General features: G+C 34.3%; 55 protein-coding genes, 2 tRNA genes and 5 pseudogenes (1 of these 62 running past the window's edge). 38 read left to right on the forward strand and 24 right to left on the reverse strand.

Annotation, left to right across the window (positions count from 1 at the left end; translation table 11 throughout):
* The 3 genes from OPR39_RS00005 to OPR39_RS00015 all read left to right on the forward strand — a co-directional run.
* Positions 1-1,863: glycosyltransferase (locus OPR39_RS00005; protein ID WP_265038714.1), on the forward strand; the 1,863-nt coding region annotated here is incomplete at its 5' end.
* Positions 1,824-3,500, forward strand: coding sequence for a WG repeat-containing protein (locus OPR39_RS00010; protein ID WP_265038716.1), 1,677 nt, complete (start codon positions 1,824-1,826; stop codon positions 3,498-3,500). The genes OPR39_RS00005 and OPR39_RS00010, both read left to right, overlap by 40 nt.
* Positions 3,501-3,504: 4 nt before the next feature.
* Positions 3,505-3,672, forward strand: a complete 168-nt coding sequence (locus OPR39_RS00015) for a hypothetical protein (RefSeq protein WP_265038717.1) — start codon at positions 3,505-3,507, stop codon at positions 3,670-3,672.
* Here OPR39_RS00015 and OPR39_RS00020 read toward each other — a convergent pair.
* Positions 3,662-4,534 (reverse strand): IS982-like element ISWpi16 family transposase, encoded by an 873-nt coding sequence (locus tag OPR39_RS00020; protein WP_007301954.1) that lies wholly within the window; start codon positions 4,532-4,534, stop codon positions 3,662-3,664. The genes OPR39_RS00015 and OPR39_RS00020 overlap by 11 nt on opposite strands.
* A 205-nt stretch (positions 4,535-4,739) precedes the next feature.
* On the opposite strand from OPR39_RS00020, the gene OPR39_RS00025 reads away from it, so the two are divergent.
* From OPR39_RS00025 to OPR39_RS00045, 5 genes are all read left to right on the forward strand, one after another.
* The gene (locus tag OPR39_RS00025; RefSeq protein WP_406833341.1) at positions 4,740-5,480 is read left to right on the forward strand and encodes a phytanoyl-CoA dioxygenase family protein; all 741 of its coding nucleotides are present in this window, start codon (positions 4,740-4,742) and stop codon (positions 5,478-5,480) included.
* Positions 5,481-7,256: an ABC transporter ATP-binding protein gene (locus OPR39_RS00030; RefSeq protein ID WP_108784045.1), complete on the forward strand. Its 1,776-nt coding sequence runs from the start codon at positions 5,481-5,483 to the stop codon at positions 7,254-7,256.
* A gap of 1 nt (position 7,257) precedes the next feature.
* Entirely contained in the window at positions 7,258-8,307 is a 1,050-nt protein-coding gene (locus OPR39_RS00035) for a threonine aldolase family protein (RefSeq protein WP_211908672.1), read from the forward strand.
* On the forward strand, positions 8,304-9,347 hold the full coding sequence (locus tag OPR39_RS00040; protein ID WP_211908064.1) for a threonine aldolase family protein: 1,044 nt from the start codon (positions 8,304-8,306) through the stop codon (positions 9,345-9,347). Before OPR39_RS00035 ends, OPR39_RS00040 begins: the two co-directional genes overlap by 4 nt.
* A gap of 95 nt (positions 9,348-9,442) precedes the next feature.
* Entirely contained in the window at positions 9,443-10,633 is a 1,191-nt protein-coding gene (locus tag OPR39_RS00045; protein WP_265038718.1) for an MFS transporter, read from the forward strand.
* 17 nt (positions 10,634-10,650) lie between these two features.
* Here OPR39_RS00045 and OPR39_RS00050 read toward each other — a convergent pair whose 3' ends face one another.
* Both OPR39_RS00050 and OPR39_RS00055 read right to left on the reverse strand, forming a co-directional pair.
* Positions 10,651-11,958 carry a UDP-glucose dehydrogenase family protein gene (locus tag OPR39_RS00050; protein ID WP_265038719.1) on the reverse strand — a complete coding sequence of 436 codons (1,308 nt, stop codon included), beginning with the start codon at positions 11,956-11,958 and terminating at the stop codon, positions 10,651-10,653.
* 47 nt (positions 11,959-12,005) lie between these two features.
* Positions 12,006-12,905, reverse strand: coding sequence for a DMT family transporter (locus tag OPR39_RS00055; RefSeq protein ID WP_265038721.1), 900 nt, complete (start codon positions 12,903-12,905; stop codon positions 12,006-12,008).
* A 176-nt stretch (positions 12,906-13,081) separates the two neighbouring features.
* On the opposite strand from OPR39_RS00055, the gene OPR39_RS00060 reads away from it, so the two are divergent.
* The 3 genes from OPR39_RS00060 to OPR39_RS00070 are packed head-to-tail and all read left to right on the forward strand — an operon-like array spanning position 13,082 to position 16,652.
* Positions 13,082-14,554, forward strand: coding sequence for a hypothetical protein (locus tag OPR39_RS00060; RefSeq protein ID WP_077188281.1), 1,473 nt, complete (start codon positions 13,082-13,084; stop codon positions 14,552-14,554).
* An 8-nt stretch (positions 14,555-14,562) separates the two neighbouring features.
* The gene (locus tag OPR39_RS00065; RefSeq protein WP_265038725.1) at positions 14,563-15,096 is read left to right on the forward strand and encodes a hypothetical protein; all 534 of its coding nucleotides are present in this window, start codon (positions 14,563-14,565) and stop codon (positions 15,094-15,096) included.
* Between the two features lie 5 nt (positions 15,097-15,101).
* Positions 15,102-16,652, forward strand: coding sequence for a PD-(D/E)XK nuclease domain-containing protein (locus OPR39_RS00070; protein WP_265038727.1), 1,551 nt, complete (start codon positions 15,102-15,104; stop codon positions 16,650-16,652).
* A gap of 667 nt (positions 16,653-17,319) precedes the next feature.
* Here OPR39_RS00070 and OPR39_RS00075 read toward each other — a convergent pair.
* The 6 genes and pseudogenes from OPR39_RS00075 to OPR39_RS00095 all read right to left on the reverse strand — a co-directional run bounded on the left by OPR39_RS00075 (position 17,320) and on the right by OPR39_RS00095 (position 20,863).
* Positions 17,320-18,419: pseudogene (locus tag OPR39_RS00075) on the reverse strand (IS3 family transposase).
* Between the two features lie 83 nt (positions 18,420-18,502).
* Positions 18,503-18,730 carry an ankyrin repeat domain-containing protein gene (locus OPR39_RS07140; RefSeq protein ID WP_082246108.1) on the reverse strand — a complete coding sequence of 76 codons (228 nt, stop codon included), beginning with the start codon at positions 18,728-18,730 and terminating at the stop codon, positions 18,503-18,505.
* Between the two features lie 3 nt (positions 18,731-18,733).
* The gene (locus tag OPR39_RS00080) at positions 18,734-18,943 is read right to left on the reverse strand and encodes a hypothetical protein (RefSeq protein ID WP_265038730.1); all 210 of its coding nucleotides are present in this window, start codon (positions 18,941-18,943) and stop codon (positions 18,734-18,736) included.
* 218 nt (positions 18,944-19,161) lie between these two features.
* Positions 19,162-19,536 carry a helix-turn-helix domain-containing protein gene (locus OPR39_RS00085; RefSeq protein WP_007549999.1) on the reverse strand — a complete coding sequence of 125 codons (375 nt, stop codon included), beginning with the start codon at positions 19,534-19,536 and terminating at the stop codon, positions 19,162-19,164.
* A gap of 22 nt (positions 19,537-19,558) precedes the next feature.
* Positions 19,559-19,888, reverse strand: a complete 330-nt coding sequence (locus OPR39_RS00090) for a helix-turn-helix domain-containing protein (protein WP_007549995.1) — start codon at positions 19,886-19,888, stop codon at positions 19,559-19,561.
* A 51-nt stretch (positions 19,889-19,939) separates the two neighbouring features.
* Positions 19,940-20,863 carry a hypothetical protein gene (locus tag OPR39_RS00095; RefSeq protein ID WP_012673225.1) on the reverse strand — a complete coding sequence of 308 codons (924 nt, stop codon included), beginning with the start codon at positions 20,861-20,863 and terminating at the stop codon, positions 19,940-19,942.
* 198 nt (positions 20,864-21,061) lie between these two features.
* Between OPR39_RS00095 and OPR39_RS00100 the strand changes: the two genes are divergently transcribed.
* Together OPR39_RS00100 and OPR39_RS00105 are read left to right on the forward strand one after the other, a co-directional pair.
* Positions 21,062-21,820 carry a hypothetical protein gene (locus tag OPR39_RS00100; protein ID WP_265038732.1) on the forward strand — a complete coding sequence of 253 codons (759 nt, stop codon included), beginning with the start codon at positions 21,062-21,064 and terminating at the stop codon, positions 21,818-21,820.
* Between the two features lie 62 nt (positions 21,821-21,882).
* Positions 21,883-22,143, forward strand: a complete 261-nt coding sequence (locus OPR39_RS00105) for a hypothetical protein (RefSeq protein WP_264331268.1) — start codon at positions 21,883-21,885, stop codon at positions 22,141-22,143.
* Between the two features lie 136 nt (positions 22,144-22,279).
* Here the strand turns inward: OPR39_RS00105 and OPR39_RS00110 are convergent, their stop codons facing one another.
* From OPR39_RS00110 to OPR39_RS00120, 3 genes are all read right to left on the reverse strand, one after another.
* A complete protein-coding gene (locus OPR39_RS00110; RefSeq protein WP_041582616.1) occupies positions 22,280-22,651 on the reverse strand; it encodes a helix-turn-helix domain-containing protein in 372 nt (123 codons plus the stop codon).
* 34 nt (positions 22,652-22,685) lie between these two features.
* Positions 22,686-23,018, reverse strand: coding sequence for a helix-turn-helix domain-containing protein (locus OPR39_RS00115; RefSeq protein WP_041582615.1), 333 nt, complete (start codon positions 23,016-23,018; stop codon positions 22,686-22,688).
* Between the two features lie 103 nt (positions 23,019-23,121).
* Positions 23,122-23,781 (reverse strand): JAB domain-containing protein, encoded by a 660-nt coding sequence (locus OPR39_RS00120; protein ID WP_012673223.1) that lies wholly within the window; start codon positions 23,779-23,781, stop codon positions 23,122-23,124.
* 334 nt (positions 23,782-24,115) lie between these two features.
* On the opposite strand from OPR39_RS00120, the gene OPR39_RS00125 reads away from it, so the two are divergent.
* On the forward strand, positions 24,116-25,825 hold the full coding sequence (locus OPR39_RS00125; protein ID WP_015589073.1) for an ABC transporter ATP-binding protein: 1,710 nt from the start codon (positions 24,116-24,118) through the stop codon (positions 25,823-25,825).
* 232 nt (positions 25,826-26,057) lie between these two features.
* Entirely contained in the window at positions 26,058-27,614 is a 1,557-nt protein-coding gene (locus OPR39_RS00130) for a cell envelope integrity protein TolA (protein ID WP_265038734.1), read from the forward strand.
* A 330-nt stretch (positions 27,615-27,944) separates the two neighbouring features.
* Here the strand turns inward: OPR39_RS00130 and OPR39_RS00135 are convergent, their stop codons facing one another.
* Positions 27,945-28,070 carry a hypothetical protein gene (locus OPR39_RS00135; RefSeq protein WP_007549126.1) on the reverse strand — a complete coding sequence of 42 codons (126 nt, stop codon included), beginning with the start codon at positions 28,068-28,070 and terminating at the stop codon, positions 27,945-27,947.
* Between the two features lie 518 nt (positions 28,071-28,588).
* Positions 28,589-29,918, reverse strand: a pseudogene (locus OPR39_RS00140) (IS4-like element ISWosp9 family transposase).
* A 97-nt stretch (positions 29,919-30,015) separates the two neighbouring features.
* Here OPR39_RS00140 and OPR39_RS00145 point away from each other — a divergent pair.
* The 3 genes from OPR39_RS00145 (at position 30,016) to argS (ending at position 32,891) form a co-directional block, all read left to right on the forward strand.
* Complete coding sequence (locus OPR39_RS00145; RefSeq protein ID WP_265038748.1) at positions 30,016-30,537, forward strand: hypothetical protein; 522 nt, start codon at positions 30,016-30,018, stop codon at positions 30,535-30,537.
* Between the two features lie 86 nt (positions 30,538-30,623).
* The gene (locus OPR39_RS00150; RefSeq protein WP_265038749.1) at positions 30,624-31,091 is read left to right on the forward strand and encodes a hypothetical protein; all 468 of its coding nucleotides are present in this window, start codon (positions 30,624-30,626) and stop codon (positions 31,089-31,091) included.
* A 93-nt stretch (positions 31,092-31,184) separates the two neighbouring features.
* Positions 31,185-32,891 (forward strand): arginine--tRNA ligase, encoded by a 1,707-nt coding sequence (gene argS / locus OPR39_RS00155; RefSeq protein WP_015589069.1) that lies wholly within the window; start codon positions 31,185-31,187, stop codon positions 32,889-32,891.
* Positions 32,892-33,006: 115 nt separating this feature from the next.
* Here argS and OPR39_RS07345 read toward each other — a convergent pair.
* Positions 33,007-34,099, reverse strand: a pseudogene (locus OPR39_RS07345) (IS3 family transposase).
* A 196-nt stretch (positions 34,100-34,295) separates the two neighbouring features.
* On the opposite strand from OPR39_RS07345, the gene OPR39_RS00175 reads away from it, so the two are divergent.
* The 5 genes from OPR39_RS00175 to OPR39_RS00195 all read left to right on the forward strand — a co-directional run bounded on the left by OPR39_RS00175 (position 34,296) and on the right by OPR39_RS00195 (position 36,749).
* The gene (locus OPR39_RS00175; protein ID WP_006280029.1) at positions 34,296-34,481 is read left to right on the forward strand and encodes a hypothetical protein; all 186 of its coding nucleotides are present in this window, start codon (positions 34,296-34,298) and stop codon (positions 34,479-34,481) included.
* Positions 34,462-34,803: a hypothetical protein gene (locus OPR39_RS00180; protein WP_041573517.1), complete on the forward strand. Its 342-nt coding sequence runs from the start codon at positions 34,462-34,464 to the stop codon at positions 34,801-34,803. Before OPR39_RS00175 ends, OPR39_RS00180 begins: the two co-directional genes overlap by 20 nt.
* A gap of 39 nt (positions 34,804-34,842) precedes the next feature.
* Positions 34,843-35,484 (forward strand): fructose-6-phosphate aldolase, encoded by a 642-nt coding sequence (gene fsa, locus OPR39_RS00185; RefSeq protein WP_015589064.1) that lies wholly within the window; start codon positions 34,843-34,845, stop codon positions 35,482-35,484.
* Between the two features lie 336 nt (positions 35,485-35,820).
* On the forward strand, positions 35,821-35,961 hold the full coding sequence (locus OPR39_RS00190) for a hypothetical protein (protein WP_242049534.1): 141 nt from the start codon (positions 35,821-35,823) through the stop codon (positions 35,959-35,961).
* Complete coding sequence (locus tag OPR39_RS00195; protein ID WP_265038756.1) at positions 35,937-36,749, forward strand: ankyrin repeat domain-containing protein; 813 nt, start codon at positions 35,937-35,939, stop codon at positions 36,747-36,749. Before OPR39_RS00190 ends, OPR39_RS00195 begins: the two co-directional genes overlap by 25 nt.
* Positions 36,750-36,752: 3 nt before the next feature.
* Here OPR39_RS00195 and secA read toward each other — a convergent pair whose 3' ends face one another.
* On the reverse strand, positions 36,753-39,413 hold the full coding sequence (gene secA / locus OPR39_RS00200) for a preprotein translocase subunit SecA (protein WP_141457138.1): 2,661 nt from the start codon (positions 39,411-39,413) through the stop codon (positions 36,753-36,755).
* Positions 39,414-39,632: 219 nt separating this feature from the next.
* On the opposite strand from secA, the gene OPR39_RS00205 reads away from it, so the two are divergent.
* Positions 39,633-42,215, forward strand: coding sequence for a tetratricopeptide repeat protein (locus OPR39_RS00205; RefSeq protein WP_265038757.1), 2,583 nt, complete (start codon positions 39,633-39,635; stop codon positions 42,213-42,215).
* Positions 42,202-42,378: a tetratricopeptide repeat protein gene (locus OPR39_RS00210; RefSeq protein WP_141457140.1), complete on the forward strand. Its 177-nt coding sequence runs from the start codon at positions 42,202-42,204 to the stop codon at positions 42,376-42,378. The genes OPR39_RS00205 and OPR39_RS00210 overlap by 14 nt, the downstream gene beginning before the upstream one ends.
* Before the next feature lie 38 nt (positions 42,379-42,416).
* Here the strand turns inward: OPR39_RS00210 and odhB are convergent, their stop codons facing one another.
* Positions 42,417-43,589: a 2-oxoglutarate dehydrogenase complex dihydrolipoyllysine-residue succinyltransferase gene (odhB, locus tag OPR39_RS00215; RefSeq protein WP_265038759.1), complete on the reverse strand. Its 1,173-nt coding sequence runs from the start codon at positions 43,587-43,589 to the stop codon at positions 42,417-42,419.
* Between the two features lie 928 nt (positions 43,590-44,517).
* On the opposite strand from odhB, the gene hemC reads away from it, so the two are divergent.
* The 3 genes from hemC (at position 44,518) to OPR39_RS00230 (ending at position 46,562) form a co-directional block, all read left to right on the forward strand.
* Positions 44,518-45,396 (forward strand): hydroxymethylbilane synthase, encoded by an 879-nt coding sequence (gene hemC / locus OPR39_RS00220; protein WP_015589059.1) that lies wholly within the window; start codon positions 44,518-44,520, stop codon positions 45,394-45,396.
* Complete coding sequence (gene murB / locus OPR39_RS00225; protein ID WP_265038761.1) at positions 45,387-46,274, forward strand: UDP-N-acetylmuramate dehydrogenase; 888 nt, start codon at positions 45,387-45,389, stop codon at positions 46,272-46,274. Before hemC ends, murB begins: the two co-directional genes overlap by 10 nt.
* Before the next feature lie 96 nt (positions 46,275-46,370).
* Positions 46,371-46,562, forward strand: a complete 192-nt coding sequence (locus OPR39_RS00230) for a hypothetical protein (RefSeq protein WP_070356842.1) — start codon at positions 46,371-46,373, stop codon at positions 46,560-46,562.
* Positions 46,563-46,676: 114 nt separating this feature from the next.
* On the opposite strand, the gene OPR39_RS00235 is transcribed toward OPR39_RS00230, so the two are convergent.
* The 4 genes from OPR39_RS00235 to OPR39_RS00250 all read right to left on the reverse strand — a co-directional run bounded on the left by OPR39_RS00235 (position 46,677) and on the right by OPR39_RS00250 (position 50,373).
* Positions 46,677-47,609, reverse strand: coding sequence for an Rpn family recombination-promoting nuclease/putative transposase (locus OPR39_RS00235; protein WP_265038763.1), 933 nt, complete (start codon positions 47,607-47,609; stop codon positions 46,677-46,679).
* 294 nt (positions 47,610-47,903) lie between these two features.
* Positions 47,904-49,715 (reverse strand): glutamine--fructose-6-phosphate transaminase (isomerizing), encoded by a 1,812-nt coding sequence (glmS, locus tag OPR39_RS00240; protein WP_265039422.1) that lies wholly within the window; start codon positions 49,713-49,715, stop codon positions 47,904-47,906.
* A gap of 80 nt (positions 49,716-49,795) precedes the next feature.
* Positions 49,796-50,167, reverse strand: coding sequence for a preprotein translocase subunit YajC (yajC, locus tag OPR39_RS00245; RefSeq protein ID WP_265038765.1), 372 nt, complete (start codon positions 50,165-50,167; stop codon positions 49,796-49,798).
* Positions 50,168-50,296: 129 nt separating this feature from the next.
* A tRNA-Asp gene (locus OPR39_RS00250) sits at positions 50,297-50,373 on the reverse strand.
* 192 nt (positions 50,374-50,565) lie between these two features.
* Here OPR39_RS00250 and rpsB point away from each other — a divergent pair.
* From rpsB to OPR39_RS00285, 7 genes are all read left to right on the forward strand, one after another.
* Positions 50,566-51,414, forward strand: a complete 849-nt coding sequence (gene rpsB / locus OPR39_RS00255; RefSeq protein ID WP_015589054.1) for a 30S ribosomal protein S2 — start codon at positions 50,566-50,568, stop codon at positions 51,412-51,414.
* Complete coding sequence (gene tsf / locus OPR39_RS00260) at positions 51,395-52,255, forward strand: translation elongation factor Ts (RefSeq protein ID WP_015589053.1); 861 nt, start codon at positions 51,395-51,397, stop codon at positions 52,253-52,255. Before rpsB ends, tsf begins: the two co-directional genes overlap by 20 nt.
* A gap of 10 nt (positions 52,256-52,265) precedes the next feature.
* On the forward strand, positions 52,266-53,009 hold the full coding sequence (gene pyrH, locus OPR39_RS00265) for a UMP kinase (RefSeq protein WP_015589052.1): 744 nt from the start codon (positions 52,266-52,268) through the stop codon (positions 53,007-53,009).
* A 7-nt stretch (positions 53,010-53,016) separates the two neighbouring features.
* A complete protein-coding gene (gene frr, locus OPR39_RS00270) occupies positions 53,017-53,574 on the forward strand; it encodes a ribosome recycling factor (protein ID WP_007549203.1) in 558 nt (185 codons plus the stop codon).
* Positions 53,575-53,579: 5 nt separating this feature from the next.
* Positions 53,580-53,711, forward strand: coding sequence for a hypothetical protein (locus OPR39_RS07325; RefSeq protein WP_265038766.1), 132 nt, complete (start codon positions 53,580-53,582; stop codon positions 53,709-53,711).
* 137 nt (positions 53,712-53,848) lie between these two features.
* Positions 53,849-54,544: a polyprenyl diphosphate synthase gene (uppS, locus tag OPR39_RS00280; RefSeq protein ID WP_015589050.1), complete on the forward strand. Its 696-nt coding sequence runs from the start codon at positions 53,849-53,851 to the stop codon at positions 54,542-54,544.
* Positions 54,534-55,160: a phosphatidate cytidylyltransferase gene (locus OPR39_RS00285; protein WP_015589049.1), complete on the forward strand. Its 627-nt coding sequence runs from the start codon at positions 54,534-54,536 to the stop codon at positions 55,158-55,160. The genes uppS and OPR39_RS00285 overlap by 11 nt, the downstream gene beginning before the upstream one ends.
* A 16-nt stretch (positions 55,161-55,176) precedes the next feature.
* Here the strand turns inward: OPR39_RS00285 and OPR39_RS00290 are convergent, their stop codons facing one another.
* The gene (locus OPR39_RS00290) at positions 55,177-55,368 is read right to left on the reverse strand and encodes a zinc-finger domain-containing protein (protein ID WP_006279326.1); all 192 of its coding nucleotides are present in this window, start codon (positions 55,366-55,368) and stop codon (positions 55,177-55,179) included.
* A gap of 68 nt (positions 55,369-55,436) precedes the next feature.
* Positions 55,437-55,943 carry a pantetheine-phosphate adenylyltransferase gene (coaD, locus tag OPR39_RS00295; protein WP_015589048.1) on the reverse strand — a complete coding sequence of 169 codons (507 nt, stop codon included), beginning with the start codon at positions 55,941-55,943 and terminating at the stop codon, positions 55,437-55,439.
* A 79-nt stretch (positions 55,944-56,022) separates the two neighbouring features.
* Between coaD and OPR39_RS00300 the strand changes: the two genes are divergently transcribed.
* From OPR39_RS00300 to OPR39_RS00310, 3 genes and pseudogenes are all read left to right on the forward strand, one after another.
* Positions 56,023-56,095, forward strand: a tRNA-Phe gene (locus OPR39_RS00300).
* 217 nt (positions 56,096-56,312) lie between these two features.
* Positions 56,313-57,176 carry a gamma-glutamyl-gamma-aminobutyrate hydrolase family protein gene (locus OPR39_RS00305; protein WP_015589047.1) on the forward strand — a complete coding sequence of 288 codons (864 nt, stop codon included), beginning with the start codon at positions 56,313-56,315 and terminating at the stop codon, positions 57,174-57,176.
* Between the two features lie 221 nt (positions 57,177-57,397).
* Positions 57,398-57,605 (forward strand): annotated as a pseudogene (locus OPR39_RS00310) (IS4-like element ISWosp8 family transposase); the annotation flags it as partial.
* 24 nt (positions 57,606-57,629) lie between these two features.
* On the opposite strand, the pseudogene OPR39_RS07350 reads toward OPR39_RS00310, so the two are convergent.
* Positions 57,630-57,671 (reverse strand): annotated as a pseudogene (locus OPR39_RS07350) (IS3 family transposase) (it continues 1,051 nt past the right edge of the window).

Below are 57,671 nucleotides of genomic sequence, written 5' to 3' on the forward strand. Positions count from 1 at the left end.
CAAAAATGTGCAACCCAATGTTACAAGGGATATTTTACAGGAGATGAAGAATTCCTGAATTCAGACCTAAATTATTGGGAACAATGGGTTGCAACTAGAATGAAGCACACAAGGAAAATAATAGACTATATAGATTACTTTATTTCCCCATCGAAATTCTTGATGGATAAATTTACTCAGGATTTTTATGTTCCGATAAACAAAATTTCTTATCTTGATTATGGTTTTGATCTCAATCGTCTTAAGAATAGAAATAGAGTACAAGAAAAAGAGTTTATTTTCGGTTATATTGGTACTCATACTCCCGAAAAAGGTGTTGATCTATTATTGAAAGCTTTTTCTCACTTATCATCTAAAGCAAAACTTAGAATTTGGGGAGCGGCAAGAGAAGAAACTAAAGCTTTAAAAGCGATTGCCGATCAGTTTTCACCTGTTGTTAAAGAAAGAATAGAGTGGATGGGAAGTTATGATAATAAGAATATAGTTACTGACGTATTTAATAAAGTTGATGCAATAGTCGTTCCTTCAATTTGGGGTGAAAATTCACCGTTAGTAATACATGAAGCACAGCAACTTAGAATACCAGTTATAACAGCCGATTATGGTGGCATGGCAGAATATGTAAGAGATGGACTATTATTTAAGCACAGAGATGCAAGTAGTTTGTCAGAAAAAATGCAAGTCCTATCTACAGATCAGGAGTTATATAATAAACTTACCCAAAAAGGCTATCCTTATACTGAAAATGGAAATATACCTTCTATAGGTGAGCATACTGAGAAACTTAACAAGATTTACCGTAATGCTATTGAAAAGAAAGGCAAATCAGTAGCTGTGAAACCTGGTCCTTGGAGAATTACTTTTGATACTAATCCAGATTACTGCAATTTTGCTTGTATAATGTGCGAATGTTTTTCACCATACAGCAAAGTTAAAGAAGAGAAGAAAGCTAAAGGAATAAAACCTAAGATACTGTCGATAGAAACTATCAGAAAAGTAATTAAGGAAGCAGCTGGCACACCTTTAAGGGAAATCATTCCTTCTACTATGGGTGAGCCTTTAATGTATAAAAGCTTTGATGAAATAATCAATTTGTGCCATGAGTTCGGCCTTAAGCTTAACCTCACAACCAATGGTTCTTTTCCCATTAAAGGAGCTAGAAAATGGGCTGAACTATTGGTACCAATTTTATCTGATGTTAAGATTTCCTGGAATGGGGCAACTAAAGAAACTCATGAAAGAATCATGAAAGGTTCAAAATGGGAAGTAGTGACAGAAAATTTAAAAACTTTCCTTGAAGTTAGAGATAAATACTTTAGCGATACAGGTGAAAGGTGTACCGTTACTTTACAATTAACATTTTTGGAAAGTAATTTACATGAACTCTATGACATAGTTAAGATGGCCATAAAAAATGGCATAGATAGAGTTAAAGGACATCATCTTTGGGCACATTTTGAGGAAATTAAGGATCTATCTATGAGAAGAGATGAGTTAGCAATTAGTAGATGGAATACAGAGGTGAGAAGGTTATATGAGCTTAGAGATAATATGCTATTACCAAATGGTAAAAAGATAAAATTAGAAAATTTTACAATTCTTTCTCAAGAAGGTATTAAGGATTTGGCTCCAGGTGGTCAATGCCCATTTTTAGGTAAAGAAGCATGGATAAACAATGAAGGAAAGTTTAGTCCTTGCTGTGCTCCAGATGAACTCCGTAAGACATTAGGAAATTTTGGTAATGTTAATGAGGTTAAACTCGAGGAAATATGGCAGAGTAGTGAGTACCTAAGCTTACAAAAGAATTATTTAAATTACAAATTATGCAAAACATGCAACATGAGAAAACCTTTGATCAATTAATCAAAGATAATCTTAGATCTATTAAAATTTCACCGTGTGAGAGCTTTCACGAATTACTAGGAAATCCTTTGTATGAAAATAGGTTTATAAAGGTTGGTAAATTTCATGAGCCCGGTCTTGCACCGGTTTATGATCAGACAGGTGCTTATCATATCAATGTAAGAGGAGAAGCAGTTTATCATAATAGATTTCTAAAAACTTTTGGATTCTACTTTAATAGAGCAGCCGTAGAAGATGATACAGGGTGTTACCATATTGATTCATTTGGATGTAGAGTATACAAACAGTCTTATCAATGGATTGGAAATTATCAGGAAGATGCTTGTGTAGTTAGAAGACATGATAAATGTTTTCATATTAATTTAAATGGCAACAGGATTTATCAGGAGGAATATGATTATGTTGGAGATTTTAAGGATGGTATCGCTGTAGTCTATAAGGATGGTAAAGCTACACATATTAATCATCATGGAAAGTTAGTACATAATAAATGGTATAAAAAACTTAATGTTTTTCATAAAGGTTATTCTATTGCAGAAGATCAACATGGTTGGTTTCATATAGATATTAATGGTGATCCTGTTTACCAGCAGAGATTTAAAATGGTAGAAGCATTCTATAATGGGATGGCAAAAGTTGAAACTTTTGAAGGTGTGTTAGGACAAATCGATATTACCGGAAATGTAAAGTTTAGTATTTTTGATTTAGGTAAAGAATCTCAAGTGCATAGGATTTCTGCAGAACTTTCAGCCTTTTGGAAAACTTACCTAACAAGCGTTGCTATTGAACTTGATTTGTTAAATATTTTACCTGCAACTATGCCAGTTTTATCTAAAAAGTTAAACATTATCGTACCAAATCTAGAAAGGCTGTTAAGGGCGTTGTGGGAAATAGGGTTTATTGATTACGATAAGGACAAGGACTTATGGCAACTATCATCAAAAGGTAAGTGTTTTAAGGAAATACCATTTTTGCCAAAAGCAGCAACGATGTGGGCAAGAGTTGCCGCTGAAAAGAATTGGTTAAAGATTGCCGATATACTAAAACAGAAGTCAATCTCTTCATTTGAATCTTTTAAGGAAAGAGAAGCATCAGAAGATAAGAAAATAGCGTTTTACCAAGCATTGCTAGGATATTCTAGATTTGATACTAAAGAGTTTAATTCTAGAATTAATATAGATGATGCTAAGAATATATTGCTATTTGGTGTACACTCTTTATTTCTTGCTTATTCTGATATACACAATAAAGGTTCCATAGGCCTATATAACGAACATAAAGTGCCAAGACAGTTAGTAGAAAATTTAAAAGTCAAACTTATAACTCAGGAAGAACTATCAGCTACAAATTATGAATTAGGTGTCTTTTGCCGCTTTCTACAGCATTATGATGATGATAAAGTATTATCTTATTTAAAATTGGTCAAAGGAATATCTCGTATTTTATTGATAGAAACTATTTTAGATTACCGCTCTCCAGATGGAGGCTCTGTAGATATTAATGTAATGGTTGAAACAGGAGGTAAACTAAGAACATTAAGCAATTGGGAAAAAATACTCAAACAAGTAAAAGGATTCAAAATTTTTGCTGTTATACCTTTAACAGATTACTTATCAGTTATTGATGTCAGGTGTTAATCATATGGAAACATTACAAAAAAATGGTTTTTTTATTATCAAAAATCTGGTTCCTTTAGAGCTAATAACTCAGTCTTTAAGTGATATAACAAATAAGATATCAAAGCTATCCCAAGAACTAAGTGTTTCAACTTCTGACTACTTAAAACCTCAGTTATGGATTAGCCGATAAAGAAAGGCATAGAAATAGAAGGCTTTTTGGACTGCATGGAGTAGGAAATCAGAACAGAAAAAACATGAATTAGGAAATTTGTTGGCGATCTATGTCTTGTATGCTCAATCTCAAATTTGTTTTTCAAGGAATCAAAAACAGTCTCAATAATCGACCTTTTCCTTAATAAAATCTTCTCTTTAAGTGAAATTAGTGCGTTTTTCATACCTTTTTTTACTTTAGTGACTAACTTTAGGCCTCTATCGAAGAGTTTCTCAAAAAGCTCTTTCTTTATATAGCCCTTATCTCCAAACAAAAGTCCGGTCAGTCTTTTAGTGAGAGTTGGTAAAGGTTTTCTGTCATCAACGTTACCTTTGGTTAGGGTAAGTGCTTGAATTTCACCAATTTCGTTAATCACTAAGTGCAACTTGAAGCCAAAAAACCAACCATACGTACTCTTACTAATTTCTGCTAGATGATTAAAAACTTTATTCCTAGAGATCCTTTTTTTGTGGCAAACGGCAATCGTAGAGGTGTCGATGTAGGAAGTGCCGGTCATTTTCGCTTGTTCACAGAACCATTGCAAAAGTAATGCTAAATACCACAAAACTCGCGGCTTTAAGGCAATAAATCTGTGATATGAAGGCAGCTTTGAAAACTCTGATCTATAGAATAACTGAAGATAACAAAGATAAAAAGCCTTGAAGTTTTTACATGGTGATTTATGGTATAACAGGATTATGGTTAGAATTTCTGAGTGCGCTATTTCTGGTACTCTGGTTGGTTTTTTGCCGTTTGATAAGAACCTATTTGCAAAATTATCATCTACCGCACGACAAAAATCCTCGACGCAACAGTACAGTTCTGTAATATCTTTCTTCATGGGTAACCTCTTATTATTACTAAAATACTCGAGTTTACCCTGTTTCCCTCTTCTTAGTTATACTTTTATCTATTTTCTAATCCATAACTGAGGTTTAAACTGTACCGGCAGATGGGGCACGTCATCTCAAGTAACTAGAATTATCTCTCAAGCATTAGATAAAATTATTAAAAATTACCTTGAAAAGTCACTTCAGTGTCAGATACTGCAGAAAAAATCAAATGTTATATGTAAAACTGCTGATTTAATAGATGCAGTTCCCTTCCATCAAGACATCTCCTATAGTTTCAATGATCCTTACCACTTTTCTGTTTGGTTAGCTTTGAATAATGTAAGTGAAACTTCAGGTGCACTGCAAATTATAGAAAACAGTCATAAATGGGAAATACAGCCTTTAGTTGATTTTTGGTACCCATATTTTTTTGATCAGTACTCAAGTAATCGGGAAAATTACAAAATTAAGTCACTACCTATTTCAGCAGGAGATGCGATAGTTTTTGATTCACGGTTATGGCATGGTAGTGATAAGAATACAGATGCTAAAGATAGATTTGCTTATGTAACAAGGTGGATTGTAAAAGATCAAGATCTTCCCTATGTGCCAAAACCTCAGCCTTCAGTTTTTGGTATACTCAATTGTGGTGAGTTAACAGAATCTATACTGAGAGAATGCTTGTCATTATTTTGCTACCAGGAAAGTATAAAAGTAAAAAACATGGAAGAACTTATCAAGAGCTGGTTAGCCTTTATTACAGACACAACTACAAATATTTCTGAGATCGACACTACTGAGGCTAAGCGAGATTTATATAAGCTACTTATTCTGAATCGAGCATCAGCACTACATGATGCTGGAGACATCTCAGGAAAAATATACAAAAATTTATGGTTTTCACTACTTGTATTTCTCAATAAAAAAGTCAACGTAGTGGAGCTAGCATTGTAAATGAACAGAAGTAGAGTTGATAGCTTCAAATGTGTATTGATGTTCATCTTGAATATAGTATCTAAATTCAAACTTAATGTACTTATAATGTCTTTAGTTGCCCTGGTGGTAGCTGTTGATTTGTCTTTTAGAAAGTATTTAGTAAAAAATATTCTAGATACAGCTGTAAAATATCAGGAAGGTAATGTAATTGAAAATCTTTTATTACCTGTAAGCGCTTATCTTGGCATGGCATTACTTATCACTACTGCTTTTAGATTCTATGGCTATTTTGTTGACATTCGAATGTTTACCTTAATGCGTCAAAAAATAGCTGATATATCTTTTTGTAGGCTACTCCAACAAGACCATTCCTATTATCAGAACAATTTATCTGGAAGCTTAGTACATAAGGTCAGTAGCTTAATGGATAGTGTGATAGAGTTAATAAGATTGCTTATAGATTGTTTTTTCGGTTACAGTATAGCATTAGTCTTAGCTATTTATACCTTATCATTAGTAAACATAAAGTTTGCAATCGCTACATTCACTTGGGTAAGCATTTTTATTTTAGTCTCGATTTTCAGCTTTCGTGTACTTACTGAACTAGCTGATAATTACTCTAAACAAAATTCAAAAGTAATAGCTAGTATAGCAGATAGTATTTTAAATGTTATATCAGTAAGGTTATTTTCTCAGCAAGCACATGAGAGACACAAATTTTTTCAAATATGCAAGAAAAGAACTATTGCAGAGAGAAAATTACAATGGGCATACTTTTGTCTTTGGTTTATATATGGCTATTCATTCGATATACTCCAAGCAGTAAACTTGTATTTTTTAATTCATGATTATCAATTGAACAAGATCGCAATAGGAGATATTGCTCTTGTACTTGGAATTAATATATCGATTATAGAGTTTCTTAACCATCTAACTAGGAATCTTACCCAATTTTCTACTCATTTCGGCAAAGTTTCAGATGCATTGCCAATCTTGACTACTGTACCAGAAATTCAAGATAAGGAAAATGCTAAAGAATTAAATTTATTAAGTGGAAGAATAACGTTTAACAATGTTTCTTTTTCTTATGAAGGTCAGGAGCCATTATTTCAAGATTTCTCAGTTACCATTAATCCTTGCGAAAAGGTAGGTCTAGTTGGTTATTCTGGAGGTGGTAAATCTACTTTTATAAACTTAATTCTAAGGCTATTTGATGTTAAAAAAGGTAATATACAGATTGATAATCAAATAGTATCAGAAGTTACACAGAGTTCTTTGAGGCAACAAATATCTGTAATACCTCAAGACCCATTGTTATTTCATGATACTATTTTAGCAAACATCATATATGGTAGACTTCAATCTACTATCGAAGAAATAATGAGAGCTGCAAAGCTGGCTGGTATTCACGATTTCATTATGACTCTACCAGATCAATATGGAACTACAGTCGGAGAAAAAGGCATCAAGCTATCTGGAGGAGAAAGACAAAGAATAATAATAGCCAGGGCATTTTTAAAAAACGCTCCAATATTATTTCTCGATGAACCAACTAGTCAGTTAGATTCTATAACAGAAAAAACAATTCAAATGAGTTTATTCAAATTGATGAAAAATAAAACTACGATTACTATAGCACACCGTATTTCTACACTTTTACACATGGACCGAATTCTAGTATTTAACAAAGGAAAAATTGTCCAAGATGGTAAACATGCTGAATTAGTTTCTAAGCAAGGTCTTTACAAGGAACTTTGGAATGCTCAAATTGGTTGTTTGAATGGCAAAAAATAAGATGGAAAAAATTATTGATCTGAGAAGTGACACTACAACTCTGCAGGGCTCCAACGTTATACATGCAATAAGTAATGCAACTGTTGGAGATTTTGCTTATGGTGAAGACAAAAGCTGTAATGACTTATCAGAATATTGCAAACAATTATTCAAAGTAGAAGAAGCATTATTTGTAACCAGCGGTATGCTTGCAAATAGATTAGCCATTGCCAGTCAAACAAGTCCTGGTGATGAACTAATAACTCATTATAATTACCACGTTAATTTTTTCGATAGCGCAGGCAATGCAAAAGTAAATAATATCGTATTTAATTGTATTAGAAATAATAGCGGAATCTTAGATGTTGATGAAGTAGAATATGCTATTAATTCTAAGCCGAGGTATAAAATTTTTGCTCAGGTGAGTCTTGTTTCTATAGAAAATAGTATAAATGGGTTTAATGGTAAAATTTATCCTTTTGAAAAACAAGTCGAGTTATATCACTTTTTAAAAGCTCACAATGTAAATCTTCATTTAGACGGTGCAAGAATATTTAATGCTCATATCGAAACAAATATTGCTTTAGCAGATTATGCTAAATATGTGGATACAATGAGCTTTTCTTTTACTAAAGGACTTGGCGCTCCTTTTGGTTCAATGCTTATGGGTAAAAGAGAGATAATTGAAAGGGCTAAAAAGCTACAGGTTTGGCTAGGTAGTGGTTATCATCAGATAGGGTATTGTGCTAATGCAGCAAAATACGTACTACAGAATAATATCTCTAGGCTTAAAGAAGATAATAAGCTCGCTAAATTGTTTGCAGATAAGATTAAAGAAATTCCACACATAAAACTGGTACTACCTTATCCAGAAACTAATATAGTAAGCTTCAGTATAAAAGCACTAAATGTAACTAATGAGGTTTTCTTGAGTAAGTGCCAAGCTTATGGTTTATTGCTTTTTCCTTGGCTCGAGTCTCATATAAGAGCAGTTACCCATCTTGGCACAAAGGAAACAGAAATCATGAAAGCTGCTGAAATTATAAAGGAGGTTGTGTTAAATTTAATATGAGAATAAAAATAGATTTCTTTAGCGATTCAAACACTGACCCTTCAGCTAAAATGAGGGAAGCGATGGCTAAAGCAAAAGTTGGAAACGAAGCTGCATGTGAAGATCCAACTGTAAACGAATTAGTGGCAACCGCATGTAAAATATTAGGTAAACCTGCAGGAATCTTTTTGATTTCAGGAACGATGTCCAATGTAATTGCTTATAAAGTACACATTCAAAGACCTGGTGATTACTTGCTGCTTGATGAAACTTCACATCCACTCATAGTACAATCTGGCTTGATCGCAGCCCAGGCACATGCCACTCCTTTGCCCATCAAAGGTACGAGAGGAATATTTACTGGAGAACAAATTGTTGAGTTTATTACTCGTCCTAGTTTAAGAAATATTCCGAGAGTTGGGCTTGTTTCTATCGAACAAACGACAAATTTTGGTGGTGGAGCTGTGTGGCCTTTAGAATATATTCAAGAGATCTCAAGTCTCTGCAAAGAGAATGACGTATTCACTCATTTAGATGGAGCAAGACTGTTCAACGCTTGTGCTCATACTAAAATATCTCCAAAAGAGTATGCAAGTTATTTTGATTCGATATTTATTGATTTTAGTAAAGGATTAGGTGCTCCAATGGGCGCAATATTGCTTGGAAGTGAAGATTTTATTGAAAAAGCTTGGTACTATAAGTTTCAAATTGGCGGAGGTATGCACCAAGCTGGCATTATTTCAGCTGCATGTTTATATGCTCTACATAATAATGTAAATTCTTTAGAAGAAGATCATAAAAAAATGCAGCACCTTATAGAAGGCCTAGGCTCTATAGATCAAGTTATAATTGATATCGACCTGTATAAAACTAATATAGCGTATTTTTCATTACATACTAATTGTATATCTACTCAAGAATTAATAAACGTACTAATGACAAATTATGGAATTAGAATGGCTAACATCAAAGGTAAAATCAGAGCTATAACACATAGAGATATAAGCTATGAAGATATTAATACTACTGTATCTGCTATAAGAAAGATACTAAGTAAGTAATTTTCTGCACTAATTGTTTGCAAACTTCTTGTCAAACAATATTATACCAATATAGTATTATGCTAGCATCTGCATAGAGCTATTTGGGAATAGGTGTGAACTTTGTCTTCTTTCAATATTTACTATTCTTCTGTGGATATATGCTGCTTTATTTATCAAGACAAAGTATACCAATTGCTCTACCACTGTTAATAGATACTGACCATGTAAAATTAAGCTATTTTTTTGCCTGCCTTTCTTTTTTTTATGGAGTATCAAAATTTGTTAATGGAATAATCATGGACTCCAAAAATAATCCATTATTTATGTTTGGGCTATGCAATATTGCAACTGGATTATTAACCATTGGTATAACTTTATCATATAATAATCTGACTTTATTACTGTTAACATTAATATTATTAGCTTGGACACAAGGGTTAGGTTGGCCAGCTATTACCAAGTTTATGGTTACAAACTCTAGCATCTCTTCAATTGCATCATTATGGGGAGTTATGAGCTCATCTCAGCAACTTGGTTCTTGTATTACTTTAATTGTATTACCAAGTATAATTAAAATATATGATGCAAAAAGTGCATTTTTGTACTCTGGTCTCTTATGCTTACTTTTTGGAATTTATACAATATTAAAAGCATATTACAAAGAAAGTGCCAACTTTACTACCTATTATAAGGTGCAGAAATCTCAAATAGGTATCAAGGTAACAAGTTCCATATGGTTTCTATGTTGTGCTACTTTTTGTGCTTATATTATAAAAATGGGAATCTTCTTTTGGTTTCCTATAATTTTAAGGGATAAATTACAAATTTCTCTTGTACAATCCTCACTAATAACAGGCGTATATGATTTAGGTGGAATCCTTGGAACTTTAATCACAGGAAGAATTAGTGATATGTACTTCTTTCAAAATAGAAGCTTGCTGGCATTACTTTACATGTTGGGTATAGCACTCACTTTTATTGCAATGAACTTTGGTCAAAACATAATTCTTATGAACCTTGGTGCAATCTTATCAGGATTCTTTATATTTGGAGTGCAAGTACTGACAGGTGTTATAGCTGTAGAAATTGCTCCACAAAATAATGTGTGTGCAATTGTAAGCTTAACAGGATTATTTGGGTATATTGCAAGTTCAATATTTTCATGCGTGCTCTTAGGAGTACTTGTTAAGCACTGTGGTAACAGTATTATGTTTTCATTTTTTTCCATTTGCTCTGTTGTTGCACTCGTTTGCTTTTCCATACTATCAAGCAAAGATCTAAAAAAACTAAGTAAAGCGGTGTAAAAAAAATTTCTCAACAGTTAAACTTTGTAGATAGATTTTTTACCCAAGGAATAAACATGGTAACCATATCTTAGTAATAGCTCGCTATCTAATAAATTACGGAAATCAAAAACATTAGGTGCAGCCATAATACTCTTTAAACTTGCAAAATCTTGATTTTTAAATTCTTTCCACTCCGTTAATAATAATAAGGCTTCCGCGTCTCTTGCAGCCCCTATAGCATTGTCTGCGTACTCTATATCCTTTAGAACTTGCCTAGCATTATCCATCCCCATTGGATCATATGCAGTAATTTTAGCCTTGTTATTCACTAACAATTTTGCAATATCTATAGCTGGGCTATTTCTTACATCATCAGTACCAGACTTAAAAGTTAGCCCCCATATTGCTATTTTTTTATTTTGGACTCCATTTAATACATATTCTACCTTTTTAGCAATGTTTGTTATATGATTATAGTTAGATTCTTTAACTGAATTTAAAATTTGTAGCTTAACATTGTAGTCTTCAGCAAGCCTTAATAAAGCTGACAAATCCTTAGGAAAACATGATCCTCCAAATCCTGGACCAGCTTTGAGAAATTCCTTACCTATTCTATGGTCCATTCCCATACTGTTAGCTAAAAGGTCAATGTCTGCTCCTAATAGCTCACATAAACCTGCCATCTCATTGATAAAAGCAACCTTTGTTGCTAGAAAGGCATTAGAAGCATATTTAATCATTTCAGCAGTAACTGTATCAGTGACTATTAACGGAATATTCTTATCTATAAATGATCTATATATAACTTCTAGTTTTGCCCTAGCTAGCTTAGTTTTTACTCCTATTATTATCCTATCTGGGTATAAAAAATCTGATACTGCAGAGCCTTGCTTGAGAAACTCTGGATTAACCCCCAAATCAAAGTTATAGCCCTTATTAGATAAATAATTATGTATATTTTCTGCAGTACCAGGAGGAACAGTTGACTTTATCACTATTAAGCAATCTTGATTAATTCTCTCAGAAACTTCACTTACTGCATTATATACATTCTTTAAATTTGCATTTCCTAGGGAGTCTGATGGAGTATCTACAGTTACAAATACTACTTCTGTATTGGGATTTATTTGAGAATACGAATCGAAAAATCTTATCCTTTGTGACTTTATATTATTCTCTAAATAATCTGCTAATCCAGGTTCATATAGAGGAATTTTCCCTGATTTCAAAAGTTCAATCTTCTCAGTATTTATGTCAATGCAATCAACTTTATGGCCCTGCTCCGATAACATTGTACCAGATACTAAGCCTACATACCCTACTCCTATAATAGTTATGTGCATTTTATTATCACCTTAAAAATATAGCTTAGCATCTAAAATAAATACCATTAACAATTATAAACTTTTGTTGTTACATTATTTTTCTTAATTGCCTTACCTTCCGAATAAGCTATAAATAAGGTTGATGGTATTAATATCAAAGTACCATATAAAGCACTTTTATCAGGTAATTCATTAAATATAACGTATGTTACTATTGCAGAAATTATTAGCTCTATGTATCTATACGGTGCAAGTGCAGTAGCATCAGTAAGAGCAAAAGCTTTTAACATGAAGAACAGAATTAGGTTTGAACTTATTCCTAAAATCAGCAGTAATACTAACTCCAACAAGGAAGGCATATGCCAATAAAATAACAAAGGTGGAGTAGAAAAAATAGTTGTCGTTAGAGCTGAATAAAATAACATACTTATTACTGACTCTTTTATTACAAGTTTCTTATTAAGTATATCTAATATAGCAAAGATCAATGCAGATACAATAAAAATAAGAATTTTAGGATTAAAATCTTCACTATGAGCTTTGGTAGTAATAGCAATACCAACAAAGCCAATAACAGTTACTATCCATCTTTGCCAAATTATATTTTCGTTTAGCAAAGGGATTGCAAGAAGTATAACAAATAATGGTATAGAAAAACTTATAATCGTTGCAGTTACTATGGGGAAAGCAGTCAACCCGTAAGTCCATAAGGTCATTCCACAAAACAACAACCCACCCCTGGTTATTTGAGTAGATATTTGACTTGTTTTAAAAGTTTCTATTCCATAGTAAAACATAAAAGGTACAAGGGTAATAGTGGTAAACAGAAAGCGGAAAAAAATTATTTCAAAACTCTGAAGATGTAAACTTAGATATTTTGATATAGTATCATTAGCTACACTACTAAATAAGCTAAGTATAAACCAGATAACCCCAAACAAATAAGCTCTCAATCTGTAATCCATAAAGCTTATGATTTAATAGATACGATGTACTCATATAATTTTACTACAAAACTAATTCTTTTGCAGCAGGTCTATAATTACTGCTTAAATTTAGGTGCACACTAATTTTTCGATTTATATATTATTCTAATGCTTGTATAATACCTTCATTGAATATTTGATTTTGAGGTAATTAGATGCCAAAAAGTAAAACTAAACGTGGAACGGAAGATTTGAAGGGTAATGCAGGCCCAAGCAAAAGATCTCGTCTCAGTTCTGATCCTAAAAAAAATAAAGAGATTATCTCTAGCAAAGTAATAAGTAAGCTGAAGGATGTTGTTAAAGGTGATAGAACTTCAGCTATTGAGGAATGGGTCAAGGCTCACCCTGTAACAGTAGAGGGTCTAACCGTTGAGCAATCGGACCTCTTATGTAATGCGTTTCGTGATGAATCTTGTTGGTCAGGTGCGACACTAGATGTTGCTAAATTGGTAGGAGAATTAGCTAAATCAGGTGTGTTGAATCCATTTGCTATATATAAAATAGCATGTATTGAGTGTGTAGAGAGTGAAATTAAGCAATTATTTGACAAGGCGTTAGAGTCTTTTAGATCTGACTTATCTCATAAAGGTGCATGTGAGGAAGATAGGAATTTAGCTTGCAGTGATAAGCTTGCAAGAGTTGAATTGTTAAGTTCCATGGGAAGACGTGATCCTGTTTTCAATTTCTGGATTGATCAAGAATCAGGTAACCTTAGAGAAAATATAGAAGCAGAAGATGGATTTAATAAGGCTGTAGATTTCAAGTGGAGTAAGGGAGTGGAACACTTCTATAATCGTCTGTGTTCTGAAGAAAAATTAGTGAAAGAAGAGAGAGAAAAATTGCTAGTTTCTGCTATTGCAAAATTATCTCCATTGCAATCTAGCTATAAACTTGCTTCTACCTTAAGTTCCCTTCTAGGTAAAGTCATAAGCGCAAAAGTAGATCATAAGTCACTACTTGGGCTACCGAATAAGAAAGATAGGGGTGTGATCTACCGTCCTCTTAGTTACTTAGTAGAGCACGGTTTTCTTTGCACAACTAAGTATGTTATCCAGTACTTGAGCGAGGGATGTTCAAGATCTGAAGTAGAGAAAATGCTTTCACCTAGAGGATATGCACATCTTCTCTCATCGCTTTCATTTGTTGTAGTTTCTAAAGATTATGACTTGGATAACAGGAATGAAGCAAGGTCAGCTATTAGCAGTCTTTGGGAATCTAGTGTATTTAACCAAAATAAAATAAATGTTGTCGATCCTTTTAAAGATAGGATTGCTTTTGTTGCAATGGAAAATGCAATTTCAAATTTGATTGTAGATCAGGAGAACAGCAAGGATACTCAAAGTGCTGGCGATGGTGAAAAAGTTGATTTGGTCTTGAGTATTTTAAAGTTTGCTAAAGATTGTTGTTCAGACAAAAGCTTTAAATCATTAAAAGAGAGGATAGCAAATAGTTTAGATAAAACAAGGAATTCTAAGATGATAGATGCAACTAGCTCCTGCAATTTAATAGAAGAGTTGTGTAAGTCAGCGAGAAATTTGAATTTATTCTCTGCTAGCACTGAAGGTCCTCAATCTACGTTAGTGGGTACTAATGTTAGTATTTCGCCTGCTGCAGTTGTTAACAAATAGGAGTATTTATGCATGGTAGTAATGAAGATCGTGAATTAGTTAGGGCTTTATTAAGTGGAGGTTGTGATGAGTTTAGTAGACAATTTGTAGGTTTTTTAAACAACTGTCCATCTTTTTTGCATTCGGCTAATAAGCCTGGCTTTTTTCCTACATTCTTTTTTGGTATGTTTTCTACTGCACATGATGCAGGTATATTAGTTGAAGATGAAAGAGTCTATTTTCGTTTTGACAATTATGGAAATCTAAAAGTTGCTGTTCTCACTAATAAAGAAAATAGAAGAATAGTCAGGTGTTATACTGTTGCTGATAATGAGAACAGCCCTGGGTCAAGGTTTAGTGCAGAAGAGAAGCAGCAGGTAGAAGAGAATCTTCCACAAGAATTACAGGAAGATGAGGATCTGGATTGGGAAGAGTATAAAATATTTCGGTTTGGAGAAGAATGTAGGTTTATTCATGAAATAGATAGATTTCCTCAACGTGATGAACCTGGAGCTCCAATTTTTATGAAATTAACCCAATCAGAGAACAAGGTGAATTGTTAGACCTGATGAGTGAGTTGGCAAATGATGATACAGGAGAAGTGCGTACTAATGTTAAAAGAATTTTGGAATATGTTATTGATATCCATGATGAACATGAAGATAGCTTAGTGTTTCGTGCAGAGTCTGATTACCACGGTTTTCTGTGTGGGTTTTTAGTAAATTTTAGATACCGAGCTGTGGCTGATTTCTACCCAGAGCTACTTATAGGAAAAGGTTATGCAGATGTTGTTTTGCTTGTTCGTGGTGTTGATCAGACAAATGATTCGGTTCCAATTATAATTGAGTTGAAGGTTGGTGATGAGGAAGGATTAGAGCAAGCTAAAGATTATGCTAAAAGTTGTTCTGTTTCGTCTTTGCCTATTCATACCTCATCACCAAGTGCTGTTTGTGTAGCGTTAAATTTTCAATTACGTGGAGGTGCTGGTCTCCGAACTTCTGTGCAGGCCTTTTCAGAAGGTGGTCTTTCCTTAATACCGGGTTTACTACATCCTCATGGAAATGGAGTTAGGGGAAATGTAAAACGTTTTTTACAACCCATAGCATCAGAGTTCACTCAATCGCCTCATTGTAACACTTTTTCCTGTACGTCATCGTTTGTTTTTGGAAATGTTTTATCTACAAGGAGGGACTTAGAAACAAATGATGGGCGGGAGGTAAGGGTTACCAAGTATCTATTTAACCACTCTCAGGGAGAGAAAATGAAACGTACAGGTGGTAGGGGAGATGCAGCAGATATTGTAAGCCATGCGTTAACTTTAGCTCTATTTTTATCAAATATTGGTTTTGTTGTGCTTCACATTTTTCGTCGTTTAAAGTGGCAGACTTTACCAGACAAGGCATTGAACCTGTCGTTACTGCCTCAAGCCACAGATGATGCTAAGGTGCGTCAAGTACTTTGTGAAGTAGATGTCCAGGGTCATCTGGAAGTGGCTTCTGCAAAGAAATTCGAATCACTACGTGCTTACTCACGTTCTCATAGTGAAGGTTATTTCGAGGGAAGGTTTTCAGAACAAATGGGTAATGTTAGGAATTTACATCAACTTGCAGATCAGTTGATGAGTGCTGAGCCTAATTTTGGTAATGATGGTAATGTTAATGGTGAGTACAGGGCTAGGTATGAAGTTTTATTTAATGAGATTTCTCGTCTGTTGTCTCCGTTATTAAATGGAACCCGTCTACTCGTGAACAATGAAGCTAAATTTCAGGCTTTGTTGCGTGGGATATTTCAAAGTTGCGATAATCCTGCCAAGGTAATTATTGAGTTCCAGCTACAGAGAGGAAGGAAAATAGACCTAGTATTATCAAAATCTGCGGAAAATGATGATACTCATCCAATTGGAATAGAGTTGAAGTATGCTAACACCGCAGAACAAGTTGAACGAAAAAGGGTGGAGGCAAATCGACAGTTAAGTGAATACGAATTTTGTGGAGGATGCAAGCGTATTACTGGGGGAGATGCGATGGTTTTGTTATACGCTATATTAAATGCTGTAGGACAAGAGCAGGATCTGATATTGATTGGTGGGCTTCGTAGAGCATCTGGGTTTTCTAGATGACTTGTAACTAATAAAAGTACCAAAGATAAGGTTGTTTATGGGTAAAATTATGCATTAAGCTAGAGTACGTTTGAGTAAGGTTGGAGAAAAAGCAAGGTCTTTGAGCAAGAAAATTTGATTTATGTTTTCTTAAGTTAAAGTTAACCTGATGAAGTTTGTATAATTTATTGTTGGAGTTTTTTTGTTCTATTTTTACTGTAAGTTCAATCTGCTCTATCTTTGGTCTTTTTTTCTTAGTTTTGCGGCAAGTCTAATATTTTTACTACTTAATGGAATAACTTGCAGAAAGTGGAGATATAATGCTAAGGCAGAGGAGCTCAGACAGTTATCTTAAACAATAAAGAAATACTAAAGGCAAAAGATACGCTTGCGTAGTTCGAAAGCTTTCTATAGGATAAGCCTCACCTGATTTACAAATAGAATTGTTATGTTAGATGTTTGCTATTTATTCTTAAGCTCATTTTAACAGCATTTTGCTTTTTTTAGTATGTAGGGGTTTTCTAGGAATTATCCTACTGAATTCTATGATATTATTTTTTGTAACATTGTTATACATTATAATGCACCCATTTGTCTAGACCATTTTTTTCAAAGTGATCCGATTTTTAAAATGAATATGTTGATAAATACGTCGACACATATTTAAAGTATTTATGAATATATTCATTTACTGTTTATGATAATAGAGATCAGCAGGAACTTTATAATGTAGAGTCTGATGTCGCCTTCTATAGTTATACCAAGCAACAAAATCGTTTATTATAAGATTCAAATCTCTGATACTATTTGGTCTATAATAATATATAGCTTCTTGCTTTAAAGTTCTCCATAAGCGCTCAACAAATATATTGTCGAAGCAACGTCCTTTATGGTCCATACTGATTTTAATATTAGCACGCTCTAATTCCATAATAAAGTTGTAGCTAGTAAACTGCACCCCTTGATCACTATTAAAAATCTCAGGTTTACCTTGTTTTAGAGCTTCTTTGAGAGTATAAAGGCAAAATCCAGCATCGAGATATGGTGATAATGAATGAGCAATAATATAGCGACTATACAAGTCCATTATTGCCACAAAATAGACAAACTTACCTTCTACCATAATATATAGTAGCCCATACCTGATTAACTCTACAAATAATCAAATCTTTGAGTAAATAAGGATATATTTTATGCTTTTTTTCTTTAATACTTGTATTACATCTTTTTCTACAATACAGCCCACTAATCTTCATTTTTTTCATAATTCTTAAGATTTTTTTGTGATTGACTACTACTCCACTCGCTATGATCTCAGCAGTAATTTTACGATATCCATAACGGCAATCAGAAGCCAAATATACTTCTTGAATCAAATTTCACTTTCGTTATTAATTATAGGCCTATAATATAGGCTAGATCTGCAAATCCCCAGTAAATCAGCCTGTTTCCTAATTGACAGATCAGAATCTTTTTCTATAAACCTTACTCTATCTTTTTTGCTTATTTCAGTAATTTTTTTTTCAAATAACTATTTTCCACTGTCAATTCTCCTATTACTTTATGTAAACTTTCTATTTCTTGCGCTAAGATTCTTTGTTTTCTCGCACTTTCACTTTCTTCAACAAATAGGTCTTTTAACCTTGCCAATACTCTATCACGCCAATCATATAGATTTGTTGATGGTATTTTATATTCACTACATATCTCAGCTGTGCTTCTTTGATTTTTTATTGCTTCCAAAGCTATCTTTGCTTTTAACTCTGGTTCATATTTTTTTGTTGCCATACTTTTACCCCTTTACTTTCCTACTCGGATCAACCATTTTTTTTGGTCTAGTTTATGGGGTGCATTATATTCTATGAGAAATTCTACAGATGGTAAATGGCCTTCCTTGGCAGCATAGTAGACTGATCTGTAGTTTTAGAATTATTAATATTAGAATTATTAATAAATGATTCTTGTTGTTGCTTTTCTATTAGAAGCTTTACAATTCCTAGATATCCTTTATTGGTAGCATAATGCAAAGGAGTCCAATTGTTTTTACCTTTTGTACCAACTTCTACTCCCTTATTAAGAGAAAATTTTACAATATCGATATTTCAAAAATCAGCTGCAATATGAATAGGCTTGTTTTCGTCATTAGTTTTAGCGTTAAAACTTACACCTTTATTATTTACTAAAAATTTTGTTACTTCTAAGCTATCAAACTTAGCTGGATGGTGCACAGCCACCTTGACCAAAAAATCATCCCCTATCGCGTTCTTATCATTATGCCTTATACGCTGTATTACACCTTCAGATATAGTCATTGCTAACCTCCAACATCCTTGCTAATAAACCCTCGCTAAAACTGCCGAAAAGACTTTATAAGTTAATATTCTAAATCTCAATATTTTATGGTGCAGGTTTTTATTTTTAAAACATTATACTTTGTGTAGGGTATAACTACACGCATCAAAGTGAAAGAAAAGCAAAATGATGAAGAAAATGAAAGTTTAAGTTTTCTTCAACGACTCAAGGAGAGAATTTATGCTTTAAAGCCTGTATTAGCAAGAGCCTTAATCACTAAATGAACAATGTCACGCAGAGTTTCATCCTCAATTTTTCTATATTCCCTCACTAGCCTTGATATTTCTTCGCTGCCTACATCGCTATGGAAGGCCTTATCATGTAAGTCTTCAGAGGCTTTGGTAAAAAAATACGACATATCAACCGATAGTACTTCTGCTAATTTATATAACCTATCAACTACAAGCCTAATCTCTCCGCTTTCATATCCTTGTACATGCTGAAATGAAATTTCAAGCTTTTTTCCTAAGTCTCTTTGACTAAAACCACACATTAGCCTTCTTTTCCTTATTCTTTCACCTATTTGTTTATCGATAGGATGTTGTATAGTCATTTTACGTATCAGGTAATATTAACTATGTATTATCACTTTGAGAAAAAGATTTTACCAATATATAAACTGCACTACGTAACCTTTTGCTCTTAATTTCGTTATATCCTTTGACTAACTTTAGTATTTCTTCATCATAAGCTTCATGTGAGTCAGTGTGCATATCAGTAAAAAAGTTAGCAACATCTATCGATAGTGCTTTTGCTAAATCATATAATCTACTGGCCAAAACACAATTTGAACCATTTTCGTACTTTTGTATCTGTCTATACGAAACACCTATTCTCTTTCCCAATTCGGTCTGTGTCAAAGCACGATCTAACCTAAGTTGTTTTATTTTTTTACCTAATTGCACTTTTCACCTCTTATTCAAATTTACAACAAATTTTATGAAGTGGAAAAAAAGCTAGCAAAGTAATTGCTTTAATAATTTCTGCCTCTCGCTAATTAAATCGTTTGGCCTTACGTATTTTTTCTCAATTTCCCTCATCTCTTTTTCTCGTTCTGCAATGCTATTTCGTATTACTTCAGCCGAGTATCTGCTTTTGCCACTTGCAAACTCTGATCTTAATCTTCTAACCTTGTATTCGAGCTCAGCAAATCTTTCGTGTTGCTCAAGAAGTTCTATCATATGACTAATTTCAGAGTTTAGCTTTTTTTCCTCAACATCTCTTACAATAAAAGAAAGTAGAAGCTTATCTATTTGGTAATCAATATTTGGTTGAGCAGCAAATAGATCAATTATGGCTTTTACGTCAGTAGGATTTGTAACTAGTAAGTTAAAATTACTACATAAAAAACTATAGAACTTTATCGTCTTCTCAAGATAATTTTTCATATCTTGTGATAATTGCAATTCTTTGTGAATTCCTGACAGCAATATTTTCAATTCTTCCAAGTATTTCGTGTCAAAATTACTTACTTCTGTAGGTGAAAGGATCATTAGCAGCTTTTTTACAAGCTCAACATCATTTAACTTTACTGCATTATAAAGAGCTTTTTCTTTGTCTTCTTTTAAATCATAAAGCTCTGATGAGTTATCTATGCTGAATAGATATTCAGTATTTCCTTGAGGAGAGTAGATTAAAATGTCCACTTCTCTTAGCGGGTGATCATCATTAAACTTTTCTAGTAACTGCTTATCGGTAGTTTCCTCTATTGCTACAACTGCTTTGCTTACCTCTTTCAACTTTGCAATATCATCTCTTGAGTTTTCAAGTATATCTTTAGCCTTGTCTAGCAGCTGCTCATATAGAACTATTTTTTCTTCATCATCAAGTAGCTGACAATGCTTTTTCAGCTTTTCAGTAGAGTAAGATAGGATATCCATTTTTTTCAATTTTACGATTACGATACCCCATTTTTGTTGAAACTGAAATAATTTTTATAGGATGTGTTTTTCTAGTGTAGATGCCCGCAAAACTTGTTATTATAATATACAGTAAATCAATAAGTCGTATAATATTAACAATTAAATAATATTTATCACGATATGATCGAATAGTAATGAAATTAAGTGAGGGTTACAATGAAAAAAATAAATGGTAAAAAATTGTCTAGTAAAATGTTAAAAGCGGTAGAGCGAATAGCAAAAGAAGGGTTATTACCTAATTTTATAAAAGCTGCTCCAACAGCAAATAAAAAGATTAGTAAATTGCCTGTCTTAACATATCCTGAGGAGCTCAATCCATTTCGATCAGCTTTATGCAGGATAAGACTAAGTGAATATGAAAATATGAAACTAAATGAATTCCTGGAAAAAGCTATTGCAGCTAAAAATATAAACGAGTTAAGTAAAGTTATCGATGAAGCTTTGGACTTAGGAATAAGAATAAATGCTGCCAATGAAGATGGCTTTAGCTTTGCTAACGTTACAATGTTTAAGATGTATCGTGATGAATTCAAAGGAAATAAACAAGAGGATATAATCAGGAGGTTAGCCTTAAATGGAGCAGATTTTAATGTACAAGTTGATAAGAAAATAACTGAAATGTATCAAAAAGTGCAAAAAGAAATTGAGCCACAAATATATAGTAGGCTCAAGAAACTTAGGGAAGTTGGAGAAGACGCTACTATAGAAGGAACTGTTGAAGATGTAGAAATCGATAATAAGACCTTCTATATTGAATTTTCACATAGCTGCATAGTTGATGTTGCCAAAGTTGTAGAAGGTGCAAAAAATTTGGGCTTAAGTAAAGGAGACTTAAACCTTGGCGGTAGTATCATAAAAATAGGTGATGGTGAAGTTGAGGTCAAAACTGGGAAGACGGTAAAAGAAATTACGTAGATATATCCGATAACAGCGCTTTTACAGTAACACTTTGCACTAGCCTAGGAGAGCTAAATTTAATGGTATATCATGACACAGAAGACTATCATCAAGTACAAGTTGAGGTAGAAGATGAAGAAATGTGGAACGAGTTGCAAGAAATAGGAGAAATCGTAGGAAAGGGTTGTTTATTTGGTGGAATGTCTGTTAAAGAAGTAGTGGAAAAAGGCAGCTTTACTAGATGTGGAAGGTGGGGCGACCAAAATTCTAAAAGTAGTGAGACCTTTTCTTGGGTGAGCAAATTAAAAGATACCAAAACGACATCTGTAGGACGTTCTTGATTGGTGGCTATGTTTTTACATAGCCATAATTATTGCAAAGTAAAGTAGTTCTTGAAATTTAATCAAAATTACCATAAAAAATTTACCTTAACTAGCATTGCTTGTAGAAGTGGATTGAAGATATATTCAGGCAATATTATTTATTGGCAAGCGCTTTTATCACTGAATGCACAATATCACGCAACGTTTCATCCTTAATTTTCCTGTATTCCCTCACTAGCCTTGATATTTCTTCACTACCCACATCGCTACAAAAGGCCTTATCGTGTAAGTCTTCAGAAGCTTTGGTAAAAAAATATGACATATCAACGGACAAAGCTTCTGCCAAATTATACAATCTATCAATTACAAGCCTTACCTCTCCAGTTTCATATCCTTGTATATGCTGAAATGAAATTCCGAGCTTTTTTCCTAAGTCTCTTTGGCTAAAACCGCATATTAACCTTCTCTTCCTTATTCTTTCACCTATTTGTTTATCAATAGGATGTTGTTCATCTTGTACAATCATTTATTAATATATTAACTGAGGTATTGAAGCAATACTAACTCTCATTGTAACTTTGAGAAAAAGATTTTACCAATATATAAACTACGCTACGTAACCTTTTGCTTTTAATTTCATTATATCCTTTGACTAATTTTAGTATTTCTTCATCATAAGTTTCATGTGAGTCGACATGCACATCAGTAAAAAAATCAGCCACATTAATCGATAGTGCTTTTGCTAAGTCGTATAGCCTACTGGCCAAAATTTGGTTTGAACTATTTTCGTACCTTTGTATTTGTCTATACGAAACGCCTATTTTCTTTCCCAACTCAGTTTGTGTTAAACCACAGTATAATCTAAGCTCTTTTATTTTTTTGCCTAATTCCACCTTTCATTACTAATTTTAGCTGCTCAAGCTTATATTGAATTTTTTAATTTATGAAGTAGAAAAAAAGAAGGAAAGTTGGAGAACTTTCCTTCCGGTCTACAGATTACAATAAACCACTATCATAAAAACTAAAGTGGCTCTTCTGTGTTACGATTATGTGATCTATTAATTTCATTCCTACATTTTCGCAGGTTGCAGCTAATGTAAGTGTGTTATCCTCATCCTCCTTTGATGGTTCTGTATCTCCACTTGGATGATTATGTGAAATTGCAATAGATGATGCATCGATCAGTAATCCCTGTTTGATTATTTCTCTCACATATAGAGGTACTCTGTCTATAGTTCCACAGTCTTGAATATACTCGTATATCAAATGACCACTTCGATCTAAGTATATTACTCGCAAGCTTTCCTTTCGTGACTGCCCTATTGCTGTTTTAAAGTATTTTAGTAGCTCTTCTCTGTTATCAAGAATCGACAGCTTTTTTAACTTACCTTTCAGTATCCTATCGAAAATCTCTTTCAGACAAAAGATACTTGCTATTGCTCCATCATTCATTCCTGTAACATTTTTTAGCTCATGAAAGTCAGCGTTAATTACCCTTCCTAAACTACTAAAGAGCTCTATTAGCTTTTTGGCCACTTCTCTTCCTTCTTCACATTCAGATAGAGTACGTTCCAGTAGCTCATGGTCAAGTAAAGACCTGCCTCTACTTGATAAAATGCGAGTTTCCAATTTTTCTTTTCTCTCACTATTATTCATAAAAACCTCCAAGGTCAACATTATATACAAATTCAACGCCAACTTTCTGACGCAGTAGTTCTCGAGGAATAACCCTTTTGAACTCTAAATTTGCAATGTTGTCCTTGTTGCTTTAATCTGCAGATTGGCGAAAGCAAATACAATAGCTTCACTGTTATGATAAGGGGGCTGGCGAAGGGTGTCAAGGAAGTTTTTTCGTTTCTGCGAGCTACTACCCTTTCTTGGTGGACTAAAATCACAACAGCTGCAGAACCTAAATTGCTTCATACTACACCTTTTCCCTTTCCCCTGAAACTAGAATCTATATACTTAACTTTAGAAACTTTAAAATAAGATGCGATCTAATATTAGGCAGTTATTTTACTATATAAAGCCTAATCTATCTTATTTCATCATAGCTTTTATTGCAGTTTTATTTTCAGCCTTAATGATCCTCCTCTTTGGCAGAGGCTTAAGCAATATAATTGATTCTGGCACAGAGCACGATTTTACTACCAAACTATTAGTTGCAATACTTATAGTTTTAGCCATTTCTCTCACTGCATTTACTCGGCTATATTTCATTGGCATTGGCAGCGAGAAAGTTATCGCAAGAATCAGATATGACTTATATAGCAGTATCACTAACTTGCAACCAAGTTTCTTTGAGAACACAGGCGTACAAGATGTTATTTCAGCGTTAGTTACTGATACCTCTGTGCTGCAATCAATAATAAACAGCAGCTTACTAACCATATTACGAAATTTTGTGATTCTGATTGGTAGTGTTGCTATGTTATTGTATACAAATATACAACTAACTGCGTATGCAGCCGCAATAATACCTATACTACTCATTATCATGACCTCACTTGGAAAAAAAGTGCGTAGCTATGCACGCTTTGCCCAGGATAAATTAAGTGAGCTTGCGTCATTTAGTGAGGAAAATTTTAGATCTATAGTGACTATCAAATCGTTTGTACTCGAGGAAAACGAAAAAATCCGTTTTAAGGAACATTTAAACTCAGTATCAAAATCATACGTAAAATTAGTACTCTTGCGTGCTATTTTAGTAACTCTAGTTATCACGTGTGTGATAGGTTCACTAGTTGTTTTGCTCTTTTTTGGTATTAAAGAAGTCTTAAGCAATAATATAACTATTGGAAAACTCTCCTCATTTGTGTTTTATTCAGCGCTCGCAGCAGGAGCTATAAATAATTTGAGCGATAATATCAGTGATTTACAACGAGGTCTTGGAATAGTAGAGCGTTTATTTGAATTTAAAAATATGAAAAGCTCTATAGCAGATCCCGATGATCCTATAAAAATTTGTAGTGTTCAAAAGGGAATTTCGTTTAATGGCGTAACATTTTTTTATGAATCTCAGTCTGATAAGCCAGCGTTAAATAACGTATCATTTTCTATAGAGGCAGGTCAAGCAGTATCAATTGTTGGACCATCTGGCAGTGGTAAAAGCACCATTTTAAAGCTTCTGCTCCGTTTTCATGATCCAAACAAAGGTAGCATTACTATCGATGGGCACAATATTAAGTCAATTGCGCTAAATGACCTCAGATCGTTGTTTGGCTTAGTGCCACAAGATCACATGATATTTTCTTGCTCAATAATGGAAAATATACTATATGGCAAACCAGGTGCCGAATATGAGGAAGTGAAGCAAGCAGCCATCAGCGCTTATGCGATGGAATTTATTGATAAGCTGCCTGATAAATTTGATACATTTGTAGGAAAAAGAGGATTAAAACTTTCTGAAGGACAAAAACAACGTATTGTAATAGCAAGGGCCATACTCAACAATCCTCAGGTTTTAATACTGGATGAAGCAACCTCTGCCCTTGATTACAAAAGTGAGAACCTCGTGCAAAAAGCCTTGAGCAAGTTAATGCAAAACAGAACAACAATCGTAATTACACACAGGCTATCAACCGCACTCAAGACTGACAAGATTATAGTAATTAATCATGGAAAAGTAGAAGAAGTAGGAACTCATGACTCTCTAATAAGTAAAGACGGGCTGTATGCAAAACTGGCGAAGATACAGTAGGCATGAAATATTGTGTAAATTAAAAGAGAATTTAAGCTATATCGTTGTTGATTTAATGAGTATGCTAGATTTAAAATTAAAATTAAAATTATTAATTTTTTAATTTTATTATTTTATAATGGTTCCATAGTTATCCGGAAATTTCGTGACCTGTGGTTTCTTTCATTCACGTTATATTCATAGCTTGTTCTATCTTAATGTAATTCCAATTTTAACTGTATAGGAGGTCTCTATGTTAAAACATAACTATAGTGATAAAATCAATAATCGCTATTCATATACTAACAAATTTTCTTATAGTGATGAGGGTGTAGATGAGACGATCAAGGATAAAATCACAACTGAAGATCAGGTAGTAACTGATGATAAGGTAGTAACTGAGGATCAGGTTACGGGTCTAAGAGATCAGATCGAAAAAGAGAAAAAGGATGATGAATTTACCAGAGAAACACTTGAAGAGTGCAAAGACAGGGCTAAGAAGGCAGAAGATGGTGCTAAAAAGGCAGTAAAACGTGCAGAAGATGATGCTAAAAAGGCAATAAAACAAGCACATGGTGAAGCTAAAGAAGCAAAAGAGCAGTTTGCGAAATGTGAAAAAGATGCTGAGAGGATAAAAGATGATGCTAAACAGGCAATAGAACGTGCAAAAGATGATGCTAAAGCAAAAGCCGATTTAGCAATAAAACAAGCTCAAGATGAGATTGAAAAAGTGAAAGCAGAAGCTAAACAGGCAAAAGCAGACGCTGGAAAAGCAAAAGAGGAGGCTGAAGGGATAAAAGAAGCATTTGTACAGTGTGAAAAGAAAGTTGAGAAAGCCAAAGAAGAAGTTGTAAAGTGTAAAATTGGAATGGCAAAAGCAGAGGTTGAGTGGTATAAAAAAGAAGCTGAAGAATGCAAAAAAGAGAAAGGAATTGGTACAGGCAAACCTGATACTGGTGAAAAAGGAGATGAAACTGGTACAAACAAACCTGATACTGATGAGAAAGAAGATGAAACTGGTACAAACAAACCTGATACTGATGAGAAAGAAGATGAAACTGGAAAAGCAAGTGTCATTACATCTCAAGAAATAACCTTAGATTGTTCCCAAGCTGAAAATTGTGGAGCATATGCTTCTTGGTATACAGCTTATAATAAGATAGGTCATCAAGGTTTTAATACATCTGATTTACTAAAGGAATTGTATCCTGAGATGTATAGTAATCCTAAAATTGCGACATATATAGAAAAGGGAATAGAGGGTTATTACGGTGTAGTAAATTTTAAATTTGCCTTTACAGAGCTTTTTGATTCAGCACACTATTTTAGTAATATGTCATGTAAAAAATGTATGGATAATCCACAAGAGATAGCCTGTCAAGACGATGAAATTAAGAGTTTCTGTTACCCTGCCGGTTATCATAATAATAAAGAATACAACAAAAGCTTTTTTATGAGAGAATCATGTCCTGATCTCATTAGAGAGTCCGATCGAACAATTGTTGCGAAAGCAAAACAAATTGCACCATTGATACTTGTTAACACATTAGGACAAATGATAGATAAAGAGGGCAATAACACTCAGATATTGTATAGTTCATTAAAGCCTTATCTAAAGGCTAATGGCAAAATAAAGGACTGTGGAGTTGACAAAAAGTGTGAAGATTTTGCTAAAATTATGAAGAAAGTTGCATGGGACAGTGATAAGGAAGTACTATTAAAAACTGTTTTTGATAGTACGGAAAAAACAAATCCTTACTATTATGATAATGAGGATAGTCTTGTTTCTGTTGATACTAATTTTATATAAGACTGAATGCTTTCTGGGCTTTTCAGCCCAGATGGCATTTTTGCAGAAAAATAGAGTGAGTAACCAGGATCGAACTGGCGACATTCAGCACTACAAACTAACGCTCTGCCAACTGAGCTACGGTTGCCAATAGGAACTCACAACTCTCTAATAAGTGAAGACGGGATGTATGCAAAACTGGCGAAGATACAGTGGAGTTGAAAAAAAATTTAAATCATACCGTTAGTTGATATGCTAGATTTATAATTTAAATTATTAAATTTTTAATTATTTTAATTTATAATAATCTCATAGTATTTTTTAAAGGATCATTATGGTTTATAATTATAGTCATTTACCAAAACTACCATGTACGGCTTTTAATTCGCCAGCATCAGTTTCACCAACACCAGTATCGAACTGTGCACAAGCTTGTGCACCTGCATACGCACCTTGTGCTACTAATTCGTGCCACAATCATTTTAACTCATATCATAATTATTATGACACATGTCATAATCCTTGTGATGAATTTGGGTTTCTTTGTTAGAAGATTGTTTTTAAACAACTCATAAACGCACGTCTAGCTATACGTGCTTCCAAGAGCACATGGGTGTTATTCAACCCATGTGTTTCATGTTTTGCTTGAGAAGATAAGCAATTGTTATTCACAGTAACCATATATTACAATTTATTTCAGCAACACGACTAATTTGACTACTGACAGCTTCTTCTTGGAATCTTATCATTATTCTACCATAGTAAAACTTTTAACTCTAATATCTGCTACATTAAAGTCGTATTTTGAAATGTACTGTAGGTTAAGGACTTTGTATATGCTAATTTTAGCCTTAAAATTATTAAATCATTAACTTTTTTATCCTATAATAATCTAATAGTTGCTTTTTAAAGGATTTTTATGACTTACAATTTTTCTTCGTATCCACGTATGGATTCATGTACTCCTGTGCGCACAGCTTGCATAACCATACGCGTCAAGTTAAGGAATGTAGAGAGCTTAAAGTAGATACCCTGGTCTTCCTATATCTGTCTTTCAAAGAAAACTTTGACCAGATTATAGTAAGCTTTTTTAGAAAAATTTTTAAATTATTGACAATATTGTTTAATATCAAAAAGAGCTCTCTAACCCGCCTTTTCAATTCAATAAATGCCTTTGTTAAACTGAGCTCCGTGTTCTTTTTTAGTTTTACACAGCCAATCATTCCGTGAAATACGAGAATAGCACATAATTTTGCGTATAGCTCGCACAATACTCTAAATGGATTTGTCTTTCCTTTTAGTTTATCAAGATTGATATGACTTTTATATAGTTTAAATAGTAATTCGATTTGCCATCTTACTCTATAAACCGTCAATATTTGTTCAGCATTAATTTTACTCTCTGGAACATTAGTTATAAATATTGACCAATCTAATAACTTTTGATTCTTTTGAGAAGATGTATATCCATGTGACTTTGCTAATTTATTAGCCTTTCTTCTTCTAGCCATAGACTGTTCTTCAGTTAGCTTTTGACATATAATTCTTACCTTAATTTTTACTTCCTTTCCTAATAATACTTCTTTTTCTGAAGATAATTGACCTTCCAAATACTCCAATAGCTCTATTTTTTGATTTGTTTCTATATCATATATATTGGTATCAGACTTATAACGACTAACAAAATATGCACCTGCTTCATCAATCTGTTTAAAAGAACTAGGCACAAAGTAGCCCAAGTCAAATATTAGCAAATCATTGGCTGATAAACCGTTCAGATAATCCCTATAACCTTGATCCGACCTTATTCCTTCCATAAAATTTAACTTATCTAGCGCTTGATTCAGGTAATCAAAGACTAACTGTAGCTTTATTCCTGATTTGGTATTATTCTCACAATCTCTATAGCTACTGCCATATCCTTTGTACATATCTTCCATGCTACTGGGCAGGCTAATGTAGCTGCTATCCAATAATTTAACGCTTCCAAATTGCTGTAAAATTTTGCAATCAATCTGTAGACTTTTTTTTAAATAAACACAAAGCTTCGTTATACATTTTTTTCATGAACTCAACTGCTTCTTCACTAAACCTAAAATCTAAACCCTGTTTTGTAATTTCTATCGAGTCTTCATTTAGCAATTGGCACATTGTTTCTATGCTGCAATCATCAACTCCTATGTTACCAAAAACCATAGCTTTTATGAATGATGAGCCATTAAGTTTTCTCTTTCTTTTTATAAAACCTACTGCAATTGATATTTCGTCTGCTTTTTCATTAAAGAATTCATTGAGGTCTTTTGATAAGCAAGCTATTCTGTCCATTGTAAGTTCTCTCATTCATATATCCAAGAGAATTTATACCTTATTATTTTCCTTCACTCTATCAACTTTACTTACACTTTTCCTTAACTTGACGCGTATGGCTTGCATAACTGACCCACGGTACCATCATAACTTTGACCCACGTTGCCATAACCGCTTTGACTCGCGGCATGATGGACTCGAATTAAATATACAGCTTCCCGAATTCGATTTAAATATACCACCTTGTCCTGCTTGTCCTGATACTGCTTGCCCCCCTGCTCCTGCTTGTCCCCCTTGTCCCCCTTGTCCACAAGTTAAGCCTGAACCTGAATCTAAAACAATCGTTGATTTTTCAAAGCTTGCAATAACGGTCAACCCAATAACTGATGATATTCTTGATATTGAGACCAGAGAGCCAACAGGCTACAAGTTTAAAGAATGTGCAAAAACTATTCAGAATGCTAAAAACAACCTTCAGGTTATAGATGGTAAACTTGTGGGCAGTTGTGAAAACAATTCTGAATGTGATAAATGTGTAGAAGTAATAAACTCTTCTATATTAGATGCAAAAAGTGCTGAAGCCTTTTTTTCTACCCACAATATGTCAGTGTTAGAAGGCACTGTTCATATTATATAAAAGTAATACAGTGTGTACATTGTTAGTACACACTTCCATCTTATGGTTAATTTTTTAATAATTTTATTTACTAATGGAGATATTTTATGCCAACGAATACTTTTTCTTGTCCGAATCAAAAAAATGCAAATCATGTACGTATATTGCCACTTGATACGTGCTATGTCAGTGATATGTTGAAAATTAATTTGTTCACAAAGTTGGATGATTGTAAAGTCAATAAGGGTAAGTTGATTTATGATAAATGTGGTAAAGATCTTAAGTGTAAGATTGATGATAAGACTAAGAATGAACTGAAAGAAAATATTAAGAATGAACTGGAGAAAGGTCTTAAGTGTGAGATTGATGATAAGACTATGAATAAACTGAAAGAAAGTATTAAGAATGAACTGAAGAAAGAGAAAGAGCCTGATGATGTTAAAGAACCTGATGATGTTAAAGAACCTGATGATGTTAAAGAACCTGATGATGTTGAAGAGCCTGATGCTGGTAATGATGGTTACAGCGAAGGTATGGCTTTCTCTTACCATGGTTACGGCAACGACTTAATATAAACTCTGATCCAGGAAGATAAAATAGTTAAGATAAACCTTCAACTAGTCCCACTTATTCACTATACTGCTATAGATTTTATAGCAGTATAGTGAATGAACATTTTTAAGCAGATTTCCTCTCTAATCTTTAGTAAATTGAATGAGTTGAAACAAAGGGGTGTTATAAGCACAAGTGCAGCAAACTTTATCATAGAGCCTCCAAGCAATAGAGTCCATGGAGACATTTACACAAATGTTGCTATGGTGCTTGCAAAGCATGAAAAGAAGAATCCCATTGAAATTGCAGAGGTTTTAGCCAAAGAATTTGAACTTTTTGATGAAGTTGCAAAAGTGGAAATAGCAGGCTCTGGTTTCATCAACATGCACTTAAAAATAGAAGTGTGGCATGGAATTTTAAAACAAATAAATGAGCTAAAAACAGAGTTTGGCACCCTAGATATAGGGAACAATCAGGCCATCAATGTTGAATTTGTATCTGCAAATCCAACTGGTCCACTGCATATTGGTCATGCAAGAGGGGCAGTATTTGGTGACGTTCTGGCAAATTTATTGAAAAAAGTTGGTTATAAAGTTACTAAGGAGTACTATATTAATGATGCTGGAGCACAGATAGATACGCTAATTCGGTCAGTGTATTTGCGATATAAAGAAGCTCTGGGAGAAAAAATTAGTGTTGAAAAAGGTTTATACCCAGGTGAATATTTAAAACCGATAGGGGAGGGGCTGGCCAAAAAATATGGCGCAGAGCTTCTAGAAAAGCAAGATAATCAAGTGATTAGAGACTATACTTTAAGTTCTATCTTAGAAATTATAAAGGAAGACATGAACTTACTTGGAGTAAATCATGATGTTTTTACTTCAGAGTATGAGCTACAAAAAAGTGGCAAAATTGAAGAGAGTATAAAGATATTGTCTGACAAGGGTCTAGTGTATGAAGGGTACCTGGAGAAACCAAAAGGCAAAGAAAGCGAAAATTGGACTTCCAGAAAAGAGATGCTATTTCGCTCTACAAAATTTGGTGATGACGTTGACCGTGCATTGAAGAAAGAGGACGGCAGTTGGACTTATTTTGCCTCGGATATCGCTTACCATTTTGATAAGATATCGCGTGGTTTTAACAATATGATCGTAGAGCTTGGTAGTGACCACGGCGGTTATGTCAAAAGACTCAAAGCAGTCGTCTCTGCGCTCAGTGATGATCAAGCAAAAATAGAGGTAAAACTGCATAATATTGTGAATTTTTTCGAGAACGGCAAACCTGTTAAGATGTCCAAAAGATCAGGAAATTTCCTCACAGCAAGGGATGTAGTGGAAGAAGTTGGCAGGGACATAACTCGTTTTATAATGCTAACACGCAAGAATGATATGGTCTTGGACTTTGATTTTGCTAAAGTTAAAGAACAGTCAAAAGACAACCCTATTTTTTACGTGCAATATGCGCATGCTCGTGCTCATTCGTTAATGCGTAATGCTCCAAAAGAGCTCCCAACAGCAGATCCTTCACTTTTAAGGACAGGTGGAGAGCTCTTCCTCATAAAAACCTTAGCAAAGTGGCCAGATGTGGTAGAAATTGCAGCAAGGCTTTGTGAGCCACACAGAATTACTTTCTACTTACTTGAAGTTGCAGAAGCGTTTCACGTTTTATGGGGGTATGGCAAGAGTGATTTAAACATGCGTTTCATACTGGAAGACAACTTAAACCTCACCGCTGCAAGAATGTTTCTCGTGCAAGCCTTAGCGCACGTCATCGCTTCTGGACTTTCTATCTTCAATATAGAGCCTTTGGAAGAGATGAGTTGATTTTTTTATGCAAGATTGTTTTTTCAACGAATAGAGAAGTTGACAAAATTAAGTAAAAATGTTATAGTTTATTGACCTTACCCAGAAAAAGTGGAGAGAAAGTGTGGAATGTTTTTTACAAAAAGAATGATGCATCAAATTGTTCTGGAATGCAATAGTTAATAGTGACGTTGTTTGTTATAAAAAATTTCTATGTATTCAAATATTGCAGTTCTAGTTTGTTGAGCAGAGTGTTGTGAAGTATCAATAAGTATTTCTCTTTTCAATGAGCTAAAGAAGCTTTCTGCAACAGAATTGTCGTAACAACAGCCTTTATTACTCATCTATATTCTTTACAGCTAAGAGATATTGATACCCTTGCGCAGTATATTGTGAACCTTGGTCACTGTGCAGCAGTAGATTTTTAACAGGTTTACGCTTGTTAACGTCCATTAATAAAGAGTCCATAACCAATTGTTTATTTATTGAACTGCTCATTAACTACCATGCGTGAATATAGATCGATTATTGTTGCCAAATATAGCCATCCTTCTTTGGTTTTTATATAAGTAATCCCATACTTTATTTGGTTGATCGACAATAAAGTTTTGGTCTAATATATTGGGAGCTACTGTCCGTTTGTTGTTTCTTAATTTTAAATTTTCTTCTCAATATAGCCTGAATACCATTTTTCTGCATAATACTTTGCACTGTTTTTAAGTTGCAACTTTTACCCAAAGCCTTTAATTCAGCATGAATTTTAGGAGCTCCATATCTACATTTAGAAGCTTGATATATTTTTTGAATATCTGCTAATAACTCTTTATTTGCTGATTCTCTACTGCTTATTTTCCTTGTAGTCCACTTATAGTAGCCACTAGCAGAAAATCCTACATAATTCCTGTACTTTATAGCAGTTACTATATAAAAAAATATTTTACTCTTTTTGACTGGCCAGGGCTTTTTTTAAAATGTCTCTTTCTCTTGTTACTTTTGCTTTGTAAATCAAACCTCTCTTTGTCGTAAGGAGCCATGTTACCTCTACCTGGAAATGCATCTGCTGCCGACTTTTTTTCGTTGTGTTTCTTTATCCATTTTCCTAATAAACCACCCTTTATTCCTAAATCTCTTGCTATTTTTGTAATTGTTTGACCTGCCTTTCTTTGTTCATTTGTCAGCTTAACAGCTTCCAATTTGAATTCTGCTGTATATTCTCTTCTATTTGTCATATTTTGAAAAAACGTTTTATTTTACTCCAAAAACGTCTTAACTTTCTCTCTACTTTTTCTGGGTAAGGTCAAAGGCGGGCCCAGTAATGCTAGAAGTCAAACCAAAAAAAAGCAACAGCCGGCGAACTCACTCTATTTATAGTACAGATGAAGAGAATTGGATTTATATACCAGTGCCGAAAATAGTTGACAAAGATTGTGTATACTTATTACAATTGTTTGGGTACCAGAAGTTTTTACGGCAACAAAGTATGCACTAACTATAAGTAAGGAAGACTTTAAGCAGGCAATAAAAAAAATGAAGGAACGTTTAAAAGAGATTAAAGGAGAGAAGAAAAAGGTAAAAGGGAATACGGCAGAAAATGAATCTTATTACAAATAGCATAAAGGGCTTTTATTCTAGTGTTAAATCGGACCTAGATTGGCAAGCCAAACGTAGTCTTATTAGGACATTAGTAAAAGAAGTCAACATTGATCTTGATAAAGTAGATGTAGTATTTAAGATCAAAGAACTTGAAAACCCCGCCCAGAATGGACAAAATCAAAAGATGGTACATTGTCTAAGGGGTCTGGGCACTGGGATGACATCTTTTTTCTTGGTACAAATTACTCTTATGTCTCAATATTTGTACAGTTGTGTTATCGGCTGTTTGATGTTTACAACGCAGGAAGTTCATACGGTTGTAAGTCAAGCGGTAGGATGACAAGATTTTGCAAGGGTATTTTTTTTATAGGAGATTAACATGGAAATTTTTCTTGATAGCGTTGATTTAAATGAAATTAAAGGACTAAAGGAGTTCATTGACGGCATAACAACTAATCCTTCTTTAATAGCAAAGTCCGGGCGTAAAGATAAATACGAGGATTTAGTGCGTGAAATATGCTCTATTATAAAAGGGCCTGTTAGTGTTGAAGTTGTTGCAGATAGCCATGAAGAGATGATCACAGAAGGTCTGAATTTAGCAAAAATTGCTGATAATGTTGTGATCAAATTACCTCTTACACATGAAGGATTAATTTCTTGTAAAAAGTTATGGACAGAGCATAAAATACCTGTTAACATCACATTATGTTTTTCTCCTGGACAAGCACTGCTTGCCGCTAAGGTCGGTGCTTGTTTTATTTCCCCCTTTGTTGGTCGCCTTGATGATATAAGCTATGATGGCTTATCGCTAATAGAAGATATATGTACTATATATTCTAATTACGGTTTTGATACTAAAGTTCTTGTTGCATCAGTGAGAAGCCCAGCGCATGTAATAGAAGCTGCAAGGTTTGGTGCTGATTCAATTACTGTGCCAGCAAAAGTACTTAGACAATTAATTAATCACCCACTTACTGACCAAGGGCTAGCAATATTTGAAAAAGACTGGGGTGTAAAATAATAAACGGTTACAAATGAACATAAAAATTGGCGTATCCGTTCAGGCAATGGCGTCAACTTAAGAGCCTTCATTAGCAAACTCTCCTAAAGACATGATGGCGTTTGCTACCTTATTGCGGCTGCCCTGGTCGAATCTTAACTTTATAGCTAACCCAAGAAAGGTTTCCCTACATCATACCGCCGAGGCGCTAACGAGTAGCGGAATGACGAATTTGTTGTTTTTCAAATTGTAGGTAAACCTAAAGCTATAGAAAAAAAGAAGAACCAGTTTCTTAGTTTTTCATTGACATAATCCACTCCATATGCCATAATAAAATTTTATATCTTGGAGAAGGAAATGACATTAAGGTTAATACTACAAGAAGTCAACAGTAGTCCAGATCTGAGTAAGGAAAATTTAATTGATAGAATTAAAGATAAGCTGCAGCAGGAAAATCAACTTATATATGATGAGTGGAAAAAAACGAATTTGATATAAATTACACGTTTATAGTGCTCAAGTGCAATTTATTACTTATAGCAGCTGAAAATGGCTATGAAAAAGTAGTAAGATACTTAACAAAAAACGGAGCTAATGTTAATGTACAAGATGAATGGGAAAAAACCTCCTTACATTATTCTGCTCAGCATGGGCATGCACAAGTAGTAGAAGTTTTGCTAGAAGAAGGAGCAGACGTTAATGCACAAAATGAAGATAAAGGGACTCCTTTGCATTATGCTGCTTATAGTGGTCATATAGAAGTAGTAAAACATCTTATAAAAAAAGAGGCAGATGTTAATGTAGTGGACAGATATGGAAGAAGTCCTTTACATTATGCTGCTGAGAATGGATACACACAAGTAGTAGAAGTTTTGCTAGAAGAGGGAGCAGACGTTAATGCACAAGATAAAGACGGAAGAACTCCTTTATATTATGCTGTTTATTACACTCATGGTGAACATCCAAGACTAAATTATCAACATCCAAAAGTAGCGAAACTTCTGCTAAATTATGGTGCAGATCCATCATTTATTCATAGACCTAAAGCTATAACAGCAGGAATTACTGTAGGTATATTAGCTGCCATTGTTGCTCCATTAGCACTCATTTATGCTACTGCATTACCTGCACTAGCAATAGTTGTAATTACTGTGGCATCTGCACTGATCGTTGGTGGAATTTCCTATGGGGTTGCATATAAGTCATCAGAGCATTCATTAAACAGTAAGCTAAGTGAGGTTAGCTGCAGTAATGTTGATGGAAATAAACAAACTGTACAACCATAATTATTAATTCACCACAGTAACCGCGCCGTGGCAGTGTTTGTACTTCTTTCCAGAATTACAAGGGCACTTGTCGTTTCTTGAGACTTTGGGAAGTCTGCTATTTCTAGCAGAATGTAACCTATTGCCTATCTCTTGGTTATCTGCCAACTTAAAGTGCGCTAGGCGGTGAATGGTGAGTTCCTTCCATTTTTCAAGCATTGACTCAAACATCAAGAAAGCTTCGCGTTTAAATTCATTCAGTGGATCTTTCTGCCCCATGGCACGTAGGCTTATGCTTTGTCTTAGGCTCTCTAGAACTGAAAGGTGTTCCCTCCATAAATGATCAAGTGTCATTATCATCATTTGCTTCACGATCGTATTCCACAAATCTGTAGTGTGCTGACTGTTGAAATATTTTTCTTTCTCAGTAAAAAATTCTTGTATCTTATCATTTATATAATCCAAAACTTCTTGTTTGTTTAAAAACTTTGCTAAATCTTCTTTATCAAGCGTTATTCCATACCTTGTATGGAATTCTTTGACTATATCTTCAATATAATCCTCATAATAGCCACTTTGGACTATACCTTCTATTACGCTCTCATTTACTTCGCTATATACTTCAAGTAAATCATTAATTTCGTTGCCTAAGATATTGTTTCTCTGCTTAAAAATAACTTTACGTTGGTTGTTGATTACGTCATCAAACTTAAGTAGAGATTTCCGCACGTCATAGTTTCTAGCTTCAACTTTCTTTTGTGCTTTCTCGAGTGCCTTATTGATCCATGGATGATGAATAGCTTCGTTATTCTTTAGCCCTACTTTTTGTAAAAAACTTCTCATTCTATCAGAGCCAAATATTCTCATTAGGTCATCTTCGAGCGATAAAAAGAACTTAGAAAGTCCAGGATCCCCCTGACGACCAGAACGGCCGCGTAATTGATCATCTATTCTCCTGCTTTCATGTCTTTCGGTTCCAACCACACATAAACCACCAGCTTTTATAGCAATTTCCTTATCTTTTTTTACTCTTTCAACTATTTCTTGGTATTTTTTTTCTCTTTCATCAGCATTTTTTATCTTCTTTAGCTCCACCTTTGCAATCATTTCAGCATTTCCACCAAGCTGAATATCAGTTCCACGTCCTGCCATGTTAGTTGCTATGGTGACACTGCCTGGCACTCCAGCTTGTGCTATTATGTACGCCTCTTGTTCATGATAACGAGCGTTTAATACGGAATGCTTAAGAGAATGGCTTTGCAAAAGCGCAGAAAGCTTCTCAGAGTTTTCGATGCTTACCGTGCCGACAAGGACCGGTTGAAGGCGTTTATGGCATTCTTCTATGAACTTTAACACAGCATTAAATTTTTCTTTTCCTGTGCCATAAATTTCATCATCAATATCAACTCTTTTTACAGATACATTGGTTGGAATTTTTACTACATTTAATCTGTATATATCACTAAACTCTTCTGCCTCTGTTGCTGCTGTTCCAGTCATTCCGGAAAGTTTATTGTACATACGAAAGTAATTCTGAAATGTGACCGATGCTAAAGTTTGGTTTTCATGCTGAATTTCAAGATTCTCCTTCGCTTCAAGTGCCTGATGAAGACCATCGGAATATCTCCTGCCCTCCATCATACGCCCAGTAAATTCATCAATAATCACTACCTTGCCATCCTTTACTATATAATCTTTATCAGCAGTAAACAGCTTATGTGCACGTAATGCTTGGTCTATATAATGAGTCATTATCATGCTGTCAGTATCATAGAGCGAGGAATTTTCAGGAATGAGATTGTATGACCTTAGTAGTTCCTCCACTCGTGAAATACCATCTTCAGTCAAGAATACCGTTCTACCTTTTTCATCTACTTCATAATCGGAGTCAACTAATTTGGTTACTATTTTATTGATATGCTTATATATCTGATTGTTTTCCTCAACCGGGCCAGAAATAATAAGCGGAGTGCGAGCTTCATCAATGAGTATTGAGTCCACTTCATCAACTATTCCGTAGTGAAAGCCTCTCTGAACCATGTCTTCTTGAGAAAATTTCATATTGTCTCGCAGGTAATCAAAGGCAAGCTCGTTATTTGTGGAATACACGATATCTGCACTGTAAGCCTCTTTCCTCTCTTCGTCTGTCAAGTTATTCGTAATAAACGCAACAGAAACCCCAAGAGAATTATATAATTTGCTCATCCACTCTGTGTCTCGTTTTGCAAGATAATCGTTAACAGTTACGACGTGCACGCCTTTCCCTTCTAAAGAATTAAGGTATGCAGCTAAAGTTGCAACGAGTGTCTTTCCCTCTCCTGTTTTCATTTCTGATATCATGCCATTGTGGAGCACCATTCCACCAATCAGTTGAACATCAAAGTGCCTCATGTTAAGAAATCTTCGAGAGGCTTCACGCACAACTGCAAATGCAGGTACGAGAAGATCATTTAACGTTTTCCCATTTTTCAATTCTCGATTGAATTCTTCAGTTTTACCAGCAAGCTCCTCATCAGATAAGCTCTGCATTTCTGTTTCTAATGCATTTATTTGCTGAACAATTTTCCTAAAGGATTTTATTATCTTCTTATTTGTTGACCCAAATATCTTTCTTATAAAAAAGAATGACAACGTAAAAATGAAAAATATAAGAATGGCTGTCAAAATTAGCGGAGAATCTAGCATAAACTTAAGTAAAGTCTTATTTAATATGAGATTATATTACTAAATGCAGCCTACAGCAATTACATATTAGATTTGGGGAGTCTTTATGCTTAAGACAGCAAACAAAATTGACCCTGTTCGGCACTGTTATTACAATGTTAAAGAATCTGTTGCATTATCTTAGGCACTTGGTGACTTTAATTTTTTATAGAAAGAAGTTATTCGTAGGTTTAGTAGGGTATGAATGTAGAAAACAAACAGTCTGAAGTACTTAGTAATCGTACATTTAAGAAGAGAGATGGCACATCAACAGGTGATCATGGTCGCAAGTATGAAGTAAAATTATTAATGCTGTATCTACTTCATGGGTTAAGTAGTAAAATTGACTTTTGGTTAGCATCAAACATAGAAGGTTTTGGAGCCTTTGATGATATTTTTTTTGAGTATAAAGATCAGAAGAACAAATCGAGAATTATCTTGGTTCAAGCTAAGCACTGCAATACACATCGCTCTTCGAAGAATATTACTTTTGAAGATTTGTTTATTGATGGAAATGATAGAAAGCAACAGAAAGAAGATTTCGGGTTAAACAAATATTTTGAATCTCATCCTGAGATTAAGCAAAACCCTGAGTGTAAGAACAGTGATATTACGCTTGTCATTCATACTAATGTCAATGTGAACCTAAAAAAAGGTACAGAGAAGCAAGGAAGCGTAGAAACATTAGAGAAGTATCTGGAAGAGTCAAAGTTAACAAATGATAACACTTTAAATATTTATGAAGGTCAAAAAGGAACGTGCTACAAAATAAAAAATCATACTGAACTGAAAAAATACTTCAGTTGTGGTAGTGACGATGAAATAGAAGATTTTTTACTTAGAATAAGGTTTGTAGTTGATCAACCTAATCATTCAAAATTAGATGATATTATTAAGAAAGAAATAGGGAATATATACAAAATATCAGGGGAAGAAGATATTGATACAGTTTTTGTCCGTGTATATGATAAGGTAGGGAAATGGTGGGCACAACAGGGTAGCAAAGTTTCTTATCTAACAAGAAAAGACGATTATTTTAGGGAAGTTATAGAACATCTTTATAGTCTCAAACCTAGAGAAGATCTATTTGAACGGTGGAACATTCCACCTAAAATAGCTAGTGGAAATTTCATTGAACGAGAATATCTCAATGAAGAAATAGTAAATCATCTAAAGACAAAAAATGAGCCAGTTATATTAACTGCTTTGTACGGGTTAGGTGGAGTAGGTAAAACACAGTCAGTGCTAGATTTTATTCAAAAACATGGGAAAGAATACAAGGCAATATGTTGGTTTAATGCAAAAGATGAAGATCAACTACTCAGTGAATATGTTAATTTAGGAAGAAAATTAAATATTATTCACGATGAAGACAACATTTCTATTGCACAGCGAGCTTATTATGTGAAAAACTGGCTAGAAGATTCTAAACGTGAAGGCTGGTTGTTGATTTATGATAATGTATCAAATTATGAAGTCATTTCTAAGCTCAGACCTACAAAAGGCGGCAAAATAATAGTTACGTCTCGTAATACTGAATGGCCACAAGGGAGTATAGGTGTAGACGTTTTTACTCCCCCAGAATCAGAATTATATGTTAAGAAAATTCTAGGCCAGGTTTCAGAAAGCGATAGGCCAAATATAGGTATATTGGCAGAAAAGTTAGGTAGATTACCTTTGGCATTAGCTCAGGCTTGCGCTTACATCAAAGAAAACAAAATGACTATCTCACGTTACTTAGAAATTTATGCAGAAAGGAAGCTTTATTTATTATCTCATAAAACACTACCTAAGGATTCTAACCATGAGCCTGTGTTTATTACTTGGGATATTACAATGGACGCAATTCGTAATGAGTCTAAACTAGCAAGCAAGTTGTTAGTAGCTTGTGCATATTTAGACAATGATATTCCTAAAGATTTGTTAAGAATATTTCCTGAGATTGTAGAGAACAATTCTGAAGAAAAACCTTTTGAAGAAGTATTAGGTATATTATTGAGATATTCGATGCTAGTGTCCAATGAGCAGAGTAGTAGTGTTTCTATTCACTGTTTAGTACAAGATGTAATTAGGCTAAAGTCAAAGGAAAGTGGAAAAATTAAAAAAGATATAAAAACCGTTTTTCAATTATTAAAAGAAAGCTTCCCTGACGACAGTGATAAATTAGAAGATTATTCTAAGAAGCGACAATTATTGCCGCACTTAGAAGCGTTTTTATCACATATAGATAATTGGCTAGCAAAAAATCCTTCAGAAAAACAAACAATAGAAAAGGATTATCTTGTGTATTTGTTAATATGGATGAACGATGGATACCATGACTTGGGTAATCCCAGAAGACAAAAGGAGCTGCTTGAACAGGCTTTACCTATTCTTGAAGAATACTATGGTTCTGATCATTTTCAGGTTGCTATAGCGCTGGCAAATCTAGGTATCGCTTATGGGGATCTGGGTAATCATAGGAGACAAAAGGAGTTACTTAAACAGGCTTTACCTATTCTTGAAGAATACTATGGTTCTGATCATTTTCAGGTTGCCATTGCATTGGCCAATCTAGGTGATGCCTATGGGAATTTAGGTAATTCTCGGAAAGCAAAAGAGTTGCTTGAACGGGCTTTAGCAATTCAAGAGAAACATTATGAGCCTAACCATTTTACAGTTGCTATAATACTAAAAAACCTAGGCGGAACTTATGGAGACTTAGGTAACCCTCAGAAAGCAAAGGAGTTGCTTGAGCAGGCCTCATTTATTCTTGAGAAGCATCATGTCCATGATTACTTCTAAAGTTGTTGAACTATGGGAAATTCTAGGCCCCGCTTATGGTGCTCTAGGTAACCATAAGAAACAAAAGGAGTTGTTTGCACGGGCTTCATCCATCTTTAAGAAACATTATGGCCCTGATCATCCGGAAGTTGCTAAACTGCTGGCAGAACTAGATGACATTTAGGTTTTTAGCAATACTGGATTAACAACAATTCATTTGAGCTACACTTCCAAAACTAATCTATTTGGATCTTCTATATAATTTTTTATTTTAACGAGGAAAGTAACTGCTCCTTTGCCGTCAACTATTCTGTGATCGTAAGAGAGGGCAATGTACATCATAGGTCTAATCTCAATTGAGTTGCCCATGGCAACTGGCCTGTTTTGTATTGAATGCATTCCAAGTATTCCAGATTGCGGAGGGTTTATTATCGGAGTAGAAAGGAGCGAACAATATACTCCGCCATTTGAAATGGTAAATGTTGCACCTTCCATTTCTGATACTTGTAATTTACCTTCTCGTGCTTTTTTGCCAAGAGCAACTAAAGTCAACTCAATTTCTGCAAATGACATCTGATCGGCACCCCGAATAACTGGTACAACAAGACCTTTATCGGTGCCAACAGCAACACCTACGTCATAGTAATGTTTATATATGATTTCATCGCCTGAGATTTCAGCGTTAATTTCAGCAATTTCTTTCAATGCTTGCACCGCTGCCTTTATAAAAAACGACATAAAACCAAGTTTTATTCCATATTTTTTTTCAAAGGCGTCCTTATATTTTGCTCTTAGATCCATGACATTCTTCATGTCAATTTCATTGAACGTGGTCAGTATTGCAGCAGTATTTTGCGATGCTTTCAAACGAGCGGCAATTACTTGTCTTATTTTGCTCATTTTTACTCGTTCCTCTCTTTGCTCTCCACTTACTACACTTTTTGGCAATTCATATTGTTTTATTGCAGGTTGTTCAGCTTTGTTCATATGGCCTATCACATCTGCTTTTGTTATTCTGCCTCCCATGCCAGTTCCTTTGACGCTTTCTGCACTGATTGCATTTTCTTCCATAATTTTACGAGCTGATGGAGCATCTTTTTTAGCAGCACTTTCGCTTTTATCTTCTTTTCTCGCTTCCTCTTTTACTTCTCCCACGGAAAGCTTCGCTAACAATTGATCAGGGCTTATTACATCATCTTCCTTTACAAGAAATTCAGTTATTTGCCCCGAAGCTTCTGCAGTTAATTCGAGTGCTGTTTTGTCAGTTTCAATTTCAAAGATCAAGTCATCTACTTTTACTGCTTCTCCAATACCCTTCTTTATTTTTACTATACCTTCTGTAACTGATTCACCACCAAGAGTTTTTGGTGCTCTGATTTCTATAATTTTGCTCATAAAACAACTTCCGTATAAAACTTTCTATAGATTTATACATGAAAAGAGACATGTAATAAACTAATAAATTCATTGAGGCTCTTATCATTTAGAAGTGGACCACAACTCCCAAATGTCATTCCAGCGCAGCCATAAAAATTCCTTGACAAACTCCGCCAGCCCCCTTATCATGAAACTGAAGCTATTTATTTATCTTCTCTGTACAGATTAAATGACAAAAAACTCACGTATCTGGCGTCTCATGTTTAATTTTTTGCACTATGTGCACTCTATGTCTTTATCAAATTTCTGGGTTTTTACCTACACAAGCTGAAATACGCTATTTAAAACATTAAAAAACGCCAACTTAAAAAATAGATAGTGAATAACTAGCTACCCTAGGGTTTCTTTTGCCTTTTTTTCTGTTTAGTAAATTTCTTAATGTTTATAATTTAGATTAGTTGCGGCTTAAAAGCAACTGAATCGCGGTTATTAAACGTTTAGAATAAAAAAAACGCCATACTTGAAAGTATAATGTAAGTAATTAGCCAACCACGGGGCTTCTTTTGCCTTTTTTTTATTTGGTAAATTTCTTAATATTTATAGCTAAACGACAACCGTCATCCCGCTGCTTGTTAGCGGCTAAGAGATACCGCGAATGAATCGCGGTATGACGGTATGCGGCGGCGTGACGATAAGGTTTATACCTTGTCATGCAAGTACTAGAATCCAGTAAGCTTATTTATGCATGTAAAAGGCTATTATTTTGTAAAGTCAAAGTTGCTTTTGGTTTTAAGTTAAAGTACAATAAATGCAAAGGCTCATATAAACTGGATCCAAGTACTTGAATGACATCAGAGAGAGGGTAACCGAGGTTCATGCGATACACGCTACCAAAGTGTTTAAATAATTAATTAGGTTAAGGTTTGGTATTCAAACAGTCGTACACATGCCAGTCAAAATAGGTACCAGAGGAAGCAAGCTTGCAGTTGCCCAGGCTTTGGAAGCAAAACAAAAGTTGCTGGATTCTTTTCCTAACTTATCTATTGAAATTGTTAAAATAAAAACTTCTGGAGATAAGTATGCAAACGCAAATCTTGCTGAAATAGGAGGCAAAGGATTATTCATTAAAGAAATTGAGACTGAATTGCTCGAAAATAATATAGACATGGCAGTTCATTCGCTAAAAGATATGCCTGCGTTTTTCTCAGGGGGTTTAACAATTCCTTGTGTTTTAGAAAGGCTAAGTTCATGCGATGCGTTTATTTCTCATAAACACAATAGCCTTGAGTCTTTGCCACAGCAGGCTACTATTGCCACTTCTTCAATAAGAAGAAAAGTTCAGTTATTAAATGTTAGACCAGATTTAAATATAGTACCGCTACGTGGAAATGTAACAACCAGATTGCAAAATCAAAGTTTTGATGGAATAATTCTAGCTGAAGCAGGACTCATAAGATTAGAAAAACATCACTTGATTACAGAGGTATTGCCACCAAAAGTTATGTTAAGTGCAGTGGGGCAGGGGGCGGTTTGTATTCAATGTAGAAGGAATGATGTAAAAATTATCAATCTTTTAGAGAAAATTAATAATAATATGTCTTTTATAGGAGTGAAATCAGAGCGCAGTTTTATGAAGACAGTGAATGGTTCATGTTTTACACCACTTGCAGCTTTGGCTGAATATGTGAGCGAAAATATGCTACACCTTCGTTGTATGTTAGCAAGTGGAAAAAATATATACTTCACTGAGCGCACTTCATTTATAGAAGATGCGGAGAAAATGGGTATGGATGCAGGATTAGAGTTGAAATCAAAATGCTTATAAGCTTACCTAAAGTACGTGGAATCTATCGTTATGATGTCTTAATGTCTAAAGCGACGTGGTTAAATGTTGGTGGACGAGCTGATGTATTATTTAAACCATGTGATATTGAAGATTTAACATACTTGATTAAAAATACTGAACTGCCAGTTAGCGTTATTGGTGCAACATCCAACATAATAGTGCGAGATAGTGGCATTCGAGGAATAACAGTAAAATTAGGTAAGGAGTTTGCATATATTAAAAGTAAGGGTAACAACTCTATTGTAGCTGGGGGAGCTGTGCTGCTCAGCAACCTTGCTCACTTTGCGGGAAATCAGCAGATTAGTGGGTTGGAGTTTCTAGTTGGAATTCCAGGAACAGTTGGTGGCGGAATAGAAATGAATGCAGGTGCATATGGTAGTGATATCGCAAGTGTTGTACAATCCATAAAAGCAGTGAATCTAGAGGATGGAAACCTATATGAGTTCTCCAGCGAAGAAATGGGGTATTTTTACCGTGGACATAGCCTAAAAGGAAATTGGATTTTTGTTGAAGCTGAGTTTAAAGGAATAAACTCAGAGTATGAGCTTATACTGCAAAGGTTAAAGGAAGTTATTGAGAGGAAAAATAAAAGCCAGCCAATAAGAGGAAAAACTGCTGGGTGCATATTCAAAAATCCAAAAAACTACCGAGCATGGGAGTTAATTGATAAATCTGGCTGCCTAGGGTTAAATATTGGTGGAGCTAGAATCTCTAAGAAACATTGTAACTTCTTGCTCAATTACGATAATGCAACTTCATCTGACTTGGAAAACCTTGGCAACAAAGTAAAAGATGCAGTAAAGGATAAATTTAATGTTGAACTTGAGTGGGAAATAAGGGTTTTGGGTAGCTATTAGATAGTTTTTATAGCTTATGTATATTCGTTCAGTAGAACGGCAAATAAGGTAAACAAGTAATCTAAAAAAATAATCATAGAGAAACCGTGAGGTAATGTGGTTAATCTTGTAGAACTTTGCAAGAATCTAGAGAGAAAAATAGCAAAGTTATACCAATTCTCATTATTAGTGAATCAAATAAGCGATATTGTAGAGTTATTTAATTGTGGAGTGAGAAAGAAAGGCAATAGTATGGCTTTTTTTCCATTGTTATCTATCCGTTTATTGTGCAGTGGGAATTGGTATTAGCTGAACGGACACTATTGTTATACTATATCTTATATACAATTGTGCAATATGGACAATGGCAACAAATTTACTAGCGAAATTCAGTGATTTATGATTGATAATTAAAGTTCTTAATTAGTAACCGTTCACACTTAATTCTTCAATCTCACTAATAGAAAGGCCAGTAAACTTGACAATAGTGTTAACATCAACATTATTAGCCAGCATTGCTTTTGCGACTTCGATTTTCCCTTCAATTTTGCCTTCAATTTTCCCTTCCTCTTTACCGATTTTGATGCCTCTTTCTTCGCCAATTTGGATGCCTTTTTCAGTAGCAAGATCAAGTCTGTATTCAAGAATGGCTTCTTCTTTCCGTAGATCCATTATTCTTTCTTCGTAAGCTACTAAATCTTTTTCATTCCAGCTAAACCTGTCTAATTCATCGTAGACTAACTTTATTATTGGTGCTTTTTCTGCTATTTTCCTTAAGTCTTCTTCCGTAGTTTCATCTGCATATTTGAAGAAAAATAACCAACGATCCACTATGCTTTCTAGCTGTTCTTCCTTATTCTTAGGAAATTTAGGTAGTTCAATAAATATAAATTGAAAATCTTTTAAGTCATGCTCATTGGTTTTCTCATCTCTTATAGTGTGGTTGGATATATAATCAACTTCTTCAGGAAGTAAGTTACAATTTGATATAGCAATAAAGAAGACTTTCTTTAAATCAATGTAGTTGCCAGATTTATCTAATTGTCTTGAGTAAGCCTTAGCAGCATACAGTTGAGCTCGTTTTTCGAAGCCTTTATCGCGAGTAAGCTGCATTTCAATCACATACCTGGTCCCACTAGAATCCCTGCAAAGAACATCAACTATACTTTGCTTATCAGAGGCAATTTCAGGATCCATTATAGTACTGAGGAATTCCACTTCTTGTATAGTATTTATCTCGGTAAACCCTAAAATATCATTCAAAAAATGTATGAGAATATTCTTATTTTTTTCAGTGCCAAAGATTCTTTTAAAGGTTAAATCCAGCTTAGGGTCGAGAAACTTAGATAAAGCCATAGCCAAAGTGCTTAAAAATATTAATAATTATACACTATTATTAACAATTATTCAACCATATTTTTGAAGATAGCTATGCCGCCGCGAACCGTCATACCGCCGCGGTATCTCTTAGCCGCTAACAAGTAGCGGGATGACGGTTGTCGGTAAATCTAAGTCAGTTTAGCTATAGGCAGCAATTTTCTGTATTTACTTTAAATTGAAGAAAGATCAAATGAAAGATCGTGTTTTGCTAAAAATCACAGAATGCAGTCTGGTTACCTTATTAGAAGTTTAGCTTTAACTTTAAATGGACTACTCAACCGTGACAGACTTAGCTAAATTTCTTGGACAATCTGCATCTAACCCTTTTTTTGCTGCAGTAAAGTAAGCAAGGAATTGCATAGCAACACTGTAGATGATTGGAGAGATAAAATTATCAGTGTCTGGAAGTTGCACCACATCTGCGCAAACTCCCCTTAGGAATGGCGCTCCTTGTTTATCACTGAAGGCAATTACTTTGCCTTTTCTTGCAATAATCTCTTGTATATTAGATAGCGTTTTAAAGAATAAATCATCATAAGGGATAATTGCTATAACAAGCACAGTAGAGTCTATTAAAGCAATAGAACCATGCTTCATTTCTCCCGCTGCAATACCAGTTGTATTGATATATGAAAGCTCTTTTATTTTCAATGCGCCTTCCATTGCAACTCCGTATGAACTTCCTCTGCCGATTAAAATAACGTTATTGTGTTCTAATATACTGCCCGATATATGTTGTATTTTCATCACATTCAAAACGTGCTCAACATACTCGGGAATAGAATTGATAGCACTGCTTAGCTGTTTTATTCTCTCTCCACCCAGTATACCTTTTATTTTTCCAAGCTCCACGGCAAAGCATGCTAAAGTTGCAAGTTGCGCAGAAAAGGTTTTTGTTGAAGCAACACCAATTTCTGGCCCAGCAAGAGTATGTAACACAATATCTGAGATCTTTTCAATGCTGCTGCTAAATGTATTAGTTATACTTATGATTGTTTGCTTCTGTGATTTCGCATAACGCAGCGCTTCTATGGTATCTGCAGTTTCGCCAGATTGAGAGATAAATAACCCAATGCTGCCTTCTTCCAGCTTGACGTTGCTATACCTAAATTCTGATGAGATTTCTAGATATACTCGAACTTGAGCGACATTTTCCAGCCAATACTTTGCTATTAGCCCAGCAAAATAAGATGACCCGCATCCAACTATAGTAATGTGATTCAGTTCAGAGAATAATTTTTTGTTGACCTCTTTATATTGCTTGTAAAATTGGTTTATTGTTTTGTTTAATGCAGAAGGTTGCTCAAAAATCTCTTTTAACATGAAGCTAGGGTAACCATTTTTGCTAATTAGAAAATCACTTGGACTACTATTTTCTATACTGCGTTTAACTTGTGTACCATTGTTGTATATACTAACTCCACTAGATTTTATCACTGCAATGTCATCATCTTCCAAATGCGATATTTTTTCCACAAATGCACTTAAAGCATTAGAGTCAGATGCAGCAAACACTGTGTTACAGTTATAGCCTATTGCTAAAGGCAAATTTCTCTTCGCAACAAATAAGGCGTCTGGATATTCTGCAAATAATAAGACCAAGGCAAATGAGCCGTGTAGGTTGTTTAAACACTTAAATAGAGAATCAACTGGCGACAATCCTTCATCAAGATATAAGGTTAGCATGTTTGGTATGATCTCTGTGTCAGTGTCAGTATGGAATGGCATTCCCCTTTCTTCTAGACCCTTTTTTAGCAGATTGTAATTCTCAATTATGCCGTTATGAGCAACAACAACATTATTTGTACGAATGGGATGAGCATTTTTAAGGCCTGGAACTCCATGTGTAGCCCAGCGAGTATGTGCTATACCAACTGTACTGTGAGACATCTTGCTGTCATCAACAACTTCACATAACCTTTCGACTTTACCTTCTGATTTTTTGACTTCTATCTTACCTTCGTTATTTATGATTGCTATACCTGAGGAATCATATCCCCTATATTCCAATTTTTGTAACCCAGTTAGTAAGGTTGGTATTACTGAATCACCGCTACTTACTACACCAAATATTCCGCACACAAATGGATCACCAAACAAACTTTTTTCTAAACATGTTAAGCATTTTTGCCTTTATTACTGGTTGATTTATATTCTTTTTATCATTCTTTCGATTTTACCTTTTTAATTGGTTTAGCTGCTACTTTTTGAGTTTCTTTGCTTAAAACCTCAGATATAGCGGACTTTAGAACTTTTATCTCAACTTTTGGTGCTATTTCTATTATAAATTGTGCATTTGCCTCATCAACTTTATTAACTTCACCTATTATTCCACCAGAAGTAATGACTGTATCACCACGTTTTATTTGATCTATCATCTTTCTATGTTCTTTTAGTTTTTTTTGTTGTGGGCGAATAATGAGAAAATAAAATACCACAAATATTAAAATCAATGGAGTAAAACTAGCAAAAGATGTGCCGATACTTGATGTATTGCTAGTTGCATCTGCTGCAAAAACTTCAGAAATGAGCATATTTAATCCTAATTGTTAATGATAAAAACAAACCTATTTAAGTATTAATTACAATACCATGCCATGTCAAGTTTGGTGGAAGCATTTCTCAATATCGGTTGCGAATTCTAAGTTATGCTAAAACTAATATGGCGGGAGTGATGAGACTTGAACTCACGACCTCATGCGTGACAGGCATGCGCTCTAACCAACTGAGCTACACCCCCCCTAATTTCTTTTTAGCGTTTTCGGGCTTCAACTTTAAAGCTAATAAACATGTTGCCCTTTGTCAATATTTTTTGTTTGCGCTTTGCTGTCTTTTCTATTACTATGTAAATAATTTAATTTCACACATGGCTTGTACAAGTAGTCCCATTAGGGTTATGCCATGGAAGATAAACTATTTGGAGGAATGATATATGACAAATTTGCCTAAAGTCACTGTGCGTGATTTAGCTGAATCTGGTGTACATTTTGGTCACAAAATTAGTCGCTGGAACGCAAAAATGGCTCCATATATATATGGGGTACATCAAGAAAATCGTATACATATAATTGACTTGCGAAAAACATTGCCATTGCTACAGGTGGCCATGAAGGCTTTATATGACGTTGCATTTCAAGGTGGTCGCATTCTATTTGTTGGTACAAAGTTTCAAGCTTTTGATATTATTGCAAGTGAAGCGATTCGTTGTGGTCAATATTATGTGAATCATCGTTGGCTTGGTGGTATGCTTACTAATTGGGGCACTGTTTCTTCTTCGATAAAAACCTTGATGCAATATGAGAAAATATTAAATGACGAGGATAGCATTTTAACAAAGAAAGAATTGGGAAACATTGAAAAGAAAAAGCAAAAGCTTGATAAGGCGCTTGGCGGTATTAGAGAAATGGGAGCAATTCCTGATATCTTATTCATCATTGATACTAATAAAGAGCATATAGCGGTTAAGGAGGCTAAGAAGTTAGGAATTCCAATAGTTGCAATACTTGATACTAATTCTGATCCAGATGGTATTACTTATCTAATACCTGGAAATGATGACTCAAGAAAATCAATAGAGCTCTATTGTAAATTAGCTACCGACTCTATATTAGCTGGAATAGAGTCTAGTCTAGCAAAATCTGGAGTTAAGATTGATGATATAAGGGGTGATGAGTTTATTCAAGAAAAAGAAGACGGTATTGTGCAAACTAAAAAGAGACGTAGTAAAGTTTACAAAGAAGAAGAAAGGGAGGTAGTAACAAATGAAGATGAATCCAGATGATATAAGAGAATTACGTGATAGAACAGGGCTTGGCTTAAGTGACTGTAAAAAAGCATTAGAAGAATGTGATGGTGACATTAAGAAAGCCGTTGATAAGTTACGTACAATAGGTCTTGCTAAAGCTGACAAAAAATCTGATAGAGTAGCTTCAGATGGACTCGTTGTTATGTGTTTGACTGAAAATTATGGTGCATTGGTTGAACTCAATTGCGAAACAGATTTTGTTGCAAGGAATGAGAAATTTATAGAGTTAGTTTCAAATTTAGCATCAATTGCTCATCAAGAACGCTGTACTAGCGTTGATGAGTTAAAAAATGCCAAGTATGAAAGCATTGGCACAGTGCAGGAAGCTATTATGAATGGTACGTCAGTTCTTGGTGAGAAGCTAGAGTTAAGCAAGCTTTGTTACTTAGAAGCTAAGGATGGAGTTATTGCTGGCTACGTACATGGTGATGTGTGTGGCTTAGGTAAGATTGGTGCTTTAATTGCATTGCAATCATCTGGTGATAAGGCGAAGCTACAAGAGATTGGGAAACAAATAGCTATGCATGTAGTTGCTATGAAGCCTGAAGCTTTGTCTATAGATGATTTAGATCAAATGAAGTTGAAAAATGAACGTTCTATAATTGAAGAGCAAGTGAGGGGCTTAAATAAACCTGAAGAAGTAGCAAAAAAAATAGTAGATGGACGAATGGCTAAGTACTATGAAGAAGTTGTTTTACTAGAACAAAAGTTCATAAAGGATGATAAAATGAAAGTTTCTGATTTTATAAAGTCAAGCGAGGTGAGTGCTATTAAATTATCTAATTACAAGTTACTTGTTTTGGGTGGTGCAAACTAAATGGTAAAAAATGTTTCCCTCAACAAATGAAAAAAGCGAAATAAAATATTCCAGAGTGTTATTTAAAATCTCTGGTGAAGCTTTAATGGGGTCACAGTCTTTTGGCTATGATATGGGAATAATAAGCCAATTATGCAAAGATATAGCTGATATTAACAGGCTTGGAGTTCAGGTATGTATTGTTGTTGGTGGTGGTAATATCTTTCGTGGCACATCTGCGTCTTTAAGTGGCTGTGAAAGAGCAAGTAGTGATTATATTGGAATGCTTGCAACTATAATCAATGCTTTAATTTTACAAAACTTTTTAGAAAAAAATTTAATAGCTTCTAGGGTATTATCTGCAATACCCATGGCCACTGTATGTGAACCTTACATAAGAAGGAAAGCTATTCGTCATTTAGAAAAAGGTAGAGTGGTAATTTTTGCAGCAGGCACAGGCAACCCATTTTTTACTACAGATACAGCTGCAGCCTTACGTGCTGTTGAAATGAATTGTGATGTTATTCTAAAGGGTACGCAAGTAAATGGTGTATACTCCGCTGATCCGAAAAAAAATGAGGATGCTGTAATGTATGATAGGCTTTCTTACACGGATTTATTGACTCGTGATTTAAAAGTTATGGATGCATCAGCAATTTCACTTGCTCGTGAGAATTCTATTCCAATTATAGTTTTTTCTTTGAAGGGAGAAAAAATAGTCAATATTATTAAGGGTCAAGGTACTTATACTATAGTTTCAGATTGTAAACATTAGGTAATTTATGTTAAATGAAATAAAAGCTAAAACAAAAGAAAGAATGCTAAAAACTATTCAGTCCTTTCATGATGATATTAAAGGCGTACGCACTGGTAGAGCTAGCGCATCGTTGCTTGATGGTATAGTTGTAAATATCTATGGTGGACATCAAAAGTTAAATCAGGTTGCAGGTGTTTCGGTTATAGATAACAAAACTCTATCAATTAAAATTTGGGATATTAATGTTGTCGGTGAAGTGAAAAATGCTATATTAAATGCCAACTTGAATTTAAATCCTGTTGTTGAGGGCAATACCATACGTATAGCTCTTCCGGACTTAACACAAGAAACCCGTGAAAAATTAGTGAAATTATTGCATCAGTTTGCTGAAAATGCACGGATTGCCATTAGAAATATACGTAGAGATATTATGGAAGAAACAGAAAAAATGAAGGAAAATAAAGAAATCTCAGAAGATGATTTTCATGGTGCTAAAAAGGAAATACAAAATATTACTGATAATAATATAAAAAAAATTGATGGTGAATTGTCCATCAAAGAAAAGGATATACTGAATCACTAAATGATATGGAGAAAGCTTACATAGCAAATGATGTCATCCCAGTGCTTGACACTGGAATCCAGTCTTTACTATACAACTATCTGATGCACTTGTTTGAAATCAAATTTCCTGGATCCCAGTGTCAAGCACTGGGATGACACCAATTTTGCATTCAAGTATCAACTATTGGTGTCACTACAGTAACTCTCTTCCTGTCATGCAAGTAGCTGACACCTTCCAGGTGTCCATTGAAATCCAAAAAATTTCACTCAAGTCAAAATTAGGTTAAATTTAAATGTTGAATCAAGAATCTTTACCGAAACATTTAGCAATTATTATGGATGGTAATGGTAGATGGGCGAACAATCAAGGAAAGGTAAAAATTGATGGTTATAAAAAGGGCAGTGAAGTTGCATACGATATTGCCAAGTATTGTACGGACCTAACCATACCCTACTTAACTTTGTATGCATTCTCTATGGAGAATTGGCTTAGACCCAAAAACGAAACTGACTGTCTATTTGATTTATTTTACTCCGTTTTAACTAATGAAGATAAAGTCAATTTCATTTGCAACTGTAACATTAAGTTGAATTTTATTGGCAATTTAAGTCTGTTATCCAGTAAAATATTGGATCAAATTAAAAAAGCAGAAGAAATGACACATAAGAACGATGGTTTATTACTCACTGTGGCAGTCAGTTACGGAGCAAAGCAAGAAATTACACAAGCTATAAGCAATATTATAAAAGAAAATATTGCTTATGTATCAGAAGAGGAATTTGAAAAATTTCTGTATACTAAAGATTTGCCAAAATTGGATTTATTAATTCGCACTGGCGGCGAAAAAAGGTTAAGCAACTTTTTATTATGGCAAGCAGCTTATGCTGAATTGTATTTTTGTGATACTTTATGGCCTGATTTTTCTTGTCAAGATTTGAGTAAAGCATTAGAAGATTATACAAAAAGAGAGAAAAAATATGGTAGATAATAATTTTATAATTAGAATGTTGTCCTCAATAGTAATATTATTCATATTTTCCTTTGCTACATATTTCAGTGATTTATCGTTTTACCTATTGATTTTTTCAATAGCAGTTTTATCTTCTTTTGAATGGTATAATCTAACCCAAGGAAATAAAATTTTATACGTTTTTGCATTATTATTGATTGCACTACCAAGCGCCTCATTAATATATTTATATAATCTACCACAGGGAAAATACGCATTAGTATGGTTCGTCTTAACCATTTGGGGAATTGACGTTACTGCCTACCTATTTGGTAAGAATTTTGGTGGAGCTAAAATTTGCCCAATTCTTAGCCCTGGAAAAACTTGGACAGGACTTCTTGGTGCGATTTTAGCTGGAGTAGTGTGCACAATTTTTGGATCAATATTTTTTGGTCTATTTTCAATTTTTTATTCTCCAATCATTGGCCTTGCAATTGCTATTCTAGCGCAACTTGGCGATTTCACTGAGTCGCTTGTTAAAAGAGCTTACGGTGTTAAAGATAGTGGAAATATGATACCTGGCCATGGGGGAGTGCTCGACCGTATGGACAGTTTCATTTTTACTGCCCCTCTTATTGCTATTTACATAAGCTAAGTCTGCAGAAGTGCCATTAGAGTTCATCCCTAGTCAGCTCCCCAACCGCTTCTACAGTGCAGTCATGGACAAACGTCTTTTCACAATAAGGGCAGGCTATTTCCTCTTCTTCTCCCATATCTAAATATATTAATGGATGGCCAGAACCCTCATCATTCTCATCACCATGACAACAAACTTTTCTATTATTAACCCTCACTTTTGACATGCTGCTCCTTTAGCTTATAACATTTTATATATTGAATATACCCATTCAGAAATAAAAAACAACAAGCACTATTCTCCATTTTTTATCCTATTCAGGTTAATCAATTCGTTTTGAACGCCTTTTGATACAAATTTGCTAACATCTTCTCCTAATCTTGCTATTTCCTTTACAAAACTTGATGAGATAAATTGAGTATCTTCAGAAGCAGGAAGAAATATGGTTTCGATTTCAGGAAGAAGTTTATAATTTACCCAGCTCATTTGAAACTCGTAATCAAAATCCGATACTGCTCTTAATCCCCTAATAATAACAGAAGCATTCTGCTCTTTGGCAAACTTCACTAGCAACCCATTAAAAGATATAACATCTGCATCAATTCCTAGTCCTTTGATTTCATTTTCAGCCATGCTTGTGCGTAGCTTTGTGTCAAAGGCAGTATGCTTATTAACGTTTTCTGCAACTCCTATTATTAATTTATCGACTAGTTTACACGCTCTTTTGATTATGTCAATATGCCCAAAAGTTATAGGGTCAAATGTGCCAGGGTAGATTCCTATTTTGTCATTAATGTTCATCCTTTATTTTTATAAACTACTTTAAAAACTTTTGATAGACATAATAACATTTTTTATCTAAAAATAAAAGTATACAGTTGGCCTGATAGCTCAGTTGGTAGAGCAAAGGACTGAAAATCCTTGTGTCGCTGGTTCGATTCCTGCTCAGGCCACCTTCTCTTTCTTGGCAAACTTGCCTTTTGTTATAAAATACTCTATATCGTAATATAAATATTAGGGAGGCAAGTCATAGTATATAAATATTATAATAAACTATTTAATATCTTATTAATTATAGTTCTATTATTAAGCAATATTACTTATGCTGGCGTTAGTGAAAAACCGGCATCTCAACATGTAACCAGAAAAGAAGAACCAGTGTCAACTGTCTTGACGGCAGAAAATACAGTAAATAATGACGTAGTTGTTGGTTTGTTGAAAACGGAAGAAGCACATGAACTTGGGCTATCTCAAAATATCTATGAGATGTTTAATAACTTTGGGGTTAAGACTGTACTGATTGATTATAATAAGATAATTAGCCTTAAAAAAATTCAGACAGAGTCACTTAATCTCGCAAAACAAGATGAAACATTGGCAAAGAAGCTAACATTAGACCGAATAAAAGTTGAAGTTGCAAAGTTTGTTAAAGAGCACAAAATAAATAGAATATTTATTCCGGATAATTTACACTCAGCACCCACTCCTTGTCGCCAGCTTGTTACTGAAGCAATTGTAAAAATAGTGGATGATAACCCTGTAATTCATTTGCTTGGCATATGTGAAGGCATAATGAATGCAAAGGGAATTGAAGTAGTGAGTGTTGTGAGTGATGAAGAGAAACGAAGATCTCATTTAAAATCAGCACCTAATCCACAGAAAGAGGATGTACCTCTCCAGCAGATAAAGATCGTTCCAAATAGTCGTTTAGCAGAAGTAGTAGCCAAATTCCTAATACCTAATGAAAATGGCTGGTTTTCAACATATTTTCCAGATGCTCATTCAGGAGCAGTAAGTAATACACCAGAAAATAGAAGAAAATTGGAGTCACTTGGATATAAAGTTGCAGCATTTTCCAGTGAGGGGGTAATAGAGGCTATTGAAGATAAGCATGGTAATGTTCACTTTCAAAGTCATCCAGAAGCCCTTGTTGTGAAGTCAGATAAAAACCTCTATTTATCAAATCACAAGGAACGTCAAGTGTCTACACTAGTTGCTATAGCGATTATGAATGATTTTCTTTATCGTGCTTAATGGCTATAGCTTTAGGCTTACCGACGATTTGATAAACGATAGATTTGTCATGTATCCGTTCACACAATGGCGTCAACTTAAGGAAAAATATCAGCGATAGTGTATAAAATTTCTCTCTAAATTTTTTATCATTAAATTATCCAAAGAGTGCAAGGGACAGCACTTTTGTTTCTGTTTTATTTCAACAAAGAAGTCTAAAATGTGTCCTTTTTAGGTGAAATATGCAAAAAGGAAAAAACCTTATTCTACAAATTAAAAATATAATATACTCGAAAACTTTTCAGAAAATCCATTGTGTTGAGTTTTACACGAACAAGAAAACTTCCTTTTTCGACAGTATTTTCTATGATTTTAAAGTTAGTTAAAAAAAGTTTGGGAATAGAATGTGAACTTATGGAGCCATTGACATATGACCTTACCCAGAAAAAGTGGAGAGAAAGTGTGGAATGTTTTTTACAAAAAGAATGATGCATCAAATTGTTCTGGAATGCAATA

This window comes from Wolbachia endosymbiont (group A) of Yponomeuta plumbellus (assembly GCF_947251575.1).
GTDB lineage: Bacteria > Pseudomonadota > Alphaproteobacteria > Rickettsiales > Anaplasmataceae > Wolbachia > Wolbachia pipientis.

Coding starts and splice junctions, on each gene's coding strand:
- OPR39_RS00010 (WP_265038716.1), top strand. CDS start 1,824: ATGCAAAACATGCAACATGAGAAAACCTTTGATCAATTAATCAAAGAT.
- OPR39_RS00015 (WP_265038717.1), top strand. CDS start 3,505: ATGGAAACATTACAAAAAAATGGTTTTTTTATTATCAAAAATCTGGTT.
- OPR39_RS00020 (WP_007301954.1), bottom strand. CDS start 4,534: ATGAAGAAAGATATTACAGAACTGTACTGTTGCGTCGAGGATTTTTGT.
- OPR39_RS00030 (WP_108784045.1), top strand. CDS start 5,481: ATGAACAGAAGTAGAGTTGATAGCTTCAAATGTGTATTGATGTTCATC.
- OPR39_RS00035 (WP_211908672.1), top strand. CDS start 7,258: ATGGAAAAAATTATTGATCTGAGAAGTGACACTACAACTCTGCAGGGC.
- OPR39_RS00040 (WP_211908064.1), top strand. CDS start 8,304: ATGAGAATAAAAATAGATTTCTTTAGCGATTCAAACACTGACCCTTCA.
- OPR39_RS00050 (WP_265038719.1), bottom strand. CDS start 11,958: ATGCACATAACTATTATAGGAGTAGGGTATGTAGGCTTAGTATCTGGT.
- OPR39_RS00055 (WP_265038721.1), bottom strand. CDS start 12,905: ATGGATTACAGATTGAGAGCTTATTTGTTTGGGGTTATCTGGTTTATA.
- OPR39_RS00060 (WP_077188281.1), top strand. CDS start 13,082: ATGCCAAAAAGTAAAACTAAACGTGGAACGGAAGATTTGAAGGGTAAT.
- OPR39_RS00065 (WP_265038725.1), top strand. CDS start 14,563: ATGCATGGTAGTAATGAAGATCGTGAATTAGTTAGGGCTTTATTAAGT.
- OPR39_RS00070 (WP_265038727.1), top strand. CDS start 15,102: ATGAGTGAGTTGGCAAATGATGATACAGGAGAAGTGCGTACTAATGTT.
- OPR39_RS00080 (WP_265038730.1), bottom strand. CDS start 18,943: ATGACTATATCTGAAGGTGTAATACAGCGTATAAGGCATAATGATAAG.
- OPR39_RS00085 (WP_007549999.1), bottom strand. CDS start 19,536: ATGACTATACAACATCCTATCGATAAACAAATAGGTGAAAGAATAAGG.
- OPR39_RS00095 (WP_012673225.1), bottom strand. CDS start 20,863: ATGGATATCCTATCTTACTCTACTGAAAAGCTGAAAAAGCATTGTCAG.
- OPR39_RS00100 (WP_265038732.1), top strand. CDS start 21,062: ATGAAAAAAATAAATGGTAAAAAATTGTCTAGTAAAATGTTAAAAGCG.
- OPR39_RS00105 (WP_264331268.1), top strand. CDS start 21,883: ATGGTATATCATGACACAGAAGACTATCATCAAGTACAAGTTGAGGTA.
- OPR39_RS00110 (WP_041582616.1), bottom strand. CDS start 22,651: ATGATTGTACAAGATGAACAACATCCTATTGATAAACAAATAGGTGAA.
- OPR39_RS00120 (WP_012673223.1), bottom strand. CDS start 23,781: ATGAATAATAGTGAGAGAAAAGAAAAATTGGAAACTCGCATTTTATCA.
- OPR39_RS00125 (WP_015589073.1), top strand. CDS start 24,116: ATGCGATCTAATATTAGGCAGTTATTTTACTATATAAAGCCTAATCTA.
- OPR39_RS00130 (WP_265038734.1), top strand. CDS start 26,058: ATGTTAAAACATAACTATAGTGATAAAATCAATAATCGCTATTCATAT.
- OPR39_RS00145 (WP_265038748.1), top strand. CDS start 30,016: ATGGCTTGCATAACTGACCCACGGTACCATCATAACTTTGACCCACGT.
- OPR39_RS00150 (WP_265038749.1), top strand. CDS start 30,624: ATGCCAACGAATACTTTTTCTTGTCCGAATCAAAAAAATGCAAATCAT.
- argS (WP_015589069.1), top strand. CDS start 31,185: ATGAACATTTTTAAGCAGATTTCCTCTCTAATCTTTAGTAAATTGAAT.
- OPR39_RS00180 (WP_041573517.1), top strand. CDS start 34,462: ATGAATCTTATTACAAATAGCATAAAGGGCTTTTATTCTAGTGTTAAA.
- fsa (WP_015589064.1), top strand. CDS start 34,843: ATGGAAATTTTTCTTGATAGCGTTGATTTAAATGAAATTAAAGGACTA.
- OPR39_RS00190 (WP_242049534.1), top strand. CDS start 35,821: ATGACATTAAGGTTAATACTACAAGAAGTCAACAGTAGTCCAGATCTG.
- secA (WP_141457138.1), bottom strand. CDS start 39,413: ATGCTAGATTCTCCGCTAATTTTGACAGCCATTCTTATATTTTTCATT.
- OPR39_RS00205 (WP_265038757.1), top strand. CDS start 39,633: ATGAATGTAGAAAACAAACAGTCTGAAGTACTTAGTAATCGTACATTT.
- OPR39_RS00210 (WP_141457140.1), top strand. CDS start 42,202: ATGATTACTTCTAAAGTTGTTGAACTATGGGAAATTCTAGGCCCCGCT.
- odhB (WP_265038759.1), bottom strand. CDS start 43,589: ATGAGCAAAATTATAGAAATCAGAGCACCAAAAACTCTTGGTGGTGAA.
- hemC (WP_015589059.1), top strand. CDS start 44,518: ATGCCAGTCAAAATAGGTACCAGAGGAAGCAAGCTTGCAGTTGCCCAG.
- murB (WP_265038761.1), top strand. CDS start 45,387: ATGCTTATAAGCTTACCTAAAGTACGTGGAATCTATCGTTATGATGTC.
- OPR39_RS00235 (WP_265038763.1), bottom strand. CDS start 47,609: ATGGCTTTATCTAAGTTTCTCGACCCTAAGCTGGATTTAACCTTTAAA.
- yajC (WP_265038765.1), bottom strand. CDS start 50,167: ATGCTCATTTCTGAAGTTTTTGCAGCAGATGCAACTAGCAATACATCA.
- rpsB (WP_015589054.1), top strand. CDS start 50,566: ATGACAAATTTGCCTAAAGTCACTGTGCGTGATTTAGCTGAATCTGGT.
- tsf (WP_015589053.1), top strand. CDS start 51,395: ATGAAGATGAATCCAGATGATATAAGAGAATTACGTGATAGAACAGGG.
- pyrH (WP_015589052.1), top strand. CDS start 52,266: ATGTTTCCCTCAACAAATGAAAAAAGCGAAATAAAATATTCCAGAGTG.
- frr (WP_007549203.1), top strand. CDS start 53,017: ATGTTAAATGAAATAAAAGCTAAAACAAAAGAAAGAATGCTAAAAACT.
- OPR39_RS07325 (WP_265038766.1), top strand. CDS start 53,580: ATGGAGAAAGCTTACATAGCAAATGATGTCATCCCAGTGCTTGACACT.
- uppS (WP_015589050.1), top strand. CDS start 53,849: ATGTTGAATCAAGAATCTTTACCGAAACATTTAGCAATTATTATGGAT.
- OPR39_RS00285 (WP_015589049.1), top strand. CDS start 54,534: ATGGTAGATAATAATTTTATAATTAGAATGTTGTCCTCAATAGTAATA.
- OPR39_RS00290 (WP_006279326.1), bottom strand. CDS start 55,368: ATGTCAAAAGTGAGGGTTAATAATAGAAAAGTTTGTTGTCATGGTGAT.
- coaD (WP_015589048.1), bottom strand. CDS start 55,943: ATGAACATTAATGACAAAATAGGAATCTACCCTGGCACATTTGACCCT.